The sequence below is a fragment of the Tritonibacter sp. SIMBA_163 genome (genome assembly GCF_046535935.1).
Classification (GTDB): Bacteria; Pseudomonadota; Alphaproteobacteria; order Rhodobacterales; family Rhodobacteraceae; genus Epibacterium; species Epibacterium scottomollicae.
In genome coordinates, this window is record NZ_JAWJBP010000005.1 from 171,621 (window position 1) to 228,123 (window position 56,503).

The window sequence follows — 56,503 nt, forward strand, 5'->3', positions numbered from 1 at the left end:
AGCAAACGCTTGAGCGGGCCTGCATAGTCTTCGCGCTGTGACCGATCCTTGGCCAAGGCACTCCTTCCAGACGTCAATCAAATTCAGTGGCATGCCCCGCGCGGGGCGGGGGGATCAGCTTTCGTAGTCGATCGCGTGGCGCAGCAGTTTTTCGTACTCCAGCGCCTTGCCCGTACCAAGTGCGACGCAGTTCAGGCTTTCATCCGCGATCGAGACCGCAAGGCCTGTTTGCTCGCGCAGTGCCAGATCCAGATCGCCCAGAAGCGCACCGCCCCCGGTCAGCATAACGCCCCGATCGACGATATCAGCTGCCAGATCCGGCGGCGTGGTTTCCAGTGCGGTCATCACTGCCTCGCAGATCTGCTGTACCGGTTCGGCCAGCGCCTCAGCCACCTGGGCCTGAGAAATCTCGATTTCCTTGGGAACGCCATTCAGCAGGTCCCGACCGCGGATCTGCATCGATTGACCCCGGCCATCGTCGGGCATGCGAGCCGTGCCGATCGAGGTCTTGATGCGTTCTGATGTCGCCTCGCCGATCAGCAGGTTCTGTTGGCGACGCAGGTAGGAAATGATCGCCTCATCCATGCGGTCGCCACCCACCCGAACGGAGCGGGCGTAGACGATGTCACCAAGCGACAGGACGGCCACCTCGGTGGTACCACCGCCGATGTCGACGACCATGTTGCCGGTCGGGTCGGTGATGGGCATGCCAGCGCCGATGGCGGCGGCAATCGGTTCAGCAATCAGCCCTGCACGGCGGGCACCTGCCGCCAGAACAGAAGACCGGATGGCGCGTTTTTCCACCGGGGTCGCGCCATGCGGGACGCAGACGATGACCTTGGGCTTTGAAAACGTGGAGCGTTTGTGCACCTTGCGAATGAAATGCTTGATCATCTCTTCGGCGGTGTCGAAGTCCGCGATGACACCTTCGCGCATCGGGCGGATCGCCTCGATAGAGCCGGGGGTCCGGCCCAGCATCAGCTTTGCGTCCTCACCGACGGCGAGCACTTTTTTCACGCCATCCTTGACGTGGTAGGCCACCACTGAAGGTTCCGACAGGATGACGCCACGGCCCTTCACGTAAACCAGCGTATTCGCGGTACCGAGGTCAATGGCCATGTCCGATGTAAACAGACCGCCGAGATTTCCGAAGAGCGCCATGTAAGAGGGATCCTGTGAGTACTGCATTTATCTGACCGCGACTCTCTCGCCGGGTCGCAGCTTTAGATCTTATAAGCAGGCCGAGCCCGCCGTAAAAGGGAGTATTCCGTTCACCTAGCGTCTTTTCGCTTGTGAAATCGACTGTTTTCGCTTTCGAGCACACGGAATCAAGATCAGCGTGCGTTTGCGCACATGCGCCAGAGCCAGCCGCACCCGATCATGGTCTCAGTTCAACAGCGCCTCTTACCCCGAGAAAATCTCATCCATCTGCGCCTTGTAGGCCGCCCAGGTCTTGGTTGCGCGGTTGCCAGCGTAGCCGTGATAATAGGATTTCCCGCTGGAGGTCGGCAAGCCTGCCCAGATTTTGGCGAGGTTGTTCATGAATGTGGTCTGCGTGATCTCGCCGGCCTTGAAATTCGAGAGACCGGCTTCCTCGATCAGCTGATGGGCAAGCTGATCCTGAAGTTCTTTGTTGAAGCGACGGCCGAGAGGGACGCTTTGATGCTTGGCGAGCCGGCGCAGGGTGGCGGGGATGAACTGGTAGCGCCCGATGGCATGGGGCTGGCCGGGAGTCGCGTCGATCCAGGCGTAGATCTCGAGCAGGGTCATGTCTGTGGGGGAGGCGGGCGGTTTGATCCGGGCGCCGTGCTGGATGGCGTCGTAATCCGCCTTGCCTGCCTCGGCGCTGGCGATGACATTCATGATTGCGGCGACGTCGATGCCGACCATCGGCGGGCTTGCAAACAGACTGCCGCTGCTGCGTCCCCGAAAGAGGCTTGCGGCGCCGGGGTCCAGCGAGATGGCCCCGCGGCCTGTTTCATCATCATTCAGCCCCGCAATTGCACCGTTTGCTGGCGCCGAGGTCCGCATGAAGAAGCTGCCGTCCCCGACCAGAGAGAATCCTGCGGAATTGGCACGAACCGGGTCGGTCCAGACCGAAGAGATCAGCATCAGCGCACATAGCGCGCCGGTTTGGGGACTCGTTCTGAGGGGCATTGCAACCTGCTTCTGCGGGTGATGTCTGACCTCAGACTGGCCGATTGTAGTTGAGATTTCGTTTAGAGAGCGCTCTTTCGCCGGGCGCGGTTTGCCGCTATGGGAGGGCATGCTGTCCTACCAACATATCTATCACGCGGGAAACCTCGCCGATGTCCAGAAACACGCGCTGCTCGCGTGGATACTGGAGTACATGACGCGCAAGGACAAACCGCTGAGCTATCTGGAAACCCACGCGGGGCGGGCTCTCTATGACCTGTCGTCTGCCGAGGCCGTCAAGACGGGCGAAGCGGCCAGAGGTATCGATATCGCACGGGACTGGTTCCCAGCCGACCACCCCTATGCGCAGGTTCTGGACAGTGTGCAGGCCGCGCATGGGCCAACCAGCTATCCGGGCTCGCCGCGCATCGCGACGGAGGTTCTGCGCCCCATCGACAATGTGCATCTGGCAGAGCTGCATCCACAGGAAGCACAGGCCCTGCGCGCGTCGATGCGCGGCTCCGGTGCCAAGGTGCATGTGCAGGATGGGTTCGAGATGGCGCAGTCACTGGCCCCGCCAGAGCCTCGACGCGGAGTGCTGCTGATTGATCCCAGCTATGAGATCAAATCCGACTACAGTCGTATTCCCGGCATTATCGGCAAGCTGCATCGCAAGTGGAATGTTGGCGTGATCGTGTTGTGGTATCCGATCCTGACAGATGGCCCGCACAAGCGGATGCTGACTGCGCTGGAAGCTCAGGGCCTGCCGGGAACGCTGCTGCACGAAGTGCGCTTCCCGCCCGCGCGGGAGGGCCACCGGATGATCGGATCGGGTTTGTTTGTGGTGAATGCGCCCTTTGGTTTGCGCGAGGAAACGCAGCGCCTTGATCGCCGCTTTTCTGCGTTGCGCTAAGCCGCGCCCCGGGCGTCCTGCGAGGCCGTGCCTTTTAGCACCTTATCCTCGATCCAAATCGCCTGCGCAGTCGGATTTCTTCCGCACCCAGTCAACGAAAAAGGGCACCCGAAGGTGCCCTCATCCATGCTTGGTTCTAGGTCTGCGCCAATCTCTGGCGGCGTGCTTCAGCCGATGTCCTTGTAGGAGATCTCACGCGAATCCGCGCCTTCGCCCATCTTGTTGCGGCGCACGATCAGGCGGTTGAGCGCGCCGATATAGGCCATGGCAGAGGCAACCACGGTGTCTGTGTTGGCACTGTCGCCGGTGGCGATGATGCCGTCTTCTTCCAGCCGGACGGACACGGTGGCTTGTGCGTCTGTACCTTCGGTGACCGCGTGCACCTGATAAAGCTGCAGATGCGCGTCATTGGGGTGGATCTTGCGGATCGCCTTGAAGGTCGCATCGACCGGGCCGTCGCCTTCTGCGGTTTCAGAGACATCTTTACCGTCAACTTCCATCTCGACGGTGGATTCCGCCGGGCCGCCGGTGCCGCAGACCACTTTCATCGAGACCAGCTTGAGATGGTCATCCTCATCGCCACCCGTACGCATCAGCGCGATGATGTCGTCGTCGAACACTTCTTTCTTGCGGTCGGCAAGTTCCTTGAAGCGAACGAAGATATCCTTGAGCTGGTTGTCACCGACCTCATAACCGAGGTTGCTGAGCTTGTCGCGCAGCGCTGCCCGGCCGGAGTGTTTGCCAAGGGGCAGGGAGGTCCCGGCAAGCCCGACATCCTCGGGCCGCATGATCTCGAAGGTTTCCTTGTTCTTCAGCATGCCATCCTGGTGGATGCCGCTTTCGTGGGCGAAGGCGTTCTTGCCGACGATGGCCTTGTTGAACTGCACGTTGAAGCCGGAAACCGTCGCGACCCGGCGCGAGATATGCATGATCTTGCGGGTGTCGATGCCGGTGGCAAAGGGCATGATGTCGTTGCGCACCTTCATGGCCATGACGACCTCTTCCAGCGCGGTATTGCCGGCCCGTTCACCCAGACCGTTGATGGTGCACTCAATCTGGCGCGCGCCGGCCTCGACTGCGGCCAGTGAGTTCGCGGTCGCCATGCCAAGGTCGTTGTGGCAGTGGGTGGCAAAGACGATCTCGTCAGCGCCCGGCACCGTCTCGATCAGGCGGCGGATCAGGTCGGCGCTTTCGCGCGGTGCGGTATAGCCGACGGTGTCGGGGATGTTGATGGTGGTGGCACCCGCCTTGATTGCGATCTCGATCACCCGGCAGAGGTAATCCCATTCGGTGCGGGTCGCATCCATTGGCGACCATTGCACGTTGTCCACCAAGTTGCGGGCATGGGTCACGGTTTCATGGATGCGTTCGGCCATCTCGTCCATGGTGAGGTCTGGAATGGCGCGGTGCAGCGGCGAGGTGCCGATAAAGGTATGGATGCGCGGCTGGGCCGCCTTGCGCACAGCCTCGGCGCAGCGGTCGATGTCCTTCAGGTTGGCGCGGGCGAGGCCGCAGATCATCGAGTTCTTCGAGCGCGCGGCGATCTCGCTCACCGCATTGAAGTCGCCTTCGGAGGCAATGGGAAACCCAGCCTCGATGACGTCGACGCCCATGTCGTCCAGAAGCTCAGCAACCTCGAGCTTTTCGTCGTGGGTCATGGTTGCGCCGGGGCTCTGCTCTCCATCGCGCAGAGTGGTGTCGAAGATCAGGACGCGATCTTGGTCGGTAATGCTGGTCATGTCAGATGTCTTTCTTGCTCTGGTCCCCGGGGACGTCGTGTCTTGCGTGCGGGGTAAAGGGTCCAATCCGTGGCGCGCGTGCACATCCTCTGAGCGGGCGCGCCGGATGGCACGCTCAGAGGCGGATTAGGAGCAGTAGGCCACGCGAAAGCGCGCTGCGGGAGGCAGCGTCGGCAATCTGGATATCAAAAAACGTGGTCATGGGCTGAGTTATACAGGCCATGCGGCAATTGGAAAGGGGCAAAATTCTCTGCGATGCAGCACAGGCAGCATCAGCCCCTGGCGTTGCTTAGGTATTTATTGAAAAGATGAAGGGGATGCTGTGGACTTTGCGAGTTTCCACCACAGTTCTGCGTCTCATGACACGACTTGTACTTGTGCTGGGCGACCAGCTTTCTGATGATTTGTCGGCGCTTCGGGCGGCTGATCCCGCGCGCGACGTGGTGGTGATGGCCGAGGTGTCGGATGAGGGCACATATGTGTCTCACCATCCCAAGAAGATTGCGCTGGTGCTGGCTGCCATGCGCAAGTTTGCCGCGCATCTGGAGGCCGAGGGCTGGCGCGTTGCCTACACACGGCTCGATGACAAGGACAACGCAGGCTCGATCGTGGGCGAGTTGCTGCGCCGGGCTGAGGAGTTTGGGGCCGGTGAGGTGCTGGCCACCACGCCCGGGGAATGGCGACTAATCCGGACTCTGAAATATGCGCCGCTCAAGGTGCATCTGCACGCGGATGAGCGCTTCTTCGCAACGCGGAAGGATTTTGCCGATTGGGCGGAGGGGCGTAAGCAGTTGCGGATGGAGTATTTCTATCGCCTGATGCGCAAGAAGACAGGTCTCTTGATGGAGGGCACTTCGCCTGTTGGTGGGCAGTGGAATTTCGATCAGGACAACCGCAAGGCCCCGCCAAAGAAGATCGAACACGAAGGGCCGCTCTGGTTTGAACCGGATGATGAGGTCGCGGAGGTGCTCGATCTGGTCGAAGAGCGGTTTGGCACGCATTTTGGTGATTTGCGGCCGTTTGGATTTGCCACCACGCGGGCAGAGGCGCTGACCGCGCTGGAGCACTTCATAGAGCACGCATTGCCGCAGTTCGGGGATTTCCAAGACGCGATGATGACGGATGAGCGGTGGCTCTACCATTCCATCCTGTCGCCCTACCTGAATATCGGTCTGCTATCGCCGAGCGAGGTTTGCGCGGCGGCGGAGGCTGCCTACCATCGCGGAGATGCGCCGATCAACGCGGTGGAGGGGTTCATTCGGCAAATTCTGGGATGGCGGGAATTTGTGCGCGGTATCTATCTCCTTGAAGGGGAGGACTATACCTCCCGAAATGCACTCGGGCATGCGCGTAGCCTGCCACCGCTGTTCTGGGGCGCCTCGACGGATATGCACTGCCTGTCTCAGGTGGTGGCGCAAACAAAGGAGGAGGCCTACGCCCATCACATCCAGCGGCTAATGGTGACGGGCAATTTTGCACTGCTGGCCGGGCTGGATCCGGCGGAGGTGCACGAATGGTATCTCGCGGTCTATGCGGACGCCTTCGAGTGGGTGGAGGCGCCCAATACCATCGGCATGAGCCAGTTTGCAGACGGGGGTGTGGTCGGGTCGAAACCCTATGTCTCCAGCGGCGCCTACATCGACAGAATGTCCAATTACTGCAGCAGTTGCGCCTATAAGGTGAAGCAGAAAACGGGCGAGGGGGCCTGTCCGTTCAACCTGCTGTACTGGCATTTTCTGGATCGGCATCGCGACAGGTTCGAGAGCATCCCGCGCATGGGCAACATGTATCGAACCTGGGATCGAATGGATGACGACAAGCGGGCCACGATCATAAAAGACGCGGATGCGTTCCTCGCCAAGCTTGACGCGGGAGACGGCGTCTAGAGATCTTTGCTCGCCCAGAAGTCCCGCCAGCGCACCTCTGTTGCGGGAGCCAGTTCTGCCTGTATCAGCGCGTCCGGAGCCAGCTTGGGCAGGTCACGCTGCAGTTGTGCGGCGGGTCTTTCAGAGCGCTCCATCATGTCCAGCGCAATATTGGCCCAGACATTGCGTCCCTCCGCTGTCGGAGCTGCAAAGGCGCACAGATAGGCAAGATAGCCAAATTGTGTGCCCCGCCCAAGGCCGTGACGCAGAGCATAGTATTTCGCTTTCAGCTGCAACAGGAAGGGTTTCGGCGGCTCAGCTACAGCGGGAAGTTGCTGTGCCAGTGCGGTGTTCACCGCAGCACCTGCCGGAAACATGACGTCGAACCGGCCATGATACACATGGCGCATATAGCCCGCGTAATGGGTCACGATGTCATCGGAAAAGCTCAGATTTCCTGTGTGGGACAATAATGCCGCCCCAAGCAGGAATTGTTCTTTTTCGTGTGCTTTTGCGGTGTCTGGTAGCGATTTTGACAGAGATATTGTCTTTTTTATGCAATCTGCGTGCGAAGGCAGGAGCCCGATTGTCGCAGTGTCAAACACCTCGGCGCCGGTGTGAACCAAAGTTTCTTCCGGAGTGTCGCGGCACGCATCGATCAGCGGGCCCCACTCAGGCCGTGAGGAGAGCCACCCCGCACGATCATGGAGCAGTGGGGTCTTCGGTGTGATCCGGTTGAACAGCTCTCTGGGCGCCGCTTTGAAGGCTGTGTCGGTCTCGACCAGACAGACCGGACCGTCAGTTTTTTCCAGCACCATCTGCAACGCGTGCAGCCGCGTGTGCGCGGGATAGCGACCCGCCTCAGTCCACCGCTCCATCTGATCCGTTGAGATATCCAGATGTCCGACCGGCAGGTCGGCGCGGCGGTTTTCAGCGTCACAGACCAGCAGAATCTCAACCCCCTCCAAGCCCTGTTTCAGGGCGGAGAGGATGCTATAGGACAGCTCTTGGTGTTGGCGCGGATCGCGCCCGGTCAAGACGTAGCAGAGGGTGGCCATGGGTGGGGTTATTCGCTGCCGTCGTCGTCGGCCGGGCTCTCTTCGCCGCGAGACAATGCGCCATTGTCCCAAGTCCCCGATGCCTCCTGCCCGGACGCGTAGCGCATAGTGCCCGGTCCCTGGCGCTTGGAGTTGACGAAGCTGCCCTCGTAAACGTCGCCATTGGCATAGGTGGCGACCCCTTCACCGTTGATCTTGCCCTCGACCCAGTCGCCTTCATAGCTGAAGCCATCGGGGCGGGTGATCTTGCCGGTGCCATGGCGCTGGCCATCCTTGAACATGCCCTCATAGATTGATCCGTCGGCATAGGTGACCTTTGCCTCGCCATGGCGCAGGCTGTCCTTCCAGCCACCTTCGTAACGATACCCTTCCGGTGAGGTCATGACGCCCTGGCCATCGTTCTTGGCGTTCTTGAAACTGCCTTCGTAGACGGTGCCATTGGGGTAGGTGGCCGTGCCTTCGCCCTCGATCACCCCGGCGACCCATTCGCCTTCGTAGGTGGAGCCATCGGGGTAGGTGATCTTGCCGGTGCCATGGGCGAGGTCATCGCGGAACTCACCAACATAGACGGAGCCGTCGGGGTAGGTCACCTTGCCTTCGCCCTCGATTTGGCCGGCCTGCCACTGGCCTGTGTAGAGATATCCGTCGGTGCCGGTGTAGGTCCCTTGGCCCTGCCGCAGGTCGTCTTCGAACATGCCTTCGTAGACATCGCCATTGGCATAGGTCAGCTTGCCTTCGCCCTGACGGCGGCCACTGACCAGCGCGCCTTCGTAGACGTCGCCGTTCGGCTGGGTCAGGGTGCCCATACCGTTCATCTGGTCGTCGCCCCATTCGCCCTCGTATTTGAGGCCGTCGGGCATCACCAACGTGCCAAGCCCGTCGAGTTTACCGTCCTTGACGCCGCCTTGATAGGTGGCGCCATTGGGATAGGTGATCTTGCCGGTGCCCTCTTTGCGGCCTTCGACCCAATCGCCTTCGTATTCATAACCACCGGGGTTCTGCATCACACCACGGCCGTGGTGCTTGGCGTTGACGAATGTGCCCTCGTAGCGCACGCCGTTGGCATAGATCGCAACGCCCTGGCCGTTGATCACGCCGTTTTTCCATTCCCCTTCATAGGTGCCGCCGTCGGCAAAGGTGATCTTGCCGATGCCCTCGGGTTTGCCCTTGGCAAATTCGCCTTCGTAAACTGACCCATTTGGAAAACGCGCGACACCTGTGCCACGGATCTCTCCATCGACCCATTGGCCGGAATATTCATAGCCGTTGGGCAGCTTGTAGGTGCCCTGACCGTGTTGCAGTCCGCCCTTGAACTCCCCCTCGTAGACGCCGCCGATCTCGTCTTGGGTGGTCAGGACCTGTCCGTCCTGTGCAAATGCGGGAGCCCCGGCGCCCGCCGCGGTCAGCGCCAGCAGGGAAGTCAGGATAAGTGTGGAGCTGATGCGGATCATGGAAACCTCAGTTGCCTCAAGTCGTTCGAGCGCTGCCTGGAATTGGGTTGCTTTTCCGCAAACCTATGTCAGCAGCGGCCCGGTCGCAACGGTTTTGCCCCCATAGGCTTCCCCTTCGGCAGGGATCTGATACACGGCTTGCTAAGACATGAATCCGAGGACCCGTCAGATGGCCGATAGTTTTCGCATCACGCTTGCGCAATTGAACCCGACAGTTGGTGATCTGGCAGGCAATGCCGCCAAGGCGCGCACTGCATGGCAGGCCGGGCGTGACGCCGGCGCTGATCTCGTGGCGCTGCCGGAGATGTTCATCACAGGATACAACACGCAGGATCTGGTGATGAAGCCGGCCTTTCATCAGGCTGCGATTGCCGAGGTCGAGGCGCTGGCCGCTGCGGTGGCGGATGGTCCGGCGCTGGCGATCGGCAGCCCATGGGTCGAGGGTGGCAAGCTCTACAATGCCTATCTGATCCTCAAGGGCGGCAAGATCGCCTCCAAATGCCTGAAGCACCATTTGCCAAACGAGACAGTATTCGACGAGGTGCGGATTTTTGATGCGGGGCCGTTGGGCGGGCCATACTCTGTTGGCAATACCCGTATCGGCAGCCCGATCTGCGAGGATGGCTGGCATGAGGATGTGGCCGAGACGCTGGAAGAAACCGGCGCCGAATTCCTGCTGATCCCCAATGGCTCGCCCTATTATCGTGGCAAGATGGAGACCCGCTACAATCACATGGTGGCCCGCTCGATCGAGACCGGTCTGCCGGTGATCTACCTCAATATGGTGGGCGGTCAGGACGATCAGGTCTTTGACGGCGGCAGCTTTGCCCTGAACCCGCATGGTGCATTGGCGGTTCAGTTGCCGGTCTTTGACGAATGCATCACGCAGCTCGATCTGGAGCGCACCGCCGATGGCTGGCGCATTCAAGAGGGCGAAAAGGCACATCTGCCCGATGCGTGGGAGCAGGATTATCGCACCATGGTGCTGTCCTTGCGCGACTACATGGGCAAAACCGGGTTTAAAAAAGCGCTGCTGGGCCTTTCGGGGGGCGTGGACTCGGCCATCGTGGCCGCCATCGCGGTCGATGCACTGGGGTCGGAGAACGTGCGCTGCGTTATGCTGCCGTCCGAATACACCTCAAAGGAATCGTTGGAGGATGCCGAGGCCGTGGCCAAAGCGCTGGGCGTTCACTACGACTATGTGCCGATTTCTGAAGGGCGTGATGCGATCAGCAATACGCTTGCGCCGCTCTTTGCGGGGCGTGATGCGGACCTCACCGAGGAAAACATCCAGTCGCGACTGCGCGGCCTGCTGCTGATGGCTATGTCCAACAAATTTGGCGAGATGCTGCTGACCACTGGCAACAAATCCGAGGTGGCTGTGGGCTATGCCACCATCTACGGCGATATGAACGGCGGCTATAACCCGATCAAGGACCTCTACAAGACGCGCGTGTTTGAGACCTGCCGCTGGCGCAATGCCAATCACCGCGATTGGATGATGGGACCAGAGGGCGAGGTGATCCGCCCGAATGTGATCGACAAGCCCCCCTCGGCGGAGCTGCGCGAGGATCAGAAAGACAGCGATTCCCTGCCGGATTATCCCGAGCTGGATGCGATTCTCGATATCCTTGTAGATCAGGACGGATCCATCGCCGATTGCGCCGCTGCAGGCTTTGATCGCGATGTAGCAAAACGGGTGGAACACCTGCTTTATATCAGCGAATACAAACGTTTTCAGTCCGCACCCGGTGCCCGCTTGACCAAGCGGGCCTTCTGGCTTGACCGGCGCTATCCGATCGTCAATCGCTGGCGTGATCCCAGCTGATCGAACTATCCAGGTCTGGACAATATGACCGTTCCGGCCTCGGTTGAGGCCGGAAGAACACAGGCTGCGGAAACTGGCCTCAAGACTGTCATGCACGGCTAGACCCCCTCTTTCCTGACGGAATAGAACAGACCCATGCCCGGACCAAAGCTGCCTCATTTCAATTCGGACCGCGTGCTGCCAAACGCGGTTGATGTCGTCGTGATTGGCGGTGGAATCGTGGGCGCATCCACTGCGCTGGAACTTGCTGAACGGGGCCATTCGGTGCTGTTGTGCGAAAAGGGCCAGATCGCGGGCGAACAAAGCTCGCGCAACTGGGGCTGGGTGCGCATGTCCCAGCGCGACCCCCGCGAAATGGAGCTGATGACCCATTCCCAGCGCATTTGGGAGGGCCTGGACGAACGCACCGGCCATGCAACCGGCTATACCAAATGCGGTATCATGTTCACCGCTGGCAGCCGCAAGCGCGAGGCTGAACTCCTGGCGTGGGCCGAGCATTTGAAAGACATCGGCGGTGAGGGACATATGCTGCGTGGTGCGGCGCTGGAGGCGCTGACGCCGGGCTATGGCCAACGTTTGCGCGCAGGTTTTCACACACCGCAGGACGGCTGCGCCGAACCGCAGATGGCGACCCACGCCATAGCCTCGGCCGCGCGCGACAAGGGCGCTGTGGTGGTCACCGGCTGCGCCGTGCGCACGCTGGATGTGGAGGCCGGACGCATTCGCGGCGTTGTTACCGAAAAGGGCCGCGTCACTGCGACGGCGGTGGTGGTCGCAGGGGGGGCGTGGTCTCGTCTGTTCCTGCGCAACGAGGGAATTTTCCTGCCGCAACTCAAGGTGCTCAACTCCGTGATGCGCCTCTCTCCGGTCGAGGGCGTGCCGGTGACCGCGCTTTGGGCGGCGGGCTTTGGCCTGCGCAAACGCGCAGATGGCGGCTATACCGTTGCCTCGGGTGGCGAAAACACCTTTGACATCGTGCCCGACACCTTCCGCATCGGGCACCGCTTCATTCCGGCCTTCCTGCAGGATGTCACCGCCCTGCGGTTCCGCTTGTCCAATCGGTGGAGCACCGAGGCCCGCGAGGCCCGCCCTTGGACCGGCCAGGATCGCACCGCGTTTGAGGAAACCCGCGTGCTTGATCCTCAGCCCTCGCAAAAGGCCCTGCGCCGTGGGCTTGCGGCGGTGCGCGATGCCTTCCCGGCGCTGGAAAAGGCTGATGTCACCCAAAGCTGGGGTGGCCTGATTGATGTGACCCCGGATGAAATTCCGGTGATCTCCGAAGTGCAGGCCCGTCCCGGCCTGTTTGTCTCCACCGGCTACAGCGGCCACGGTTTTGGCCTCGGCCCCGGTGCCGGGCGGCTGACAGCGGATCTGGTGACGGGGGACACGCCCATAGTTGATCCGCGCCCCTTCCGCCTCAGCCGTTACTGACCGCCGCCCGGCGGGACTGAAGCCCTAGCCCATCATCTGATAGCTCACCGGCACAAACCGAAAGCCGTCGCCGCGCGTTTCCACAAAACCGGCAGCCGGGAAGGGCATGTGATAGCCGATCATCGGCGTGCGATCATTTGCCAGCATATCCAGCACCCGGCGTCGGGTGGCAGAGGCAGCGTCCTTGTCGGTGTCGAAGCTGGTCTGCCATTCGGGATGTGCAAAGGGGAACACATAGTGGTTCGCCAGATCCGCTGTCAGCAAAAGCTGCTGGCCGCCGTTCTCGATCATGTAGACCATGTGACCCGGCGTGTGCCCAAAGGCCGCCATGCCGGTCACCCCGGAGGCCACCGTGCCGCCATCCTCGATAAAGCTCATCTTCTCGGCCTGCGGCGCCACCTTGGCCCGCACCCGATCCGCACCGCCATTGCCCTCGGGCAGGCCGGTCCAATGGTCATACTCCCGCGCCGCCGTCACGTAGCGCGCATTGGCAAAGGTGGCCGCACCGCTGTCGTCGGTCATGCCGCCGATGTGGTCGCCGTGCATATGGGTCAGAACCACTACATCGATCTCGTCGGGTGTCACGCCCGCATCCGCCAGCGCCGAGGTGATGCCGCCGGCGTTGAGGCCCGTGTCGAACAGGATTTTTTCCGCGCCGGTATCAACCAGCGTCGGAGTGAAATAGAACTGCGCATTGGTGTCAGAGATAAAATTCTCTTCTGCCACTTGGGCGAACGCCTCATCCGAGGCCCCGCCGCCAAAGATATCCTGCACCCCGTCGCGCCCGGTGCTGCCCGCAAGCAGGCTGTGCACGGTATAATCCCCGACCTTGAAGGCGCGGGCATGCAAGGGTGTCATGGCGGCCTTATCGCCCGCAGCCCTCACGGGCGCAGCAACGGTCGCGGCAATCGGGGCGGCGGCAACACCGGCCAGCGCGGCACGGCGGGATAGCTTTAATGTCATCCTCTTGGTCTCCCTGTTGAATGGTATGATCCAAGCCTAGCGCACCGATCCGCAAAGTCCCCTGAAGCCCGATCACGAATGCGTGGGAGCGCACACCGCCTTCATCTTTTCCCAAATACCTCCGCCGGAGGCCGCGCCCCGACAGGGGCGCATCTTTGCAGCCAAAGACGCGGAAACTGGACAATTCCGCGCGCCTGTGACAGATCAACGACCAACAGGAGAATTGCGATGACCACCACCCGTTTTGCGCCGTCGCCCACCGGCTATATCCACGTGGGCAACCTGCGCACCGCGCTGATGAACTACCTGATCGCCCGCAAGGCCGGCGGGACATTCATCCTGCGCATCGACGACACCGATCCCGAGCGCTCGAAAGAAGAATACGTCGACGCGATCAAGCAGGATCTGGAATGGCTTGGCCTCACATGGGACAAGGTGGAACGCCAGTCCGAGCGGCTCGACCGCTATGCCGAGGCCGCCGATAAGCTGCGCGAGATCGGCCGCTTCTACGAGGCCTTCGAGACCCCGACGGAACTGGACCTCAAGCGCAAGAAGCAGCTCAACATGGGCAAGCCGCCGGTCTATGACCGCGCTGCGCTGACGCTGTCTGATGCTGAGAAGGACGCCCTGCGCGCCGAGCGTGGCAATGGCGTCTGGCGTTTCAAGCTCGACCATGAGCGGATTGACTGGAACGATGGCATCCTTGGCGACATCTCCATTGATGCGGCCTCCGTGTCCGACCCGGTGCTGATCCGCGGTGACGGGCAGGTGCTCTACACCATCGCCTCGGTGGTGGATGACACGGATATGGGCGTGACCCATGTGGTGCGCGGCTCTGACCACGTGACCAATACCGCGACACAGATCCAGATCATGTCGGCGCTGGGTCATGGCCACCCGGAATTTGCGCATCACTCGCTGCTCACCGGCCCGCAGGGCGAGGCGCTGTCCAAACGGCTCGGCACATTGGCGCTGCGCGACCTGCGCGAGGCGGGCGTGAAGCCGATGGCGCTCTTGTCGTTGATGGCGCGTCTGGGCTCGTCCGATCCGGTGGAGTTGCGCCACGAGATGGCAGAGCTGGTCGAGGGTTTCGACATCAACCGGTTCGGCTCCGCGCCGACCAAGTTTGATGCCGATGATCTCTATCCGCTGACCGCGCGCTACCTGCAGGGGCTTCCGCTGTCGGCGGTGCAGTCGCATGTGGCAGCGGCGGGCGTGCCCGAGGACAAGCAGGAGGCCTTCTGGGCGGTTGCGAAGGAGAATATCACCACGCTCAAGGATCTTGAGGGCTGGTGGGTGCTCTGCCGTGATGGCGCCGAGCCGCTGATCGCCGACGAGGACAAGGAATTCATCGCCGAGGCGATGGCGCTGCTGCCCGAAGGCCCCTATGACAGCGAGAGCTGGGGCAAATGGACGGCCGCGGTTAAGGAAAAGACCGGCCGCAAGGGCAAGGGGCTGTTCATGCCCCTGCGCAAGGCCGTCACCGGCATGGAGCGCGGCCCCGACATGTCCGCCCTGCTAGCGCTGATGGAGACGGTGCGCGCGCGCGGCTGAGACTGAGGTTGCGACCTGAATATCGGACAATCAAGAACGGGCAGGGCGCAGGCTCTGCCCGTTTTGGTTACAAGCGCCTAGTCGAAGAAACTGTTGTGCATCTTGCGTGCCGCTTTGGTCATGGCGGTGTTGGGGTGGTGCTCCAGCTCGCTGAGCGCTTTATCCATCCATTGCATCACCTCCGGCGCATCCTCGGCGCAGCGTGCAATGGGGGGGAAACATGCCTTCAGCAGCTCCTGCGCCGTCACCGGCGGCAGGTGGATGTGCGGGAAACGGACCTCGCCTCCCTCGGTCTCGGTGCCATCGGGCAGGGTCTCCCACAACAGCCGTTCGATGCGGCCCATCACCTCGATCGCGGTGCCGGGATCGTTTACACCGGGTGACAGGGCCCGCTGCGCTGTTTCGGCCAGCAGGGTCAGCCCGAAGGCCGGGTCCTGCTCGAAACTGCGCACGTCGCCGATGTCGATCAGACCCGTGGCTTCGGTGCAGAAATCCCTATCCGCACCCTGCGCCATGGCAAGCGGCCGCCCGCGCAGCACGAACTCGCCCGGCAGGCGGGTCAGATGAATGGTGACGCCCGCCTCCTCTGCACGGGCGTTGAGCGCGGGCATGTCGACGAACCGGACAAACCCGCTTTCAGCAGCGGCAATCGGACGGGCGTCCGCTGGCGGCTCCGACGTGTCGCAACACCCGCCGAGGCTGGGTGTGTCCTTGCGCGCCTGCAGGCTATTGCGGGTGCGGGTCTCGATCAGGCGCAGGGTGTGGTCCATGCTGCCCAGATCCGACAGGTGGTCGATCCAGCGCAGGATGGCGATCACGATCAGCGCCACCACCAGCACGGTCATCACAAACACCACAAAGGCGGCGCCGGGCGGGTAAAGCCTGGCTCGGAACAGGATGATCGCGCTCAGCGAATAGACGAAGCCGCCGGTGAAGGTCGCCAGCACGCTCTGTGTCACAGTGTCCTCCAGCAGCAGCCGATAGACGCGCGGCGTCGCCATGGTGGAGGCGGTGCGATATGCGCTGACCATGACGTTGAGCGAGAAGGTGGTCACCGCCAGCATGCCGGTGGCGAGGATGTTGAGTACAGGCAGCACTGCATCGCGCCCGAACCTGTTTTCCCACTCTTGTGGCAGAATAGGCGCCAGCAGTGGCGCTACAGCCAAAGCCAGCAATGAGAACAGTGAGATCGCAACCACCCGGAACCACAGCTGTCGCGTGACGCGACGCAACAGCAGGAGGCTGCGCGAGATCATGCGCCGTCCGCCAGAACCCGTGCGCCTGCCTCAGCAATCAGCGTATCGTGAAGCGTGCGTTCCTCGGCTGTGATCTCCTGATGGCGTGGATAGCGGGGGGTGGCGCGGTCATCCAGGATCGGCGTCTCCCAGCCATCCGTCGTGGCCATGAAGGCCCGCGCACCGCCCTCGCCGAAGACCTGCGTATAGCCGCGCAGCACCACGTCGAGATAGCTCATCAGGATCTTGTGGCCACTTGCGCCCGGGTCCTGGGTCTCGTCCGGCACCTGATAGAGCGAGATCTGCGGGGCAGGGGCCATGTCATGGGCCACCTGGGCCGTCACGTCGACGCGCACATATCCGGTTTCGCGTTCGTCCAGCGCGGCCCAATCGCCGTTCGGAACCGCAGCCAGCAGCCCCTCGATCACATGTCCATGTGCCGGGCGGACGCTTAGAAACGCCAGATTGCGCTCCGGCGTGTGCACCCAGGCGCGCCTCCAGCCCGCCAATCGCGCGGGGCGGGTGTTGCCGTAGATATGGCTGGCGGTGTTTACGAGGCTGCCGAAGCCGAAGAAATGCGGTGTCATGAGGCCTTGTCGTTTTCTGAGGGGGCTTTGATGTATGTCAAACCGCTTTTTGTCTCAATTTGCAACACTGGGCTGTCACCGTCTCCGGGAGAGGGCCCTACAATGCGTATCACAAAAAGAACCAATATCGCGGTCCGTCTGCTGATGTATTGTGCCCTGCACGAGGGTCGCCTTGTCACCAAATCCGAGATTGCGCAGCGTTGCAACATCTCGGAAAACCATCTGGCGCAAGTGGTCAATCAACTGAGCCAGCTTGGGTTTCTGAAGACCCAGCGTGGCCGCAACGGGGGGCTGACCCTGGGTCGGACGGCCAGCGATATCTGCATTGGCGATGTCTTCCGGCAGGTTGAGGGCGGATTGCCGATGGTTGAATGCTTTGCCGATGCCGACAATACCTGCCCGCTGGTGGCGGCCTGTCGCCTGCGTGATGCCCTGACCCGTGCGGGAGAGGCGTTCTACACTGCGCTGGACGGGGTTAGGCTGGATAGCCTGACCTGCGACAATTTCGAGTTGCAGCGTATTCTGGCGCCGATGTCCTGTCCCGGTCCCGAAGCGGCGGCGCACGCCTAGGGCCACCCTTAGTCGCGCGCACGCAGCACCCGTGCCGGTCGTGCCGCCAGCGGGCGCAATGCGTAGGCCAATCCGGCAAAGAGCGTCACCAGAACGCCGCCGCCGATCACTCCGATCGCATTGGGCCAGATCACCACATAGTCGGTTTCCAGCACAAAATGGCTGACGGACCAAGCGCCCAGTATCCCCGCCAGCAGGGCCACGCTGCCCGCCGCCGCACCCAGAAGGGCAGAGCGCAGGGCAAAACTGCGCAGGATCTGGCCACGGGGCGCGCCCAGTGTCTTCAAAAGTGCCGCCTCGTATCGCCGTGCCGGTTCCGCCGCCGCTGCCGTGCCAAGTAGCACCAGAAAGCCGGTGAACAGAGTTGCCGCCGCGCCATAGGCGGTGGCGGTGGCCAATTGGCCGAGGATCTCTGACACCCGGTCGATTGCATCGCGCACCCGGATCGCGGTGATGTTGGGCATGGCGCGGGCCACGTCGCGCAGGATGGCGGCTTCGGCTTCCTCTTCTGCATAGACGCTGGCGATGTAGCTGTGCGGTGCGCCGATCAGCGCAGCCTCATTCATGGTTAGAACAAACCCCATGCCCGCGTTGGAAAAATCCACCTCGCGGAAACTGGTGATACTGCCAGTGATGTCGCGACCAAGCACGTTGATGGTCATGGTGTCGCCGAGCTTCAGGCCCATTTCCTCGGCCTCTTCGGCGGCAAATGAAATCTGTGGTGCGCCGGTGTAATCTTCCGGCCACCATTCGCCCGCGGTTACATTGGTACTGGCGGGTTTGGCGGCGGCGTATGTCACACCGCGATCTCCGCGAATAACCCAATGATCGCCTGCGACCTCCTTGGCGGGGCGATCATTGATGCGGTTAATGATGCCGCGCAACATGGGCGCATTGTCCACCTTGCTCACCTGCGGGTCGCCCTCGACACGCTGCAGAAAGGCGGGCATCTGGTCGCGCTGGATGTCGACAAAGAAATAGGACGGCGCAACATCCGGCAGGTTGCCCGCAATGGCGCGGCGCATATTGCCGTCGATCTGGCCGATGGCGGCCAGCACGGTCAGGCCAAGCCCCAGCGCCAGCACCGCAGGCATTGCGCCGTCACGAGTGGAGGCAATGGAGGCCAGCGCCCAGCGGAGCGCGGGTTTGCCGCGCGCCAGCCGGTTGCTGATCCGGGCCAGCCAGCCGATGGCGGCCCCGGCGATCAGCAATACGATCAGCGCGCCGATCAGCCCGCCCGCCGTCCAAAGCGCCAGTGCGGGCGCACCGCTGAACAGCGCAGCCGCCGCGATCAGAAGGCCCAGTGTCGCCAGGGTGGCAAGGATATAGCGCTTCGCGGGCCACTGCATGGGCCCACCCACCGCATCACGGTAGAGCGCGGCGGCCCGGATGCGCTCTGCCCGGGCCAGAGGCCAGAGGGTGAAGAGAAGCGCCGTCAAAACACCGTAGAGTGCGGACTCGGCCAGTGCCCCGGGGTAGACGGAAAACACCGCCGGAAACGGCAGCTGTGCTGCGATCAGCGGCCCCAGCAGCAGCGGCCCGATCCCGCCCAGCACCAGTCCCAGCGCAATACCGCAGAGCGACAACACGCCGATCTGCAGGAAATAGGTCAAAAAGATCACCCGCCGTTCGGCGCCAAGCGTGCGCAGGGTGGCGATGGTCTCGGTCTTGGTGGCGAGATAGGCGCGCACCGCGGTGGAGACGCCTACGCCGCCCACGGCCAGCCCCGAGAGACCCACCAGCACCAGAAACGCGCCCAAACGCTCGACAAAGCGCGCAATCCCCGGCGCGCCGTTGCGCGCGTCGCGCCAGCGCATGCCGCTGTCTTCGAACTGCGCACGGGCGTCTTGTTCCAGCGCTTGCAGATCGGCGTCAGGCGGCAGGGTCAGGCGGTATTTGGTCGAATAGAGCGTGCCCGGCGCCAGCAATCCAGACTGCGCCAGCGCGTCCGTGCGCACCAAAGTGCGCGGCCCGATGGAAAAGCCCGATCCGGCTGCGTCCGGTTCCCACTCGATCAGGCCGCTCAAGCGGAATTCCTGCGTGCCGAGGTTGAAAAAATCGCCCTCGCTTAGCCCCAGCCTGTCCGCCAGGACCCGCTCCATCACCGCGCCGGGGCGGCCATCCACCTCGGCGAGGGCCTCGTGCAGAGGCGCGCCAGACGTCAGGCGGAGCTCTCCGCGCAAGGGATAGGCGGCGTCGACGGATTTCACCTGTGTCAACGCGCGTTCGTCATCCACCACCGCCATGGAGCGAAACTCCACCACCTCGGAACGGTCGCGGGCGACCTGCGCCATCCACGCGGCCTCATCCTGCGTGGCAAAGCGGTAGGTGAAGGTCAGCTCTGCATCGCCACCGAGGAGGCTTGCGCCTTCGCGGGTCAGCCCCGCCTCGATGGAGGCGCGGATCGAGCCGATGGCGGCAATGACGCCAACCCCAAGCGCGAGACAGGCCAGAAAGAGGCGAAACCCGCGCAAACCGCCGCGCAGCTCGCGCAGGGCAAAGCGCCAGGCGAGGCGAAATTGGCCCGGGGCGGGCAGGCCGGTCGTGCTCATTCCGCCGCCTCACGCTGGCTGTCGGGCAAGATGCGCCCATCGCGCAGGTGAACCGTGCGGTCGCAGCGCTCTGCCAGGTCGGGTGCGTGGGTCACCATCACCAGTGTCGAGCCATGGCGGTCGCGCAGGTCGAACAGCAGGTCCATCACCTGTGCGCCATTGGCCTGATCGAGGTTGCCCGTGGGCTCATCCGCCAAAAGGATCTCTGGCCGTGTCACCACCGCGCGCGCCAGCGCCACCCGTTGCTGCTCGCCGCCCGATAGCTGCGCGGGCATGTGGTCGCAGCGATGCCCAAGCCCCACGGCATCCAATTCTTCGCGGGCCCGGTCAAAGGCATCGCGCGCGCCGGCCAACTCCAGCGGCGTGGCGACGTTTTCCAGCGCGGTCATCGTCGGGATCAGGTGAAAGCTCTGGAACACCACCCCCATATGGGCGCGGCGAAACCGGGCCAGCGCGTCCTCGTCCAGCCGGGTCAGATCCTCGCCCATGGCGTGCACGGCGCCACCGGTGGCCTGTTCCAGCCCGCCCATCACCATCAGAAGCGAGGACTTGCCGGACCCCGATGGTCCCACCAGCGCCAGCGTTTCGCCCCGCCGCACGTCAAGGCTGATCTCCTCGAGGATCGACACCGGGCCGGTATTGCCATTCAGCGACAAATGCACATCTTGAAGTGAGAGAACGGGGCGGGCGTCAGTGCTCATGAGGGGCTGCCTGTGTTTTTTTTGATCCTAAACTGATATGGAGTGCCCACCACCATGCGCAAGTTTCTAAAGCAGATTGCGGCGACTTTCACGGCGTTGATGATGTCGACGCCGTTTGTGCATGCAGATGCGATTAAGATAACGGCCTTCGGGGACAGTCTCGTGCAGGGCTATGGTATGGCGCAGGGTGAGGGGTTCGTGCCGCAGTTGCAGTCCTGGTTCGAGGCGCAAGGCCTGGACGTTGTTGTGGCCAATGCCGGGGTGTCCGGCGATACCACGGCGGGCGGCGCCGCGCGGATTGATTGGACGCTGGCGGATCAACCGGATGGTGTGATTGTGCTGCTCGGCGGCAATGATCTGCTGCGGGGACTGCCGCCTGAAAATGCGCGAGAAAATCTGTCTCATATCGTTGAGGCGTCGCAGAAGGCCGGAGCAGCCGTGATGCTGATCGGCATGCAGGCGCCGGGCAATTTTGGCGCGGCCTATAAGGCTGAATTTGACAGCATCTATGCAGATCTCGCTCAGGACAATGGCGTCGTGCTTCATGCTTTTGCATTTGAGGGAATGGTGGAGCGCGCTGGTGATGATCCGGCACAGCTGGGTGCCTTCATGCAGGACGATGGCATTCACCCCAATGCGGATGGAGTGGCCGCCAACATCGCCGCGATGGTGCCAAAGCTACATGAACTGATCGAGATTATAAGGTCCGCCGACGCAGGCTGATCCCGCATCAGGTGCACGGTTTCTTAATCATGTGCCAGTGGGGGGCAGATCAGCCAGCGGCTGTTTCGTGACTGCCCGAGGTCGTCCAGTCAGAGGATTGGTTGCGCAACACATAGCTGAGAGCTGCGATGCCAAACACACTCGCCGCGCCCACGAACGAGTAGATTCCGAGACAAACCAAGACGGAGAGGTCAAACGCAAAGAAACCAACAGACGCAGCTGTCGATCCTGCGATCATACCGAGAAACAAACCTGCAAGTGCCATTATGTTGCAATCCTCTCTTGATGATCATGCGGTCGCTAGGGCCGCTATGGGCGAGGTGTGTCGACGCGAAATTCGACTCAGTTACGCACGCTAAGGTAGCACGGAGAATCTTTAAGAAAGGTTAACGACAGCTTCGCAATCGGCAGAAAATGGATCTGATCGCTACAGGTGAGCTGTGCTTGTCAGACGTGTGCCAACTCGATTTCGCCGGATTCTGCGTCCGCATCATGGCGGGGCTGCAGCAGGACGGCCAGACAGGCGACGCTGAGCGTGGTAAGGCTTCCGACCAGCACATAGATGCCCAGGCAGCTCCAGAATGTCGCATTGAACATCACTGCGGCACCCAAGGTGGCCAGTCCACCTGTAATGATCGCAAGGAATAGTGCTGCCAAGATCATGCCGTGCCTCCTGTCACAGATTGCTGTCCTTGCCTCAGGGGATCAAGGGCTGCCGTCCGCACGATCATTGTCGAGAAATGTGGTCAGATTATGGAAGGTAACGGAACGGCACGCGATAAACGCGCTTCGCTTGGGGAGGGCGAGGACATGCAAGCACTGCAGCGATTGCTCCTGCCCGGCGCACGCGTTATCACAGCGGCCAACCTCTTTCCCCTAATGACGGAGCAATCCCATGGCCTCCTACCAGTACGTCTATCACATGCAGGGTGTCTCCAAGACTTACCCGGGTGGTAAGAAATGCTTTGAAAACATTCACCTGTCCTTTCTTCCGGGCGTGAAAATCGGTGTTGTCGGCGTCAACGGCGCCGGTAAATCGACCCTGATGCGCATCATGGCCGGTCTCGACAAGGACTTCACCGGCGAGGCCTGGTCCGCGGAAGGTGCCAAGGTCGGCTATCTGCCGCAGGAGCCGAAGCTGGATGAAAGCCTGACGGTGCGTGAAAACGTCATGCTCGGCGTGGCGGAGAAAAAGGCCAAGGTGGACCGGTTCAACCAGATCGCCGTCGAGATGGCCGAAAACTACACCGACGAGCTGATGGAAGAGATGACGACCCTGCAGGACGCCATCGATTCCGAGAACCTCTGGGATCTCGACAGCCAGGTGGACGTCTCCATGGAGGCGCTGCGCTGCCCGCCGGATGACGCGGACATCAAGGACCTTTCAGGTGGTGAGCAACGCCGCGTGGCGCTGTGCAAGCTGCTGTTGGAGGCGCCTGACATGCTGCTCCTCGACGAACCGACCAACCACCTCGATGCCGAGACCATCGCCTGGCTGCAGCAGCACCTGATCGACTACAAGGGCACCATCCTCTGCGTCACCCACGACCGTTACTTCCTGGATGATATTACTGGCTGGATCCTCGAACTCGACCGTGGCCGCGGCATTCCCTACGAAGGCAACTATTCTGCCTGGTTGGAGCAGAAAGCCAAGCGCCTGCAGCAGGAAGCCCGCGAGGACAAGGCCCGCCAGAAGACGCTGGAGCGCGAACTCGAATGGATGCGTCAGGGACAGAAGGCCCGTCAGGCCAAGTCCAAGGCGCGGATCTCGGCCTACAACGAGATGGCCAATACCTCCGAGCGGGAAAAGGTCGGGCGCGCCCAGATCGTGATCCCGAATGGCCCGCGTCTGGGCTCCAAGGTGATCGAGGTGGAAAACCTGGCCAAGCACTATGGCGACAAGCAGCTGGTCGAAGGGTTGAACTTCTCGCTGCCGCCGGGCGGTATCGTCGGTGTGATCGGCCCCAACGGCGCGGGTAAGTCGACCCTGTTCCGGATGTTGACCGGACAGGAGCAACCTGATGCTGGCTCGGTCGAATATGGCGATACGGTAAAGCTCTCCTACGTCGACCAGTCCCGTGATGACCTCAACGACAAGGACACGGTCTGGGAGGCGATCTCGGGCGGTGCGGAAGTCATCGAACTAGGGGATGCCCAGGTCAACTCCCGTGCCTACTGCTCTTCGTTCAACTTCAAGGGCGGCGATCAGCAAAAGACGCTGAACCTCCTGTCGGGTGGTGAGCGCAACCGGGTCCATATGGCGCGCCTGCTCAAAGAAGGCGGCAACGTGCTGCTGCTCGATGAGCCGACCAACGATCTGGACGTGGAAACCCTGCGGGCACTGGAAGACGCGCTGGTCGATTTCGCTGGCTGCGCCGTGGTGATCTCGCACGACCGTTTCTTCCTCGACCGGATCTGTACCCACATCCTCGCCTTTGAGGGCGACGCACATGTGGAGTGGTTCGAGGGCAACTTCGAGGACTACGAAGAAGACAAGAAGCGCCGTCTGGGACCGGACGCGCTGGAGCCCAAGCGGTTGAAGCACAAGAAGTTTGTGCGGTGATAGCCAACGGAAAGGCCTCGTATTTCGCGGGGCCTTTTCTTTGCTTCGGACTAGGATCTCTGATCGCAATTTTATAAGCTCGAATATCTCCTAGATTTCGGCAGGTAGTTCTTTCCTACCATCCGCGTTTCTTTCTCAAGGTCAGGCGCAGGCATTGCGTGCATTGCATCCCCCGTTGCCATCCCCTTCCAAATCTGCGCATCAATCCCGCGATGAAAACTGCGTACCCCTTCCTGCGCCCGGGCATGACCGTGGGCCTGCTGGGCGGATCCTTTGATCCGCCGCATCAGGGGCATGTGCAGATCTCTCTGGCGGCATTGAAACGCTTCAACCTTGACCAGCTTTGGTGGCTGGTCACCCCGGGCAATCCGCTGAAGGAAAACCCGCCGGCCTCCATGGCGCGGCGGATGGCGGCGGCGCGGGCGATGATGGATCATCCGCGGGTGCGGATTTCGGATATCGAGGCCCGTCTGGGCACGCGCTACACTGCCCAGACCCTGCGGCACCTGCGCACCACCTATCCGCATGTGCGCTTTGTCTGGCTGATGGGGGCCGACAACCTTGCCCATTTCCACCGCTGGAAGGACTGGCGCGACATTCTGAACACTGTGCCCGTCGGCGTGTTGGCGCGCCCGGGAGAGCGGATCTCGGCGCGGCTGTCGCCCGCCGCCCGCATTTATGGCGCCCATCGCATCCCGGCCTGGCAGAGCCAGCGACTGGCGCGTGCCGAGGCCCCGGCCTGGTGTTTTCTCAACGTGCCCATGGTCGATGCGTCCTCAACTGAAATCCGCAAGCGCGGTGAATGGTCCGACTAACCGGGCTGCATGGCAGGTTTTGTGGCCGTCACAGAAACTTCTTTGGCAAATTGCGAATAAGGCAATTGCCGAATGCAAGGGAATTTGATTCAACTTGCGCATCATGATTTCACGCCGTCGCCTTATCACCTCCGCTCTTGCTGCCCTCGGTTCCGGCCCGGCGCTTGCCAATGCACCCAGTTCCGCGCCGCGTCCGAAGATGCGTGGGCTCAATCCGCTCAGCCCCGGTCGCGAGGGGCTGGAGTCGATCCTGAAGAATGCCGGCCTGTCGGGGGAGGTGGTCTGTGCGGTTGCGGATGCAGATAGCGGCCAGCTGCTGGAGAGTGTGAACGCGGATGCGCCTTTGCCACCGGCCAGCGTGGCAAAGGTGGTCACAGCGCTCTATGCCATGGATACGCTCGGTGCAGGCTATCGGTTTCGCACCCGGCTTATCGCGACGGGTCCGGTCCAGAACGGTGTTCTGAAGGGCGATCTGGTGCTCGTGGGCGGTGGTGATCCGACGCTGAGCACCGATGGGCTTGGTGAACTGGCAGCGGCCCTGAAGGCCAAGGGGATTCAGCGCGTCACTGGCCGGTTCCTGGTCTGGGACAGCATGTTGCCAATTGTGAAATCGATCGATCCGGGCCAGCCCGACCATCTGGGGTATAGCCCTGCGGTGAGCGGTATCGCCCTGAATTTCAACCGGGTGCATTTTGAATGGAAGCGCGCGGGCAGCAGCTGGGCCATCACCATGGACGCCAGAACCGAGAAATTTCGCCCGGATGTGTATAGCTCCAAAATGGCCGTCGTGCGACGGGATCTGCCGGTCTATACCTATCAGGACAAGGCGGGGGTCGATCACTGGACCGTTGCCAGCGGCGCGCTCGGCAATGGCGGTGCGCGCTGGTTGCCGGTGCGCAATCCTGCGCTCTATGCGGGGGACGTATTCCAGACGCTGGCCCGTGCGCATGGTCTTGCCCTGCCGACCCCGAAACAGACCGATCGCCTGCCGTCCGGCGAAATGGTCGCCCAGTATCAGAGCGATCCGCTGCCGGCCTTGCTGAAGGCGATGCTCAAGTATTCCAACAACCTCATGGCGGAAATGATCGGCATGACGGCCAGTGTGCAGCGGGGCGAGCGCCCCGGGTCGCTCTCCGATTCCGGTGCGGTGATGAGCCGTTGGGCCGCGGCGACCTTGGGCATGCAGTCCAGCCGCATGGTGGATCATTCCGGGCTTGGCGATAAATCGCGACTGACCGCAACCGACCTCCTGCGCGCGCTGGTGGTCGCAAACCGGACCGGAACATTGCGCCCCCTCCTGAAACAAATCTATCTGCAGGATGCAAAAGGGCGGCCGATCAAATCCCATCCGATCAAGGTCGTGGCGAAGACCGGGACGCTGAATTTCGTCTCGGGGCTGGGGGGCTTTGTCACCGCTGAGGATGGACGCGAGATGGCGTTTGCGATCTTTTCCGCTGATCTGCGGGCGCGGGCTGCGATCAGCCGGGCCCAGCGGGAGCGTCCCCCAGGCGGGCGCAGCTGGAACCGCCGCGCCAAACGCTTGCAGCAGGCCTTGCTGGAACGCTGGGGGCAGATCTACGCAAGTTGATCTGCTGCTGCGGCCTACCGCAGCGCGCAGCTGCGGCATTGGCTCGGATAAGGCCAGTTTGCCCTCTCAGAGGCAAAAAACGCGCCCAGATAAGCCCAGAATCCAGTTTTCGTGGGGCCAGTGTTATCGTCACGGTTGTCAGGTGGGGTGTGGATCGCAACGATTTGCGCAGGTCCGCATAAAAATTCTCAAAGAAAGCGACCTCCAGAAAAACGCGATTGATCGCGATATGGTTCAACACGGAGGAACCCCTAATGTCTTTCAAGACCAAACTTTGCGCCACATCCGCTGCCCTGGCCCTGCTTGCCGGCACGACGGCGATGGCAGACGAGATCACGGTGGCCTATTTCCTGGAATGGCCGATGCCGTTCCAATACGGCAAGGCCATGGGCCTCTACGAAGAGGAGCTGGGCGTCGATATCAACTGGGTGTCCTTTGATACCGGCACGGCAATGTCGGCGGCAATGGCCTCGGGAGATGTGCAGATTGCGGTCAGCCAGGGCTTGCCGCCATTTGTGGTGGCGGTCTCTGCGGGGCAGGCGCTGCAGGTGGTCGACGTGGCCGTAAGCTACTCTGAGAACGACAATTGCGTCGTGGCCACGAACCTGGAAATCGACAAGACCACCACCGCTGATCTGGTGGGCAAGAAGGTTGCGGTTCCGATTGGCACCGCGGCGCATTACGGCTTTCTGTCGCAGATGAACCATTTCGGGGTGGATATTTCCCAGATGGAGATCGTCGATATGGCACCGCCAGAGGGCGCGGTTGCCCTGTCGCAGGGGAATGTCGACATGGCCTGCGGATATGGTGGCGGCCTGCGACGGATGATGGAGCACGGCAACGTGCTGCTGACCGGCGCCGAGAAAGAAGACCTTGGCATTCTCGTCTTTGATGTCACATCGACACCCGTTGATTTCGCGGCTGAAGAGGGCGCGTTGCTGTCGCAGTTCCTCAAGGTGACGGCAGACATGAATGCGATGTGGAACTCTGGCGAGCACACGGCCGAAATGCTGCCGGTGATCGCCAAGGATGCGGGCATGAAGCCGGCTGCGGCAGAGGCGTCGCTGGCTACGTTCACCTTCCCGTCGGTGTCAGAACAGCTCGGTGACAAATGGCTTGGTGGTGGCGTGCAGAGCTTCATGAGCGGGGTGGCACAGGTCTTTGCCGATGCCGGGTCAATCCCGCAGGTTCTAGACAGCTATGAGGCATCGGTTGATGCCAGTCACCTTGCAGCCGTTGCAGAGTAAGCGCTGACAATTCGTGGCGCAGGAGAGGCGTCGGATGGCGTCTCTCCATTCACTCAAATACTCACATTCAAGAGCAGGAGCAGCCCATGGATGGCCTCCATATCGATCACCTGTCGATGCGATTCGACCTGCCCAACGGCACGCATATTCAGGCGCTGAAAGACGTTTCCATCGAGATTGAAAAGGGTGAGATCATGTCGGTGCTGGGCCCGTCTGGCTGCGGCAAGACCACGCTTCTGAACATTTGTGCCGGGTTTCTCGCCCCCACCGAAGGCGCGGTGCGGATGAACGACCACGTCGTGAGGGGGCCAGCACCCGAGCGCGGTATGGTGTTTCAGAAGGGCGCACTGTTCGAGTGGATGAGCGTGCGTGAAAATGTCGAATTCGGCCCTCGCATGAAGGGGATGCCTGTCGCTGAACGGCGCGACATCTGCGATCAATTGCTGGACACTGTCGGCCTGCAGGATTTCGGGGAGAAGGCAGTTTACGAGCTGTCCGGTGGCATGCAGCAGCGGGTCGCACTGGCGCGTTGCCTGGCCAATGACCCGGATGTGATCCTGATGGACGAACCTCTGGGGGCGCTGGATGCGCTGACCCGCGAGAAGATGCAGGCGCTGGTTCTGAAACTCTGGAAAAAGAGCGGCAAGACGGTGATCCTGATCACCCATTCCGTCGAAGAAGCCTTGCTGCTGGGGGAACGCCTTCTGGTGATGGCACCCCGACCAGGACGCATCCACAAGGAGTACCGGCTTCCCTTTGCCGATCATGGCGTCAACATGGATCTGCGCGATGTGAAGAAACTCGACGGATTTGCCGAGACACGCGATGAAATCCTGTCGATGATCTGGGAAATGGAAGAGGAAATCATGGGTCGCTCGGAGGGTGCCGCATGACCGGTCTTCTGATCCTGCTGGCCTATGTGGCCCTGTTCACCATTGCCTATTTCATCGTCGACCGCATTCAGGACCGCAGTCGCAGTGGTGTGAATTTCAACAGTCTGAAAACCGTGACCTTCGGTGACGAAAGCGCCATCACGCCCAACCGGGCCGCCTCTGTGATCTCTGTCCTGGTGATCTTTCTGATCTGGGGTGCGTTTACCGCCTCCAGGCTGGTTCCGATCCATGTGCCGGGACCCTTTCGGGGTGATACCAGCTTCAGCTACACTGCCACCGCGCCCGATGGCACCACCGCCGACGCGCGTGTGCATGTTCGGGTGCATGACTTTGGCGAGGACGTCCCGGCACCTGACGTGAGCCCGAATAGCGGCTTTGCTCAGGACGACGCCGAGGTGGTCACGGTCTGGCGCTCTGTTCTGATCAAGGCCTCCCGCAACGATGGCGAGGATGTCACGGTCACCGCGGTCGAGGGGCAGCCCATTGTGCCGGGCGAAACGGTCAAAGTGCCTGACGGCAGTGTCACCATGTCGCGGCGCGGGTCGCTCAATTTCGCGCCCGACAAGGGCTTTCAGATGGAACCGATCTGGATGCCCAGCCCCGAGGCGGTGGTGGCCCGTTTCATCGAAATCGCATCCGAAGGCTATCAGAATTTCACCCTCTGGGATCACCTGGGCTGGTCGCTTCTGCGGGTGCTGGCGGGCTTTGCCCTTGGCGCGCTGGTGGGGATCCCGCTTGGCTATGCCATGGGCCTCAGCTCCTGGGTGCGAGGCTGGTTCGATCCGATCGTGGAGTTCATGCGACCGGTGCCGCCATTGGCGCTGATCCCGCTGGTGATCATCTGGTTCGGCATTTGGGAGACGGGCAAGATCGTCCTGTTGTTCCTTGCCGCGCTCTGGATCATGACCATTGCCGCGCGGGCGGGGGTGTCAGGTGTCAATATCACCAAGGTGCACGCCGCCTATTCGCTCGGTGCGTCAAAGCCGCAGATCCTGCGCCATGTCATTGTGCCGAACTCGCTGCCGGAAATCTTCACCGGTGCGCGGGTTGCGATGGGGGTCTGCTGGGGCACCGTGGTGGCCGCCGAACTGGTGGCGGCTCAGAAGGGGGCTGGCATGATGATTATCGCCGCGTCGAAATTCCAACTGACGGATATTGTCATCATGGGGATCATCCTGATCGGTGTCATTGGTTACGGCATCGATATCCTGATGCGTAAGGCCGAGGACATCCTGGTGCCGTGGAAGGGTCGCAGCTGACATGCGGTCTGCGGGGACATCACGTTTCCCATAGCGAAGAGGGCGGCCCGTTGGGTCGCCCTCTTGCGTCAAATCTCAATTTTCCGGCGTGCGGCCGTCCTTCGTAACCAGACAGGTTCGAGGTGACCGGATGCGCTTATACCATGTGGCGCGCGCGCGAGCCGCGTTCGATGGCCGCTGCATGCAGGCGGTCAATGTTCAGCTCGTAGCGGATCTCTTCCAGCAGGCGTAGCTCGTTTTCATTGAGCTTGCCATCCGCCGCTGCCACATCGCAGGCCAGCGCATAGCAGGTCTCGAACAGGCGCTCCGGCAAAATGTCCCGGACAAGACCAAACAACGCATCCAGCCCGTCCTCCTGTTCGAACAGGTCGAAGACGGTGCGCGACACTGACGGAATGCGGTCCGCATCATAATCTGCAAATACCGGCAGCATATTGACTGCGTTCTGGATCTTGACCAGTTCTGCCGTGCGAATGTCCTCGTCCGAAGCCGATACTGCCACCATGACCGCCACAAGGCAGTCCTGCGGTGTAAGCAGCTGGATGGTTTCTTCTGTCATTTCTACGGCGTCCTTTATGCCTTGGGTTCATTCAGAAGAATATGACCGGCGGCCCAGCTGTTCAACGGCGAAGCCTGGTGAAAAGTGGTTTTCCGCCACCCCGGTGGGCGTGGGCCTTGTTGACTCATGCTGCACAGGCACAATAGAGGGGAGCGTCGGTGCGCGTGGTGCCGCCGATCATCCCTGAAAAAGACGCTGACTGGAGTACATCATGTCTGTTCTGCGCGAAGAAGCTCTGAAGAGCAAAGCCTGGCCGTTTGAAGAAGCACGCCGTGTTCTCAAACGTTACGCCAAGGGCGCGCCGGAGAAGGGATATGTGCTGTTCGAGACCGGCTACGGCCCCTCCGGTCTGCCCCACATCGGCACCTTTGGCGAGGTGGCTCGCACTACCATGATCAAGACCGCCTTCGAGGTGATCTCGGATATTCCGACCAAGCTGATCTGCTTTTCGGATGATCTGGACGGTATGCGCAAGATCCCCGGCAATGTGCCCAATTCCGAGAGCCTGCAGGACCATCTGCAGAAGCCGCTGACATCGGTGCCGGACCCCTTTGGCACGCATGACAGCTTTGGCCATCATAACAACGCCATGCTGCGCCGCTTCCTCGATACGTTTGGTTTCGAGTATGAGTTCTATTCCGCCACCGAATTTTACGGCTCCGGCCGGTTCGACGAGGTGCTGAAGCGCGCGGTCGACAAGTACGACGACATCATGGAGATCATGCTGAAGTCCCTGCGCGAAGAGCGCCGCCAGACCTATTCCATCTTCCTGCCGATCCATCCGGAAACCGGGCGGGTACTTTACGTGCCGATGAAAAAGGTCTGTGCCGAGACATACACCGTGACCTTTGACGACGAAGATGGGCGCGAATGGACGCTCCCCGTCACCGGCGGCAATGTGAAACTGCAGTGGAAACCGGATTTCGGCGCCCGCTGGGCAGCGCTGGGCGTCGATTTCGAGATGTATGGCAAGGACCATTCCACCAACACGCCGATCTATGACGGGATCTGCCGCGCGCTGGGCCAGCGCGCACCGGAGCATTTCACCTACGAGCTGTTCCTCGATGAGAGCGGCCAGAAGATCTCCAAGACCTCCGGCAACGGCGTGTCCATCGACGACTGGCTGACCTACGCGTCCTCTGAGAGCCTGTCCTATTTCATGTACCAGAAACCCAAGACCGCCAAGCGGATGCATTTCGATGTGATCCCCAAGGCGGTGGACGAGTATCACCAGCAGCTGCGCGCCTACCATGGTCAGGATCTCAAGGCGCAGCTCAACAACCCGGTCTGGCACATCCACGGTGGCGACGTGCCGGAATCGGACATGGTGGTCTCCTTCTCGATGTTGTTGAACCTCGCCAGCGCCTCCAGCGCCGAGGACAAGGACACCATGTGGGGCTTCATCAACAAATACGCCCCCGACGCCACTGCCGCGACACATCCGGGCATGGATCAGGCGGCGGGCTTTGCCGTGCGCTATTTCCAGGACTTCGTGAAGCCTGCCAAAACCTACCGCCTGCCGGGCGATCAGGAGCGCGCCGCGCTTACGGATCTGGCCGATGCGCTGCGCTCGCCCGAGGCCGCACTCGCTGCCATTGCCAAGAAGAACGAGCTTGTCGGCAATGACGACCCGCTGCCCGAGGCAAATTTCGCCGATGAGGAATTCCTGCAATCGGTGGTCTTTGCCATCGGCAAGATCCACGGGTTCGAGCCGCTGCGGGCCTGGTTCTCCGCCATTTACGAGGTGCTATTGGGCGCCACGCAGGGGCCGCGCTTTGGTGGCTTCATCGCGCTTTACGGCGTCGAGGAGACCATCACGCTGATCGAAAGCGCATTGGCGGGCGAGCTGGTCTGAGACCAACGCCCACGCTTGACCTCATGACGGGCGTCCCAAGCGGGCGCCCGTTTTACGTTGAATGATCCCTTCTGTTGCGGGCCTCCTTGCGGGCAGGTCCACGTCGATAGGCCTGACGAACGTGCGACCGAGCGCGATCACAGCTGCGCCTGCGTCTGTAAAGTCTCCGTTTTTTGACCGCATACGCAGGCACGCTATCTCCTTAGCAATCAGGTGCTGGTACAGAGGAGTTTTGTGATGCGGATGATGGTGACACTTGGCCTTGTGGCCGCAATGGCGGTTGCGACGCTTGGCACGCGGGCCACGGCGCAGAAGGAGCCGATCACCGGCGTCATTGGCGCACAGATCGAGGCCTTCCAATCCGATGACATGGGGGCCGCCTTCGGGTTTGCCTCGCCCAATATTCGCGCATTGTTTGGTACGCCGGAACGGTTCGCCACCATGGTCGAACAGGGCTATCCGATGGTCTGGCGTCCAGCAGATGTGCGCTACCTCGAACTGCGCGAGGTGGCTGGAAACCTCTGGCAACGGGTCATGGTGACCGATGCAAGTGGCGGTATTCACATGCTCGACTACCAAATGATTGAGACTGAAACGGGTTGGAAAATCAACGCTGTACAGCTTCTCAAGGCCCCGGGCGCCAACGTCTGAGGTTGCTGCTGACGCTCCGGGTGTTGCGCGGGCCGCGCGCGCCCTCCTGAGCGGGATTTAAGTCCCAAATGATAGAACCTTTTCCGATCCCGGCGTGCTGGAACAGGAAAGGTCTCTCTCATGAACAAGGCAATCACCGACGGTTTGCAACTGATGCCGCCCGTATTTTCAGGCGGGCTTGACGTCTGGTCCAGCGGCAACGGCACCCCCGGCTCCGACACCTATGACGGGGCCGCGAATGCCGCATTGGTGGCGGGGGACGCGGATTTCGGCGGCTGTCTGGAGCTGCAAAAGACCGACAGCACCCAAAAGCTGCGCTACATGGGCGAAACCCCGATCCTTCCGGGCTGCTACCTGCGGGTGACCGCGCGGGTGAAGGCGATGAGCGGCGCCCTGCCCACGGTACGCATCGCGGGCTGGGCAGGGGCGGCCAACAACGGCCATGTCTCCGGCGTGATCGAGAGCGGGCCGGGCGTGACCCTCAGTGCCTATGGCGAGGTGGTGGAGGTGCAGGCCATCGTCGGCACCGGCAGCCGCTCTGGTGTCGACATGCCCTGGGGGCTGAGTGCCGTCTATGGCCACCTCGGCCTTAATCTGACCGGCGCCAATGGCGGGGTGATCCGGGTCGACGACATCGTGATCGAGGACATCACCAGCGTTTTTCTGCGCGATATGCTGAGCCTGGTGGATGTGACCGATTTCGGCGCCGTGGGCGATGGCAGCACTAACTGCCACGCGGCTTTCGAGGCCGCCGATGACGCCGCCGATGGTCGCCGCATCCTGGTGCCAGAGGGCGAATTCCGCATCAACAGCACCCTTTCTCTGCATCACGAGGTGATCTTTGAGGGCACGTTGTCGATGCCCGATAGCGCGATGCTCTTGCTGACCAAGAGCTACGATTACCCGACCTATGCGGCGGCATTTGAAGATGAGCAGCTGGCCTTTGAAAAGGCGTTTCAGGCGCTGCTGAACAGTGTGGACCACGAAAGCCTCGACCTTGGCGGACGCAGCATCACGGTGAGCGCGCCGATTGATATGCAGGCGGCAGTCCCCAATCGCACCAGCTATGCCACGCGCCGCTATATCCGAAACGGCCAGTTCACGGCACAGGCGGGCGCCAATTGGGATCATGACGTGGTCACCGCGCAAGCGACCTACGACAGCGCTGACAAGAGAAAGCTGACCAATGTGGCCAATATTTCTGCCATCCCAGTCGGCGCATTGGTCGAGGGCGCAGGCGTCGGGCGCGAGGTCTATGTGAAATCCAAGAACACCGGCGCGGGCGAGCTGACCCTGAGCCAACCGCTCTATGATGCGGAAGGCACTCAGAACTTCACCTTCACCGCCTTCAAGTACATGCTGGATTTCTCCGGGTTCTCTTCATTGAAGAAATTCGGCATCTCAGGCGTGGAGTTCCAGTGCAATGGAGAGGCCAGCGCCCTGCGCCTGGCCCCCGCAGGCACGGTATTTGCGGCGCACAACTGTTTTTTCACCAAGCCAAAGGCGCGGGGCATCACCTCGATCGGCAGCGGATGTCAGGGGATGCTGGTGGACAATTGCCAATTCCTGTCCGACGAGGATGCGGCGGATGTGGCGGATCGCGAAACCATCGCGCTCAACGTCAACTCCAACGACGTGAAACTGCGCCACAACCGCGCCACGCGCTTTCGGCATTGGGCCGTGATGGCCGGGTCGAACCACACGGTGACCGGCAACCACTTCTTTCAGGGCGACAGCGTGGCAGGCGGCATCCGCACCGCGGGAATTGTTGTGACCGACACCTATGCCTCTCACACGATTTCGGAAAACTACATCGACAACTGCTTTATCGAGTGGACCAACGAATATGACGCGGATCCGGATTTCACTGGCGGGTTCTCCTTTGCTGCGATGTCGATTACTGACAATGTCTTCCTCAGCGGTGATGTGGCGAGCTGGTTCAGCTACATTGTGGTCAAACCCTTCGGCAGCGGTCATTTCCTCAACGGGGTGTCCGTCACCGGAAACAAGTTCCGCTCTATCAATGGCAATATTGACCGTGCCGAACGCGTGGACACCAGCTTTGCCAATCTGAACTTTACCCGCTCCAAGGACGTGTTCTTTGACGGCAACAGCTTTCACAACGTCTCGACGCAATCGCGCAATCCGCTGCGGGTGGAGTTTGATCAGAACACCGTGGCCAGCACCTGGACGGTACCCACCGGCGGCACGTTGCCATTTCAGGCCTACAGCCGCGCCGTGGACGCGGTGATCGTCGAAGGCGCATTGCGCAACAGCGGCGGGTCCGTGGCTTATCCGGGCCATTATGTGCGCACGCAGGAAGGCAGCAATAACAACGAGATCGACATCATCTGGGAGCAAGCGGTGCGCGGCACAGTGCGGGTGCTGATCCGGATTGATCGCTAGGCAGAGAGCCCGAGGTCCGCTGGCCTCAGGGTGTAGGCCTTGCCAAATCCGCCGTTCAGAAACGCCTCTGAGATCTGGAACCGGACAAAGTGGAAATCGCCAAAGCCGATGTAGAGCTTTGCCTTGGGGTGGCTGCGCAGATATTGCGTGGCCATCTCGTCATGCGCAGTACAGGCGTTGGGCAGTATTTCAGCAGTCCCGTTGAGACTGAGACGCGGATGTGTCAGCGGATCGCCCTTGGCGCCCGGCTCCCCCATCAAGAGCGAGACCTGCGGGCGCACGGCCATGGCTTGGGTGTGCGCGGCGAGGGTAGAGACCAGCGAAATCGGCGCACCGCCGGCGTCCAGGCCAAAGGCGACGCGGCTTTGCATCGGATGCCCCGCATCAGTCAACGTTGCGAGGGCGGCGAACCGGGCGTCCTGCATCAGCTGACGTGCCAAGGCGCGGGCCTCGTCATCTGTGGGGCGAATGGGCGAGGGGCTTTTCGTGGGAGTGTTGGTGTCAGATGGCATGGGTAGGCTCCGGAATGTTCGGGACAGGCCGGGCGGGCACGGAGTTGCGGCTGGCAGGGCTCAGAACCTGTGCCACAATTCCACCTTGAGGCCAAGCTGCGCCTCCCCGAATGAGCGCCATTCCAACCCGGTCAGCAGCTCTCGGTCGGGGGACAGGCGCCATCGGAGACCGGGCAGGATTTTCCACGCGAGATCGCCGTAGTCTGGCTGGTATAGCTCGACCTGCACAATGGGGGCGGGGCCTTGTGAGCGGTGGAGGCCGAGCGTTCCGTCAAGTTTCCAGGCGTCACCGGCATCATGCCATTCTCGGCCCAGATCGACTGCAAGCCAACCGTCGCGCCCCCGCCAGGACAGCGCGCGCCCGGCCGAAAGCGTCAGCCGCTGCATAGGCGTCCAGTCTGCGTCGCGCTGCCCAAGGCCGGCCCCGAGTTCGACCGCCAATTGCCAACCCGCCTTGCGCTGTCGCAGGGGCAGGCGGGCAAAGGCCAGTGCATGGGCGCTCTGAAATCCGGAGTCGTCGCTTTGATTGATGTCGAGGCCAAACGTCAGATTTTGGCTCAGCCCGTAGCTGGCGTAAGCTCCGAGTTCGGTGCCGGTCTCTCGGGCGCGGATCGATGTGGACAGGAACCCGGATCCCGTTTGTTCCAGCCACGCACCAGCCTGTGCCCAGCTGGTGGTCATGACGACATGTAAAAACAGGAAAATCGTGATGGGTCGGCGCACAGGCGGGAGCCCTTGAATTTACCTCGCTCCACCTATGGTAGAGCGAAATCCTGTCGACTTTCAAGCCAGTTGGCATAGTCTGAAAGGCAGGATGAGAAGGAGGACCTCATGCCGACAATTGCAAAAACCAACCATGTGCAAACGGTGATCACCACGTTTGAGGTGACGCCCGGCACCTGTCAGGATCTGGTCGATGCGCTGGAGGAAGCCTATTCGGAGTTCATCTCGCATCAGCCCGGTTTTATCGCGGCAGCGCTGCATGTGAATGATGCTCAAACTCGGGTGGCCAACTATTCCCAGTGGCGCCAACGAGAGGATTTCATGGAGATGTTGCGCAGCGAAGAGATGCGCAAGCGAAACCGGGTGCTGAACACGCTGTGTCGCAGTTTCGAGCCGGTGATGTATGACGTGATGGCGAGCTACGACTAAAGCCTGGAACAGCCACGACCACCCCGCCTGCCACGCCCGCCGGGCACTGAAACCTGGCGTGCCGAAAGCTTTGCGTCAGGGGCGGGTTCACTGACTGATACGTTGGGCGGCGGCGCAATCGTTTTGGATGTCACGCGGGGCGTCGTAAATGGATGTGTTTGAAGCGGTCGAGGTCAGCGTGCGCTTTTATTCCGGGTATTGTATCCGACATTGTGCTGCGGCGTCTCTGGCGCGTTTGCTGGCTGCGGGCAGGGCGTCCTTGAGCCCGCGCAGCTTTTTACGTTCTTCGCCGATGTTGATCGAAACCGGGGTTTCCACGGTCCGATAGTATGTCTCGGGGCAGGGGTAGTAGCCCACGACCTTGCCGTCGCTCACCCGCCTGCAAGTGTGAAAAATGGTTTCCGGAATGGTCTGTCGGTGAATGGCGTAGCCACGAGAGATATTTGCTTCGGTTTCGCTGATCTCATTCACTATCCGAGTTTGCTCCGACGCGCCTTGTCGGATGCAGCGTTCCTGGGGCGTGGCGCAGGCGGCCAGCAGGGCGAGAGCAGAAAGGGCAAGAGGGGCGCGGAGCATGGGGCATCCTATGATTGCGAAGATTTGAAATCCATAAGTCAATAACACTCGATTTCGTCATGTTATTCGATATCGGTCAAGACGTGGAGGTCAAGCGGTGCGGCTGCCGTCGAGATACGCGCCTTTGAGGGCCGAGGCCGTATGAGGCATTCAGCTGGTGTGTGATGCTGCTGTCTTTGCACTGATCGTCAGTGTCAGTCCGCATCGGTCATCAAAGTCTCTCGATTGTTCAACAAGCGCCCAAAGACACACAGCGAAAGCGCCCCGAACGAAGGGGCTTTGATCTTCAGGCACAAAGACCGGGAGCAATCGTGAAGGTGGAGGTGAATCTTGGCCAATGTGTGAGCTCACCATTCGCCGAAGTGAGCGTGAAGCACCATAACCCATTGATTCAATGGCGGGGAGACAGGGATTCGAACCCTGGGAACGCTCTCACGTTCAACGGTTTTCAAGACCGCCGCATTCGACCACTCTGCCACCTCCCCGGTCACGCAGATCGAACTGTTCTGCGGTTTAGGACGCGAGCGGCGCAGTGGCAAGGAGAAATCCGCGCAAGATTGCTGCGGATCACGAACACGCAATCTGTCGCCCATTGTCGCCGATGGGCCAAACGTCAGGGTTTCCATACCAAATCACAGTGTTTATGCTTCGCTCAAAGACGCATGAGACCGGAAAACCGGCAATCGACCGCTCCGCGCGCTTTGACACGGGGCTGCGGCGGATGTGTCGAGGCGAAGACAGGCAGCGAAGACAGACAGTGACGGACCATGAGCAGCATGAGCAGGCAGGATACGCGCATGAGCGATAAGATTTCGGACCGGGCAGGTCGCCGCAGGGCCAGGGCGACAGGTGTGGCCCTGGCTCTGACAAGTGCGCTGGCGCTGGCGGCGTGTGAAGAGGGAGCAAACCTGTCCTTCCTACAGCCCAAGGGCGCGGGTGAGCAGGGTCTGCCGAGTAACTCCACCAAGCTGGTAGAGCGCGACGTCGAGGCGCCGGATGTCTTTCAGGTGACAGAAGCCGGTCTTTGGGATGGCCGCCCCTCCATCGGGGGGGTCTGGGTCGCACATCCGGATGTGACGGAGCCGGAACGTGTCATCATCCGCAACAATGCCAACGGCAAGTTTGTGATCGGGGCCTTGTTCCGCCGCGAGCGGGCGATCCCCGGCCCGCGTCTGCAGGTGTCTTCGGATGCGGCGGCGGCGTTGTCGATGCTGGCCGGCGCTCCGGTTGAGTTGAATGTAACTGCCCTGCGGCGTGAGGCCGTGGACGACACGCCGCCGGGTGCGGAGGTGCCGCAGATCGAAGGGCTGGAAGAGGGGGGCGCGCCGGTCGCCGCCAGCGCAGAGGTTGAAACGCAGGCACTTGATCCGATCACCAGCGGTGCATCGGCTGCGATCGAGGCCACCGCGCCAGCTGCGACACCTGCGCCCACGCCAGCGCCGACAGAGCCGGTCGCGTCGCAACGTTCTGCTTTGACGAAACCCTACATCCAGATTGGCATATTCAGCGTCGAGGCCAACGCCAAACGCACGGCGGACCAGATGCGCAACGCCGGCATCATTCCCACCGTCTACGAGCAGGCCGCGAACGGCAAATCGTTCTGGCGCGTCGTCGTCGGTCCGGCCCAGTCCAAAGGCGAACGCTCGCAGCTGCTGAAGGCCGTGAAAGGTGCCGGCTTTGCAGACGCTTACGCGGTGACCAACTGATCCGGCCCGCGCCGGATCTGCGACAATTGACAAGCGCCCTCAAGGGAGGATCTCCCCCGTGACCATCCGCTTTACACCCGCCACCTGCATTGGCGCCCTGGCCGGGCTATGGGTTGCCGCCTCCGCGTCGACTGCGCTGGCGTTCGACACCAAGGCACGCGCCGCCTATGTGGTGGATCAGGGCACCAACACGGTGCTGCTGGAAAAGAACGCAAACGTGCCGATGCCGCCTGCATCGATGTCCAAGCTCATGACGCTCTACGTCGCCTTCGAGGCGGTGCGGGACGGGCGTTTGACCATGGATGAACGCCTGCCGGTCAGCGAACACGCCATGAGCTACAAGGGCTCGACCATGTTCCTGGATACCACCGACCGGGTGCGGGTCGAGGACCTGCTGCGGGGCATCATCGTGCTGTCAGGCAATGACGCCTGCGCGGTGATCGCAGAGGCCCTCAGCCCCGATGGCACCGAAGCCGGTTTTGCCCGCTACATGACCCGTCGGGCGCGAGAGTTGGGCATGACCGAAAGCACGTTTATGAACTCCAACGGCTGGCCTGATCCCGGGCACCGGATGTCGGTGCGCGACCTGGCCGTTCTGGCGGAACATCTGATCGAGGATTTCCCGGAGTTCTACCCGATGTTCGCCGAACAGGAGTTTGCATTCGATGGCCGGGCGCCGTCGAACGTGCGTAACCGAAACCCGCTGTTGCAGCTCGATATCGGTGCGGATGGGCTGAAGACCGGCCACACTCAAGAGGCTGGCTATGGTCTGGTGGGATCAGCCAAGCAGGGGGATCGCCGGGTGATCTTCGTGATCTCCGGTATGAACACGACACCCGAACGCGCCGAAGAGAGCGAGGCGATCGTCAATTGGTCGTTCCGTCAGTTCACCAAGAGAACCATCGCCCGCGAAGGCCTGGCCGTCGAACAAGCCGAGGTCTGGATGGGCGAGAGCCCTACGGTCGGGCTGGTGCCTGCACAGGATTTGGAAATCCTTTTGCCGGCGCTTTCCGGTGATGCGATCAATGCCGAAGTTGTCTATACCGGCCCCGTCACCGCGCCGATCCAGGCCGGTCAGCAGCTTGCGGAGCTGGTTGTGCAGCCCGAAGACCTGCCCGAGATGCGCCTGCCACTGGTAGCGCAGAGCGATGTGGGCACCGGGGGCTTTCCGGTCAAGGTGATGACCGCCGCGCGCGTGCTGGTGACACGGTTTCTGAACGGCCCCGAGGACGCATTGTGAATCAAGACCAAGGCCGCGGCCTGTTTCTGACCTTCGAGGGCATCGACGGGTCGGGCAAATCCACTCAATGCCGCCTTCTGGCGGAACACCTGCGCAGCATGGGGCGCGAGGTGGTGCTGACGCGAGAGCCCGGCGGATCGCCTGGGGCAGAGGAGATCCGCCGTCTGGTGCTGGAAGGCGACCCCGACCGCTGGTCGGCAGAGACTGAGATCCTGCTGTTCACCGCCGCCCGTCGCGACCATCTGGAGCGCACCATTCGCCCGGCCTTGGCGGCTGGGAAGGTGGTGATCTGCGACCGTTTTGCCGATTCCACCCGCATGTATCAGGGCCTGTCGCGCGGCGATCTGCGCGCCACCGTCGACAGCCTGCATGCACTGATGATCGGCCGTGAGCCGGATGTGACCCTTCTGATCGATATGGACCCGGCCACCGGCCTTGCCCGCGCCAAGGGGCGGCAGGGGCGTGAGGAGCGGTTCGAGGATTTCGGCCTCGACCTGCAGGAGAAGATGCGCGCGGGGTTCCTGTCGCTGGCGGAGGAATTTGCCGACCGGTTCCGCGTCATCGACGGCGCCCGGCAGATGGAGACCGTGGCTGCAGAAGTCGCGCGCACCGTCGCGGCGGCCCTGGACGCGCGGGCATGAGTGATCCCGAAGAGCTTCCCCGCGCCGATCAGGCCGAGGGCGCGCCGCATCCGCGCGAAACCGCGCAGCTGTTTGGTCATGCGCAGGCGGAAGCGGATTTTCTGCACGCGTTTTCCACCGAACGGCTGCATCACGCCTGGCTCATCATGGGGCCACGTGGCGTCGGCAAGGCGACGCTGGCCTGGCGCATCGCGCGTTTCTTGTTGGCAACCCCTCCGATGGAGGACGATGGGCTGTTCGGCGCTCCGCCGCCTCCCACCAGCCTTGAGATCGACCCGGACCACCCTGTCAGTCACCGCATTCAGGCGCTGGCCGAGCCGGGGCTTGCCACAATCACCCGCAGCTACAACGACAAGGGCCGTCTGCGCGACCAGATCGTGGTGGATGACATCCGGGTGCTGAATCGGTTCTTTGGCCTGTCCTCTGCCGAGGGCGGACGCCGGGTGGTGATTGTGGACTGTGCCGACGAGATGAACGTCAACGCCGCCAACGCCCTGTTGAAGATGCTCGAAGAGCCGCCCGCGCGTACAACACTGCTGCTGATTTCGCATCAGCCGTCGCGCCTGTTGCCGACAATCCGTTCGCGTTGTCGGACCCTGCGTCTTGGCCCCTTACAGCCCGACGATATGCAGGCCGCGCTCGCACAGGCCGGGGCTGAACTGCCCGATGACCCGACCCATCTTGCAGCCCTTGCCGCAGGCTCTGTCGGGGCGGCCATGCGGCTGCTGTCGCTCGAGGGCATGAAGCTCTATGCCGAATTGCTGGCGATTGCCGACAGCCTGCCGCGACTGGATCGCCAGCGTGCCATGGCACTGGCCGAAAAGGCCGCCACCCGCGGCGGCGCGGAGCGGTTCGAGCTGATGTTGACCCTGATCGACCTGTTGCTCGTGCGCCTCGCGCGCACAGGGGCCACCGGCCAGCCGCCGATGCCCGAAGCCGCCCCGAACGAGGGCGGGGTGCTGTCGCGCCTGTCGCCGGATCCGCACCGGGCGCGGGCCTGGGCCGATCTTGCTGCCACCGTGACCGAGCGCAGCCGTCACGGGCAGGCGGTGAACCTTGACCCTGCGGCGCTGGTCCTAGATACGGTGTTCAAGATGCAGGACACCGCGTCGCGTTGAACGGGCCTTCGGTCCCGGTGCGACAGGCGGAATGACCGCGACTTTCGACCGCGACAGAGGCCACACCATGACGACCCCGCAGATCACAGACAGCCATTGCCACCTTGATTTCCCCGATTTCGACGGGGAGCTGCCCGAGGTCCTGGCCCGCGCGGCAGAGGCCGGTGTGACCCGCATGGTCACCATCTGCACCAAGCTGAAGAACGAACCCGCCGTGCGCGCCCTCGCCGAGGCACATGCGCCGGTGTTCTACGCCGCCGGCACCCACCCGATGAGCGCCGCTGAAGAGCCGCTGGCCACGGTGGAGGAGCTGGTCGCCCTGGCGCAGCACCCGAAGTTTGTCGGCATTGGCGAAACCGGGCTGGACTATCACTACACCGGCGACAGCGCCGAGGTGCAGAAAGACAGCCTGAGAATCCACATCGAGGCCGCGCAGGACACCGGCCTGCCGCTGATCATCCATGCCCGTGCCGCCGATGACGACATGGCCCGCATCCTGCGCAAGACGCACGCGCAGAAGGCCTATTCCTGCGTGATGCACTGCTTCTCCTCCTCGGCCGAGCTAGGCCGTGCCGCGCTGGATCTGGGGTTCTATCTGTCGATGTCCGGCATCGCCGCCTTCCCCAAAAGCCAGGAGCTGCGCGACATCTTTGCCGCCGCTCCCCTTGATCGCATTCTGGTGGAAACCGACAGTCCCTATCTCGCGCCGCCGCCCTATCGCGGCAAGCGCAATGAACCCGCCTATACCGCCCATACCGCCAAGGTCGGTGCCGAGGTCTTTGGTCTGGACTATGCCGAGTTCGCCGCCCGCACGCAGGAGAATTTCGACCGGCTGTTCTGGAAAGCCGCCGCATATGAGGCCGCCGCCTGATGCCTCAATTGCGCTGCACGATCCTGGGCTGCGGCTCTTCCGGTGGTGTGCCGCGCCTCGGCGGACACTGGGGCGACTGCGACCCGCACAACCCCAAGAACACCCGCCGCCGCTGCTCCATGCTGGTGGAACAGGACGGGCCGGAGGGCACCACTACGGTGCTGATCGACACCAGCCCCGACATGCGCGGCCAGCTGCTGGATGCGGGCGTCGGGCGGCTGGATGCGGTGGTCTATACCCATGCCCATGCGGACCATGTGCACGGGCTGGACGACCTGCGGATGATCGTCTTCAACATGCGCGAACGCATCCCGGTCTATGCCGATGTCCCCACCCGGGCCGATCTGCTGGATCGTTTCGGCTATGCCTTCATCCAGCCCGACGGGTCGAGCTATCCGCCGATCCTGGAGATGCGCGACATCGACGGCGCGTTTGAAATCTCCGGCGCGGGTGGCACCATCCCGTTTGTGCCTTTCCGGGTGAACCACGGTGGCATGGATGCGCTGGGGTTCCGGATGGGCGATCTGGCCTATCTGCCGGATGTGGCAAAGATCCCCGAACCGGTGGTGCCGGTGCTTGAGGGGCTGGAGTGCTGGGTGCTGGACGCCTTGCGCCACGCGCCGCATCCGACGCATTTCTCCTACGGCGAGGCGCTGGCCTGGATCGAGCGCATGCAGCCTGCGCGCGCGGTGCTGACCAACATGCATATCGACATGGATCACGCCACCGTCGACGCCGAGACGCCGGATCATATCACCCCCGCCTTTGACGGCATGGTGATCCACAGCGATTACTGAACCACAGATTTTCAAAAGACCGGACTGACACGCATATGATTTTCAACCTTATCAATGTCGTCCTGCCGGTCTTTGTGGTCGTCGGGATCGGGTATGGCCTGACGCTGCGCGGTATGTTTCAGCAGGGTCAGATCGACGGGCTGATGAAATTCGCCCAGGGCGTCGCCATCCCGTTCCTGCTGTTTCGCGCTATGGCCGGCATCGATCTGCAATCCGGCTTTGATCCGCGTCTTCTGATCAGTTTTTACACTGGGGCAGGGGCCTGCTTCTTTGCCGGTTTCCTGGGCGCGCGGTTCTTGTTCAAACGAGAGTGGGAGGATTGCGTCGCGATCGGCTTCTGCTGCCTGTTCTCAAACTCCGTGCTGCTCGGTCTGCCGATCACGGAACGCGCCTTCGGGCCGGATGCGCTGGTGGGCAACTTTGCCATCATCGCCTTCCACTCGCCCTTTTGTTACGCGGTGGGCATCACCGCGATGGAGATCATCCGCAATCGGGGGCAGGGCGGGCTGCGTACCGTCACATCAGTGCTGAATTCGATCTTCCGCAACAATCTGATCCTTGCGATCCTGGCAGGGTTCGCGGTGAACTTGACCGGTCTGACGATCCCGGAACCGGTGGATGAGGCGCTGGCGCTTGTGGCAAAGGCCGGCCTGCCCACGGCGCTCTTTGCACTCGGGGGGATCATGGTTCAGTACCGCCCTGAAGGCGATCTGCGGACCATCGCCATGGTGTGCGGGATTTCACTGCTGCTACATCCGGCGATTGTCTTTGGCCTCGGCTCGGCGCTGGATGTGCGGCAGGATCTGTTCCGGTCCGGCGTCCTAAACGCGGCGATGGCGCCGGGCATTAACGCCTATATCTTTGCCAACATGTATGGCCGTGCCAAGCGAGTCGCCGCGTCTTCGGTGCTGATTGCGACCGCGTCCTGCGTGGTGACGGTTCTGCTGTGGCTGACATTGCTGAGTTAGCACTCCGACCTACAGCCTGAAAAACGGACATATGCGAAGGCAATGCGCCCTGGCTCTGCGGCTGATTGAAACAGCCGTGTGAACTTGTGCCCGGCCCCCTTGCACCTCGGTGCAGATCCGGTAAGACACGAGCCGCACATTCAAATCAGTTTCAAGGATCTCCCATGTTTGCTGGACAAAAACTCCCCCAGGTGACCTTCCGCACCCGTGTTCGCGATGAGAGCATCGAAGGGTCGAACCCCTTCCGCTGGCAGGACATGACCACCGCCGACTATTTTGCGGGCAAGCGCGTGATCCTGTTCTCGCTGCCGGGCGCTTTCACTCCGACCTGCTCCACCTATCAGCTGCCGGGCTTTGAGGACGGGTTCGCGGACTTCCAGGCCGAGGGCATCGACGAAATCTACTGCATGTCCGTCAACGACAGCTTCGTGATGAACAAATGGGCCGAAGCTCAGGGCATCAAGAACGTCAAGGTGATCCCCGATGGGTCCGGCGAATTCACTCGCAAGGTCGGCATGCTGGTGGCCAAGGACAACCTCGGCTTTGGCATGCGCTCCTGGCGCTATGCGGCGATCGTCAACGACGGCGTGGTCGAAGCCTATTTCGAAGAGCCGGGCCGTGACGACAACCACGCAGAAGACCCTTACGGCGAGTCCTCCCCCGAGAACCTGCTGAAGGCGCTGAAGAACAAGGTCACCGAAGCGGCATAACGCCCGCAGTCGCGTTGACACACTGAACGCAAAGGCCCCGCAAGATCGCTTGCGGGGCCTTTTTAGTATGCACGCGTGAGAGGGGCAGTGTCTGGACAAGGCGCGTTTACCTCGACGATGACATAGCCAGCACGAGCGATGGATGCGCTGCGCCACGCACGAATGCCGGTCGCTGACTGCAAACCGCCGTGTGAAACCATCGCCAAATGGCCCCTTCTGAAGGGGTATCCAGAGCGGCTAAGGCTCTTTCAAAGGCGCGGTTTAGCTTAGTTTGAAGGTTTCTGCGACTGCACGAATGTCAGCTGTCAGCTTTGTACGGCCAAGTGTTTGACCAAAACCAAGCACTGTATCGCAGCAATGAATAGAAACACTGCACCGACAATCCATGCAATCGGTGTCGAGTAAGTTTCGGCGACGATGCCGGCCAAGAGCAGGCCCAAGCCGCCGCCCAGCTGCTGTATGAGTGATTTCACTGACAACATGGTCGACCGCTGACGATCTTCGACACAGCGGTGAAGAATGCTGCTGGCAGGTGTTTCGCTGACGCCAAGGAACACGGAATAGAGGACAAAAACGCCCAGGAACCCGAAGATATTGCCCTGAAGCGCCATTGCGATCTGAGCGCTTGCGAGGCAAGCAAATGTCGCCGCAAGTGTCTTGGCGTGCTGCCGTTTGAAGATCCGGCTGATGTACGAAGACAGAGATGCGCCAAGAGCGATCGAGAAGAAATAAGCCGCGGTGACGACACCAATGACGGTGTTCGCATACCCCTCGTCCAACATTGGCTTGGCAAAGGTTGGCCAGATCACCTCGACCGGATTGGTTGCCATCAGGAAGAACGCCAGTGCTGTCAGCAGAACCGATAGTGCGGGATTCTTGAGAGCAAGAATGCCCGCGTCTCTGATCACCAAAGGCACATTTTCGAAGCCCTGCCTGAGCGCACCGGGGGCCATGGATCGCGGGGCTTCTACAATGGCGAGTCGCGTGAAAACAAACACGCCCACCATCACCCCAAAGCTTGCAGCATAGGACACATCATAGATACTGAAACCGAGGCTTTCCGCGACCGAGCCTAACATATCGGGCAGAAGGCCTCCGAGAACCGCGCCAACGGCCAAACCGACTGCATTCGCCCATTGCGCTTTGGCCAGTGCAGGCTGGACATCGACATTGGGCGCGGCGGCCTTAAAGGTTTCGACAAACCAGGCATCAAGCGTCCCTGAGCGCAGCGCACGTCCAAAACCGATGAACGCAAATGAAACAGCGAGCACATAGAAATCGCGGGTTGAGAGAAAAAGCGCCAGCGAAATCAAGCTGGCGAAAACCGCCATCAGAAAGACCGGCTTGCGTCCAATGCTGTCTGCCAATCCACCGAAAGGCAGCTCCATCGCCATCGTCGTGAGCGAGTATACCCCGAAGAGTAGTGATATCTGGAAGAGGTCCATGCCCCGGTCGGTCAACGCCAAAGCAACAACTGCAACCGTAAGTCCCATCGCAAAACGATCCAGAAACTGGTGTAGCTGAAACATCAGGATGTGCCGGCGTGCCGAAGGGGACAGTTCTATGAAGGAAAACTCTGTTTCTGATGCCATGTCTGCAGCATCGACTTTGCTGTCAGCAGGAACAAGGTGAAAGGTGGATCATGACCGCTATCACGAGAACTAAAGCGGATGGGGGCTCCTGCTTCCCCGGCGCCACTATGCATTTCTACCATTGCAAGGAAGGGCGCTATCCAATGCAGTTTTCAACAGTCGGCCTAGATCTGGCCAAGAACACCATGAAGCTACATGGGATTATGTCAGACGGGCTGTTGCCATCAAATTCGAGGCGCAGCAGAGAGGCGTATTCCGGCACCGCGCAATATGTGGTGGGCCGTGTGCGGCATAGCGATGCGCGCGGGGGATCGGCAGCGCGGTCAAGTTCGCCAACGAGGTTTTGCATAGCGACCGGCCAAGTGCTCCTCGAGGCGCAGTCGACGTCTTCGTCAAACAAAGCAACGAAATTGTCGCTTCACATCTGCTCATTCTTTGGCATGAGAGACGCACGCGGTTTGATGCGCACATAGATCCATGCGCCAACTTATTCAGAAAACACCAAGGAGCGGCATGATCGTGTTTCGGCCATCATAGCAACTGCGGGTGACGCGACCAGTTCCGTATCATTCGTGAGTTTGCTGAATGGCTGGGGCTGATGTATTGGTGCGGTTCACATAGGCCTGCAGCTAGGACATTGATGTATGCAGCATGGATCTCCGCACTCACCATTAAGGCAAGCGCCACGAGATGCTGAGGTGGTGCATAGGGCGTCGTCAGAACGGCAGAGGCCGCCAGTCATATGCCGAAGGCTACGGCCCTAACTGATCTGGCCCGTCAGGTGCGATCAGCCGCTGACCCGCGCCAGAAATCGTTGAAGCCGGGGGTCTTGGGGGGCGTCGAAGATTTCCGCAGGTGTGCCTTGCTCGACGATCTTGCCGCTGTGCATGAACAGAATACGGTCGGCGATCTCGCGGGCGAACTGCATCTCGTGGGTGACGATCAGCATGGTCTGTTTTTGCTCCGCGACCCGCCGCATCAGGTCAAGCACCTCGCCCACCCACTCCGGGTCCAGTGCGGAGGTCGGCTCATCGAAGAGCATCAGCTCGGCATTCAGTGCCATGGCGCGACCGATGCCAACCCGTTGTTGCTGCCCGCCGGACAGCGCGGCCGGATAGCTGTTCGCCTTGTCTGCCAGCCCGGTCTCCGCCAGCACGGCCTGCGCGCGCGCCGCGGCCTCGGCCTTGGGCAGACGCTGCACGGTCACCAGCGCCTCCATGATGTTTTCCTGTGCTGTCTTGTTGGCAAACAGGGCGTAGTTCTGGAACACGAAGCCGGTCCGCCGCCGCAGGCCGAGGATCTCTGCCTTGCGCGCACGCGCCGCATCAACAGTCAGATCACCGATGGTGATCTTGCCCGCATCTGGGCGATCAAGGAAGTTGAGGCAGCGCAAGAGGGTCGACTTGCCGGTGCCGGAGGGGCCTATGATCACCACCCGCTCGCCTTCGGCAATGTCGAGGTCGATCTGGTCGAGCACCGGCGTTGCGCCAAATGTCTTGGTCAGTCCTGTGATCGAAATCATCGCACAAACGCCTTGTTGAGATAGGTTTCCAGCCATTTCTGGCCCTGGCTCAGCGCCTCGACCATGACCCAGTAGATCACCGCCACCACCAGGAAGGCCTCAAAGTAGCGGAAACTGCCGGCGGCCTCTTTTTGCGCTGCACCCATCATCTCGGTCACGCCGAGGGTGAAGGCAAGCGAGGTGCCCTTCAGCATGTCGATGAAGTAGTTCACCAGAGTTGGCGCGGCGACGCGGGCGGCCTGCGGCAGGATGATCCGCAGCATCAGCTGCCACTGCGTCATGCCGATGGACTGCGCCGCCTCCCACTGGCTGCGATCCACGCCGATGATGGCGGCGCGGATCGATTCTGCCATATAGGCGGCAAAATGCAGCGTCAGCCCGAGGATCGCTGCCGTCACCCCATCGATGCGGGTAAGGAATGACACCACCTGCGGCAGCCCGTAGTAGAACAGGAACAACTGCACCAGAAGCGGCGTGCCCCGGAAAAAGCTGATGAACAGAACCACCAGCCAATCCAGTACCGGCACCCGGATCACGCGCTCGACCGCCAGCAATGCGGCCAGAACCAGCGCACAGACCATGCCCGCCGCCGCCATCCCAAGCGTCAGCGGCACATAGCCGAGGATCACCGGCACCAGCCCCAGCATGTACTCAAAGTCGAGCGCTTGCATCGGTTACTCCGCCGCGTTGGAGGTGATGTCGGTGCCGAACCACTTGACCGAAATCTCGGTCAGTGTGCCATTGTCGCGCAGTGTGGTCAGTGCAGCATCCACCTTGTCGCGCAGCGCACGGCCATCGGCATCGTCGCGGAAGGGCAGTGCATTGCGGATTTCCGAGAACGGCTGACCGGCCAGTTGCAGCGGCAGCGGGCTTTCCTGGATGAGCTGCGCGGAGGACACGCGGTCCATGACAAAGGCATCGACGCGACCCAGTGCGGTGTCCTGCTCGATGTTGCTTTCATAGGTCTTAATTTCGACCTCATCGGCAAAGGGCAGCTCGTTCAGCAATTGCTCGAAGTTGGAACCGAGGTTCACCGCAACGATCTTGCCGCGCAGATCCTCGACGCTGGCGATGCTGTCATTGCCCTCGCGTGTCACAACCTGAGCGCCATCAAACACATAAGGCTGGGTGAAGGCGAATGTTGCCTCGCGCTCCGGCGTGATGGTGATCTGGTTGGCCACGGTATCGATGCGCCCCGCAGACAGCGCGCCGATCAGGCCGGAAAAGGACATAGTCTCGAACGCGATCTCCAGGCCGGCCTCTTCGCCGACGGCGTTCATCACATCGACCTCGAACCCCTGCAAGACATCCTGACGAACGAAGGTGAAGGGGAAATAGCCGCCGGACATGCCAACGGTGAGGGTGGTGTCTTCCGCTTGGGCGGTGGTGACGGCGGTTGCGGCCAGAAGGCTCGCCAATGTGGCGGCGCGCAGGGTGGATTTGAACATGAGAGAGACTCCTTGGTGTCTGCTGTTGCGGCACAGGTGTCGGTTTTTTGAGCAAATTACAATAACGCGCCGAATTCAGGAACCTGCGTTCGCGCGCGACGCAGGTTGCCGGGCAAATTGCACGAATTTTCGCGCGCGGCGAGACAACAATCCAAAGCGGCGCGCCTTGCCGGGAGATTGTTCTTCAGAGACTGCTCGAAACTTGCGCTTTTGCGATCAGTGACACGCGGCTATGCATCACGCGCAATGGGCCAATGCTCTGCTGGGATGTGACCTTGTCACGCGTATGTGTCGCGCACTCATCTCCCGACGCAATTGCGCAGTATTGTTTCGGACGCGGTGTCAGAACCATAGGAAAACAAGGCCATGTTGCCCTTGCTGTGCAACTCGTAGGGACGTGCGGCGTCGAGGGAACGATAGCGCACGCCAGACCCGGAGACGACCTGCGACATCACAATTTGCTGCCCGTCGATCTGTGCGACCGCCACAGAGAGGCCGTCGTCACCGTTGATGAAGGAAACCGGCACGACCCTATCGCGGTCGCAGGTGAACCGTGTCTGTATGACCGAGATACCGTCAGGCTGCGTCGGCACCGTATCGGCGGCTGCAGTCAGAGCGGCCAGAAAGAGCGGCGCCGCGAGTACTAAGCGAAACATGGAGGACCCTTTCTGGTGTCGCGCGGTGGTCGGTGCCCCGGACGCCGATCAGGTCTACGACATCCTCAACGCGCTGGCGAAACACGTTTTCTTGTTCGCGACCGTTCGCGAACTCTGGCGCGCGTGACCCTGCGCCTTGCCCGGCCTCAGCCCTCAGCGGGGGTCATCTCCCCCGCCTTTTGACATTCCCACCGCGTTGACCGGCCTTGCCTGCGGTTGAGCGTCCGCGACTTTTTGTGGCCTGTTCTGCGGCGGCTTCCACGGCTGACTGACGCGCAAGCGGATCATCGGAAATCGCCAGATCCACCGCTTCCAGCCGTTTGACTTCGTCGCGCAGGCGGGCGGCCTCTTCGAACTCCAGATTTTCTGCCGCCTTGCGCATGTCTTCACGCAGCCCGACCAGATGCGCTTCGAGGTTTGCGCCATGCATCGGCTTGTCGATGGTGGCGGTGACGCGCGACATGTCAGTGTCGCCCTCGTAAAGACCGGCCAGAACATCATCGACGTTCTTCTTCACCGTCTCGGGCGTGATGCCGTGCTTTTCATTATAAGCAATCTGTTTCTCGCGGCGGCGGTCGGTCTCTCCGATCGCCCGCTCCATGGAGCCGGTGATGCGATCCGCATACATGATCACCTTGCCATCGGCGTTGCGCGCCGCGCGACCGATGGTCTGGATCAGCGAGGTTTCGGAGCGCAGGAACCCCTCCTTGTCGGCATCGAGAATGGCCACCAGCCCGCACTCCGGAATGTCGAGCCCCTCGCGCAGCAGGTTGATCCCCACCAAGACGTCAAAGGCCCCCAGCCGCAGGTCGCGCAGGATCTCGATCCGCTCCAGCGTGTCGATGTCAGAGTGCATGTAGCGCACTTTGATGCCCTGTTCGTGCAGGTATTCGGTCAGATCCTCCGCCATGCGCTTGGTCAGCACCGTCGCAAGGGTGCGGTAGCCGCGTTCGGACACCCGGCGGATCTCGTCCAGCAGGTCATCCACCTGCATGTCGACGGGGCGAATCTCCACCTGCGGATCCAGCAGGCCCGTGGGGCGGATCACCTGTTCCGAGAACACGCCGCCGGCCTGTTCCAGCTCCCAGGCGGACGGGGTGGCGGAGACAAACACCGACTGCGACCGCATGGCGTCCCATTCCTCGAACTTCAGCGGTCGGTTGTCCATACAGGAGGGCAAGCGGAACCCGTGTTCGGCCAGGGTGAACTTGCGCCGGTAGTCGCCCTTGTACATGCCGCCGATTTGCGGCACCGAAACATGACTTTCATCGGCAAAGACGATGGCGTCGTCGGGGATGAATTCAAACAGCGTCGGGGGCGGCTCACCCGGCGCGCGGCCGGTCAGATAGCGCGAGTAGTTCTCGATCCCGTTGCAATGGCCGGTGGCTTCCAGCATCTCGATGTCGAAATTGGTGCGCTGCTCCAGCCGTTGTGCTTCCAGCAGTTTGCCTTCGTTTACGAGACTGTCGAGCCGCTGGCGCAGCTCTTCCTTGATAGAGATCACCGCCTGATTGAGTGTCGGCTTTGGCGTCACGTAGTGCGAGTTTGCGTAGACGCGGATTTTTTCGAAGGTGCCGGTGCGCTCGCCCGTGAGCGGGTCGAATTCGGTGATCGCCTCCAGCTCCTCGCCAAAGAACGACAGCTTCCAGGCGCGGTCCTCAAGGTGGGCCGGAAAGACTTCCAGCGTGTCGCCGCGCACCCGAAAAGAGCCGCGCTGAAACGCATGATCGTTGCGCTTGTATTGCTGGGCCACCAGATCGGCCATGATCTGACGTTGGTCATAATCCTTGCCGACCACCAGATCCTGCGTCATCGCCGAATAGGTCTCGACCGAGCCGATGCCGTAGATGCAGGAGACCGAGGCAATGATGATCACGTCATCGCGTTCCAGCAGCGACCTGGTGGCCGAGTGGCGCATCCGGTCGATCTGCTCGTTGATCTGGCTTTCCTTCTCGATATAGGTGTCCGAGCGGGCCACATAGGCCTCGGGCTGGTAATAGTCGTAAAAGGACACGAAATATTCGACCGAGTTCTCCGGAAAGAAGCCCTTGAACTCGCCATAGAGCTGCGCCGCCAGCGTCTTGTTGGGGGCAAGGATGATCGCCGGGCGTTGGGTCTCCTCGATGATCTTGGCCATGGTAAAGGTCTTGCCAGTACCGGTCGCGCCCAAGAGCACCTGGTCCCGCTCCCCGTCCAGCACCCCCTGGCTCAGCTCCGCGATGGCGGTAGGTTGGTCCCCCGCGGGCGAGAATGCGGTGTGCATGACAAAACTTCTGCCGCCCTCCAGCTTCTCGCGCCGCTCTGGCACGCGGTCAGCCATCATCGGCAGGGTCTTGTCGGAATGGGCGTATGGCATCTGCGACTCCTTCGTCGGGCACGCACAGAAAGGTTGGTCCGTTTTTGTTCTACTTCAAGGGGCAAGTCAAACGAGATGGCCTTTGCATGTGGCGGGGCGGGGTGGCATCAGGGCAACCCGTCTTAAAGACGATCTATTTGAAATCTTGCCGCGCCCGCGCATCCATCGCATATAGGTGCAAAGGAATCTTCTTGAGGAGACAGCCATGCGCGCGCGGATTTACCGGCCAGCACGAAACGCCATGACCTCTGGCATGGCCAAGACGCGAAAGTGGGTGTTGGACTATGTCCCAACCACTGCGCGCGAAGTCGATCCGTTGATGGGCTGGACGTCTTCCTCCGATACGCAAAGCCAGGTGCGCCTGCGCTTTGACAGCAAGGAAGAGGCGCTGGAATACGCCAAGGATCACGGAATAGAGGTCGAGGTGCAGGAACCCAAGACCCGCAAGCCCAACCTGCGTGCTGGTGGCTACGGAGAGAACTTTGCCACCAACCGCCGTGGACCCTGGACCCATTGAGGGTGTAAATCGGGGCAAAGTTGTCTCGAAATTGGGGCAAGGATCCCGCGAAGACATGCTTCGATCAATATATAGGGCGCCCACTGGGCGCCCATACTATTTCTGGGAACGCCGCTTTGGTGGAGTGCTTCTGCGGCTGCAAAGCCGCTTCGGCCTCAACTCGCTTGCCGGACCGCCGCGAAATTCTCCATCGCTGCGCCTAGGTTTTCGAGGATTTCCTCGAGCAGGATGTCAGGTTCCGGCAGGCTGTCGAGATCGGTCATGGAACTGTCCTTGAGCCAGAACACATCCAGACTGGCCTTGTCGCGTGACAGCAGTTCTTCACGCGTATAGGCCCGCCAACGCCCATCAGGGGTGTCCTCGCTCCAGGTCGCGGTGCGTTCATGCCTGTTCGCCGGGTTGTAGCAGGCGATGAAATCCTCAAGGTGGGCATAGGTCATCGGCTTCTGCTTGAGCGTGTGATGCACGTTCGTCCGATAGTCATAGAACCAGACCTGCGAGGTCTGCGGCTCCTTGCTGGCGCTGCGATTGTCGAAGAAGATGACGTTCGCCTTGACCCCTTGTGCATAAAAGATCCCTGTCGGCAGCCGCAGGATCGTATGCAGATCGGTGTTCTGCAGCAGCTTGCGGCGGATCGTTTCGCCCGCGCCGCCCTCAAACAGCACATTGTCCGGCACCACGATTGCGGCCCGCCCGGTGGTCTTCAGCATGGTGCGGATGTGCTGAACGAAGTTCAGCTGTTTGTTTGACGTCGTGGCCCAGAAATCCTGCCGGTTGTAGGTCAGATCCTCGGTTTCCTGCTCCCCTTCGGCGTTTGTGAAGGTCATCGAGCTTTTCTTGCCGAAAGGCGGGTTCGCCAACACCAAATCAACTGTGTCGGACGGCGATGAGATTAGGGCGTCTGCGGGCGAAACGCTCGGTTCGCCCGCCATCTCCCCGATGCCATGCAAGAACATGTTCATCAGGCATAGGCGACGCGTGCCTGCGACGATCTCATTCCCATGAAATGTCCCGTTCTTCAGGAATTCCTTCTGTTCACGGTCGAGCGCGTGATTATTTGGATCCGTCAGGAAATCATGAGCCGCCAGGAAGAATCCGCCAGTCCCACAGGCCGGGTCGGCGATGGTTTTGCCGGGTTCAGGGCGGACGCATTCCACCATCGCCTGGATGAGCGAACGCGGCGTGAAATACTGTCCCGCACCGGATTTGGTGTCCTCGGCGTTCCGCTCCAGAAGTCCCTCGTAGATGTCGCCCTTCACGTCGGCGCCCAGCATGATCCACTTGGTGCCATCGACCATGGCAATGAGCCGGAACAGCTTGGCGGGATCGGTGATCTTGTTTTGCGCCTTTGTGAAGATCTGTCCCAGCATGCCCTTTTGCTGGCCCAATTCGCGAAGCACCTTGACGTAGTGGGACTCAAGATCCGCGCCCACCAAAGCGGTCAAGCTTTCCCAGTTGTACTCGACAGGCACGCCGATATCGCGTTTATAGGGCGGCTTCGAATATTCGTCCGCCATCTTCAGGAAGATCAGGTATGTGAGCTGCTCAAGGTAGTCGCCATAGCCGACCCCGTCATCGCGCAGCGTCGTGCAGAAGGACCAGACCTTGGAAATGATCGGTGCGGTGTTCATTCAGTGTCCTTTCACACGAGTTCGTCTTGGTCGGCTTCCTGAGAAGGCAACTGATCGGAATTGGATTGATCAAGCTGTGGGGCTTTACCCATGGCGATCTCGATGAGCTGCAGCAGGTTCGTCTTCCTGACCTTATAAAATTCCGCGAACTCATTCGAACGCAGCTGAGCAACCGGAATCCGATGCGAAGCGAGGATGGCGTCCATCTCGGTGTCTTCCAGGCCGACCTGCTTATGTGCCTGCAGCGATGCAAGGTATTCGGAGGGAGCCTTACGACCGATCATTCGGTTTGCCTTGTAGGAAATCGGGGTCTTGTTGACGATGGAGTTGAATGTGTTTGCAGAGATCCCTTCGTCCTCGCACCACGCCCTCGGGAAGATGTGATGAATGTCGAGGGCGATGTCTTCCCCATCAAGTTCCTGAATACTCGCTTTCCAGAAGAAGTCCTTCGCCCCTTCTCGAAGAATCAACACGTTCAAGCCCTTGTAAGCTGCACTGTTTCTGGATCTGAGCGTGTCGAGGCGGCTCTCCTGGAACGCGGCATCTCCGATGGTACGCGGTGTATCACTGGGTTCGCCACCATCGATCACCCATCGCATCAACTCCTCGTAGTCGTTCGCGATCCTCGTTTCGACCGCACCGCCATACAGCTCGCCCAGGACTCCACACCAGAACCACTTCGAAAGTCGGTCATAGATCTTCGGCTCCAGCCAACGGTTCTTGATCTGGGAGAGAACCGCTGCCAGAGGAACCAGTTGCGTCCGGTACGGCAGTTCCCGCCCTGTGAAGAAGCACTGCTTGCGCATGAACTTGGCCGCAAGGATGAAGCCGGCCTCCACTGCGGGAGCCCAGGTCTGGTAGTCGTCGAGAGACAGGGATAGAACAGTCGACCTTTTCGCGGAGACGGCCGAGATCTGCTTTCCGGTCTTGCCCGCAGCGATGTCGGCCTTCCGGCGTTCCGAGCTCTGGAGGATGGAAATCGCCTGCAGGAAGTCGGCAGGTTCAATCCCCTTCAGAATCGGCTCCTTCGACAACCGTTCGACCCTGCCCTCGACCTTCCGAAGCCGGCTGCCGTACCAGTCGTCCCGGAGATTGAAGTTATCGGCGGCGAAGGTCGCCGTCACCAGTTCGAAAACGGACAGAGGGACGCCGCCGGTGTTTACCTTCTCGAACACAAGGCACACCGCTTCCTTCGAGGTCGCTTTGCCGAGCGTGATCGCAGGCAGTTGGTAGCTCCTGAACGCCGCCAGCACCTGCTTGCGAAACTTCATGAACTCACCGAAGCGGTCCGGCGCGTGCTCGTGCAGCGCCTCCTCCCAATCGTCCGAGCTCAGGATCTGCGAGCATG

Annotated in this window: 52 protein-coding genes and 1 tRNA gene (2 of these 53 only partly in view); 27 read left to right on the top strand and 26 right to left on the bottom strand. The window is 61.4% G+C overall.

Translation table 11 applies throughout. From position 1 onward, the window contains the following. From mreC to R0J92_RS11070, 3 genes are all read right to left on the bottom strand, one after another. A protein-coding gene (gene mreC, locus R0J92_RS11060; protein WP_106163782.1) for a rod shape-determining protein MreC crosses the window boundary here: on the bottom strand, positions 1–56 show its 5' portion. 892 nt of this gene lie to the left of the window's left edge; 56 of the gene's 948 nt are visible here — the first part of the coding sequence; the start codon lies at positions 54–56; the stop codon falls past the left edge of the window. Positions 57–114: 58 nt separating this feature from the next. Further along, entirely contained in the window at positions 115–1,161 is a 1,047-nt protein-coding gene (locus R0J92_RS11065) for a rod shape-determining protein (RefSeq protein WP_106163781.1), read from the bottom strand. Between the two features lie 243 nt (positions 1,162–1,404). Next, a complete protein-coding gene (locus R0J92_RS11070) occupies positions 1,405–2,157 on the bottom strand; it encodes a hypothetical protein (RefSeq protein ID WP_411051712.1) in 753 nt (250 codons plus the stop codon). A gap of 109 nt (positions 2,158–2,266) precedes the next feature. Between R0J92_RS11070 and R0J92_RS11075 the strand changes: the two genes are divergently transcribed. Then, entirely contained in the window at positions 2,267–3,049 is a 783-nt protein-coding gene (locus R0J92_RS11075) for a 23S rRNA (adenine(2030)-N(6))-methyltransferase RlmJ (RefSeq protein WP_411051713.1), read from the top strand. 167 nt (positions 3,050–3,216) lie between these two features. Here the strand turns inward: R0J92_RS11075 and R0J92_RS11080 are convergent, their stop codons facing one another. Further along, a complete protein-coding gene (locus R0J92_RS11080; protein WP_411051714.1) occupies positions 3,217–4,788 on the bottom strand; it encodes a 2-isopropylmalate synthase in 1,572 nt (523 codons plus the stop codon). A gap of 359 nt (positions 4,789–5,147) precedes the next feature. Here R0J92_RS11080 and R0J92_RS11085 point away from each other — a divergent pair, with 359 nt between their 5' ends. After that, positions 5,148–6,674, top strand: coding sequence for a cryptochrome/photolyase family protein (locus R0J92_RS11085; RefSeq protein ID WP_411051715.1), 1,527 nt, complete (start codon positions 5,148–5,150; stop codon positions 6,672–6,674). Here R0J92_RS11085 and R0J92_RS11090 read toward each other — a convergent pair. Together R0J92_RS11090 and R0J92_RS11095 are read right to left on the bottom strand one after the other, a co-directional pair. Beyond that, complete coding sequence (locus R0J92_RS11090) at positions 6,671–7,711, bottom strand: hypothetical protein (RefSeq protein ID WP_411051716.1); 1,041 nt, start codon at positions 7,709–7,711, stop codon at positions 6,671–6,673. The genes R0J92_RS11085 and R0J92_RS11090 overlap by 4 nt on opposite strands. Before the next feature lie 8 nt (positions 7,712–7,719). Then, complete coding sequence (locus R0J92_RS11095) at positions 7,720–9,162, bottom strand: MORN repeat-containing protein (protein WP_411051717.1); 1,443 nt, start codon at positions 9,160–9,162, stop codon at positions 7,720–7,722. A gap of 169 nt (positions 9,163–9,331) precedes the next feature. On the opposite strand from R0J92_RS11095, the gene R0J92_RS11100 reads away from it, so the two are divergent. Together R0J92_RS11100 and R0J92_RS11105 are read left to right on the top strand one after the other, a co-directional pair. After that, entirely contained in the window at positions 9,332–10,990 is a 1,659-nt protein-coding gene (locus R0J92_RS11100; RefSeq protein WP_411051718.1) for an NAD+ synthase, read from the top strand. Between the two features lie 135 nt (positions 10,991–11,125). Then, positions 11,126–12,421 (top strand): NAD(P)/FAD-dependent oxidoreductase, encoded by a 1,296-nt coding sequence (locus tag R0J92_RS11105; protein WP_411051719.1) that lies wholly within the window; start codon positions 11,126–11,128, stop codon positions 12,419–12,421. A 24-nt stretch (positions 12,422–12,445) separates the two neighbouring features. On the opposite strand, the gene R0J92_RS11110 is transcribed toward R0J92_RS11105, so the two are convergent. Continuing rightward, positions 12,446–13,384: an MBL fold metallo-hydrolase gene (locus R0J92_RS11110; RefSeq protein ID WP_411051720.1), complete on the bottom strand. Its 939-nt coding sequence runs from the start codon at positions 13,382–13,384 to the stop codon at positions 12,446–12,448. Between the two features lie 228 nt (positions 13,385–13,612). On the opposite strand from R0J92_RS11110, the gene gltX reads away from it, so the two are divergent. Further along, positions 13,613–14,938, top strand: coding sequence for a glutamate--tRNA ligase (gene gltX, locus R0J92_RS11115; protein ID WP_411051721.1), 1,326 nt, complete (start codon positions 13,613–13,615; stop codon positions 14,936–14,938). A gap of 77 nt (positions 14,939–15,015) precedes the next feature. Here gltX and R0J92_RS11120 read toward each other — a convergent pair whose 3' ends face one another. Beyond that, a complete protein-coding gene (locus R0J92_RS11120) occupies positions 15,016–16,194 on the bottom strand; it encodes a DUF2254 domain-containing protein (RefSeq protein WP_411051722.1) in 1,179 nt (392 codons plus the stop codon). Continuing rightward, entirely contained in the window at positions 16,191–16,760 is a 570-nt protein-coding gene (locus R0J92_RS11125) for a gamma-glutamylcyclotransferase family protein (protein WP_411051723.1), read from the bottom strand. Before R0J92_RS11125 ends, R0J92_RS11120 begins: the two co-directional genes overlap by 4 nt. A 102-nt stretch (positions 16,761–16,862) precedes the next feature. Between R0J92_RS11125 and R0J92_RS11130 the strand changes: the two genes are divergently transcribed. Next, on the top strand, positions 16,863–17,330 hold the full coding sequence (locus tag R0J92_RS11130) for an RrF2 family transcriptional regulator (RefSeq protein WP_106163769.1): 468 nt from the start codon (positions 16,863–16,865) through the stop codon (positions 17,328–17,330). An 8-nt stretch (positions 17,331–17,338) separates the two neighbouring features. Here R0J92_RS11130 and R0J92_RS11135 read toward each other — a convergent pair whose 3' ends face one another. Further along, the gene (locus R0J92_RS11135) at positions 17,339–19,882 is read right to left on the bottom strand and encodes an ABC transporter permease (protein WP_411051724.1); all 2,544 of its coding nucleotides are present in this window, start codon (positions 19,880–19,882) and stop codon (positions 17,339–17,341) included. Further along, positions 19,879–20,583 carry an ABC transporter ATP-binding protein gene (locus R0J92_RS11140; protein ID WP_106163767.1) on the bottom strand — a complete coding sequence of 235 codons (705 nt, stop codon included), beginning with the start codon at positions 20,581–20,583 and terminating at the stop codon, positions 19,879–19,881. The genes R0J92_RS11135 and R0J92_RS11140 overlap by 4 nt, the downstream gene beginning before the upstream one ends. Positions 20,584–20,637: 54 nt before the next feature. Here R0J92_RS11140 and R0J92_RS11145 point away from each other — a divergent pair, with 54 nt between their 5' ends. Then, entirely contained in the window at positions 20,638–21,306 is a 669-nt protein-coding gene (locus tag R0J92_RS11145; RefSeq protein WP_411051725.1) for an arylesterase, read from the top strand. A gap of 49 nt (positions 21,307–21,355) precedes the next feature. Here R0J92_RS11145 and R0J92_RS11150 read toward each other — a convergent pair whose 3' ends face one another. Continuing rightward, positions 21,356–21,571, bottom strand: a complete 216-nt coding sequence (locus tag R0J92_RS11150) for a hypothetical protein (RefSeq protein ID WP_411051726.1) — start codon at positions 21,569–21,571, stop codon at positions 21,356–21,358. A gap of 182 nt (positions 21,572–21,753) precedes the next feature. Beyond that, positions 21,754–21,969: a hypothetical protein gene (locus R0J92_RS11155; RefSeq protein ID WP_411051727.1), complete on the bottom strand. Its 216-nt coding sequence runs from the start codon at positions 21,967–21,969 to the stop codon at positions 21,754–21,756. A gap of 232 nt (positions 21,970–22,201) precedes the next feature. On the opposite strand from R0J92_RS11155, the gene ettA reads away from it, so the two are divergent. The 6 genes from ettA (at position 22,202) to R0J92_RS11185 (ending at position 29,671) form a co-directional block, all read left to right on the top strand. After that, on the top strand, positions 22,202–23,869 hold the full coding sequence (ettA, locus tag R0J92_RS11160; RefSeq protein WP_106163763.1) for an energy-dependent translational throttle protein EttA: 1,668 nt from the start codon (positions 22,202–22,204) through the stop codon (positions 23,867–23,869). A gap of 212 nt (positions 23,870–24,081) precedes the next feature. Beyond that, positions 24,082–24,684: a nicotinate-nucleotide adenylyltransferase gene (locus R0J92_RS11165; protein WP_317385470.1), complete on the top strand. Its 603-nt coding sequence runs from the start codon at positions 24,082–24,084 to the stop codon at positions 24,682–24,684. Positions 24,685–24,787: 103 nt separating this feature from the next. Next, a complete protein-coding gene (gene dacB / locus R0J92_RS11170; protein WP_411051728.1) occupies positions 24,788–26,272 on the top strand; it encodes a D-alanyl-D-alanine carboxypeptidase/D-alanyl-D-alanine-endopeptidase in 1,485 nt (494 codons plus the stop codon). 254 nt (positions 26,273–26,526) lie between these two features. Further along, positions 26,527–27,519 carry an ABC transporter substrate-binding protein gene (locus tag R0J92_RS11175; RefSeq protein ID WP_411051729.1) on the top strand — a complete coding sequence of 331 codons (993 nt, stop codon included), beginning with the start codon at positions 26,527–26,529 and terminating at the stop codon, positions 27,517–27,519. Positions 27,520–27,605: 86 nt separating this feature from the next. Further along, entirely contained in the window at positions 27,606–28,412 is an 807-nt protein-coding gene (locus R0J92_RS11180) for an ABC transporter ATP-binding protein (RefSeq protein ID WP_106163760.1), read from the top strand. Next, positions 28,409–29,671: an ABC transporter permease gene (locus tag R0J92_RS11185; protein ID WP_411051730.1), complete on the top strand. Its 1,263-nt coding sequence runs from the start codon at positions 28,409–28,411 to the stop codon at positions 29,669–29,671. Before R0J92_RS11180 ends, R0J92_RS11185 begins: the two co-directional genes overlap by 4 nt. 136 nt (positions 29,672–29,807) lie before the next feature. Here the strand turns inward: R0J92_RS11185 and R0J92_RS11190 are convergent, their stop codons facing one another. After that, complete coding sequence (locus tag R0J92_RS11190; RefSeq protein WP_106163758.1) at positions 29,808–30,230, bottom strand: tellurite resistance TerB family protein; 423 nt, start codon at positions 30,228–30,230, stop codon at positions 29,808–29,810. Between the two features lie 211 nt (positions 30,231–30,441). Between R0J92_RS11190 and R0J92_RS11195 the strand changes: the two genes are divergently transcribed. The 3 genes from R0J92_RS11195 (at position 30,442) to R0J92_RS11205 (ending at position 35,142) form a co-directional block, all read left to right on the top strand. Further along, a complete protein-coding gene (locus R0J92_RS11195) occupies positions 30,442–32,085 on the top strand; it encodes a lysine--tRNA ligase (RefSeq protein ID WP_411051731.1) in 1,644 nt (547 codons plus the stop codon). A gap of 237 nt (positions 32,086–32,322) precedes the next feature. Continuing rightward, on the top strand, positions 32,323–32,736 hold the full coding sequence (locus R0J92_RS11200) for a DUF4864 domain-containing protein (protein ID WP_411051732.1): 414 nt from the start codon (positions 32,323–32,325) through the stop codon (positions 32,734–32,736). Between the two features lie 120 nt (positions 32,737–32,856). Next, positions 32,857–35,142 (top strand): right-handed parallel beta-helix repeat-containing protein, encoded by a 2,286-nt coding sequence (locus R0J92_RS11205; RefSeq protein WP_411051733.1) that lies wholly within the window; start codon positions 32,857–32,859, stop codon positions 35,140–35,142. On the opposite strand, the gene R0J92_RS11210 is transcribed toward R0J92_RS11205, so the two are convergent. Together R0J92_RS11210 and R0J92_RS11215 are read right to left on the bottom strand one after the other, a co-directional pair. Continuing rightward, positions 35,139–35,654, bottom strand: a complete 516-nt coding sequence (locus tag R0J92_RS11210) for a HugZ family protein (RefSeq protein WP_411051734.1) — start codon at positions 35,652–35,654, stop codon at positions 35,139–35,141. The genes R0J92_RS11205 and R0J92_RS11210 overlap by 4 nt on opposite strands. Before the next feature lie 60 nt (positions 35,655–35,714). After that, entirely contained in the window at positions 35,715–36,335 is a 621-nt protein-coding gene (locus tag R0J92_RS11215) for a hypothetical protein (RefSeq protein ID WP_411051735.1), read from the bottom strand. Positions 36,336–36,485: 150 nt separating this feature from the next. On the opposite strand from R0J92_RS11215, the gene R0J92_RS11220 reads away from it, so the two are divergent. Continuing rightward, positions 36,486–36,806, top strand: coding sequence for an antibiotic biosynthesis monooxygenase family protein (locus R0J92_RS11220; protein WP_106163753.1), 321 nt, complete (start codon positions 36,486–36,488; stop codon positions 36,804–36,806). Between the two features lie 186 nt (positions 36,807–36,992). Here R0J92_RS11220 and R0J92_RS11225 read toward each other — a convergent pair whose 3' ends face one another. Both R0J92_RS11225 and R0J92_RS11230 read right to left on the bottom strand, forming a co-directional pair. Beyond that, positions 36,993–37,382, bottom strand: coding sequence for a hypothetical protein (locus tag R0J92_RS11225; RefSeq protein WP_106163752.1), 390 nt, complete (start codon positions 37,380–37,382; stop codon positions 36,993–36,995). A 395-nt stretch (positions 37,383–37,777) separates the two neighbouring features. After that, a tRNA-Ser gene (locus R0J92_RS11230) sits at positions 37,778–37,867 on the bottom strand. Positions 37,868–38,179: 312 nt separating this feature from the next. Between R0J92_RS11230 and R0J92_RS11235 the strand changes: the two genes are divergently transcribed. The 8 genes from R0J92_RS11235 (at position 38,180) to R0J92_RS11270 (ending at position 45,433) form a co-directional block, all read left to right on the top strand. Further along, complete coding sequence (locus R0J92_RS11235) at positions 38,180–39,088, top strand: SPOR domain-containing protein (protein ID WP_411051736.1); 909 nt, start codon at positions 38,180–38,182, stop codon at positions 39,086–39,088. Positions 39,089–39,146: 58 nt separating this feature from the next. After that, complete coding sequence (locus tag R0J92_RS11240; RefSeq protein WP_106163750.1) at positions 39,147–40,328, top strand: D-alanyl-D-alanine carboxypeptidase family protein; 1,182 nt, start codon at positions 39,147–39,149, stop codon at positions 40,326–40,328. Next, positions 40,325–40,969, top strand: a complete 645-nt coding sequence (gene tmk / locus R0J92_RS11245) for a dTMP kinase (RefSeq protein ID WP_411051737.1) — start codon at positions 40,325–40,327, stop codon at positions 40,967–40,969. The genes R0J92_RS11240 and tmk overlap by 4 nt, the downstream gene beginning before the upstream one ends. Further along, a complete protein-coding gene (locus tag R0J92_RS11250; protein WP_411051738.1) occupies positions 40,966–42,087 on the top strand; it encodes a DNA polymerase III subunit delta' in 1,122 nt (373 codons plus the stop codon). Before tmk ends, R0J92_RS11250 begins: the two co-directional genes overlap by 4 nt. Positions 42,088–42,154: 67 nt before the next feature. Next, the gene (locus tag R0J92_RS11255; RefSeq protein WP_411051739.1) at positions 42,155–42,958 is read left to right on the top strand and encodes a TatD family hydrolase; all 804 of its coding nucleotides are present in this window, start codon (positions 42,155–42,157) and stop codon (positions 42,956–42,958) included. Then, entirely contained in the window at positions 42,958–43,755 is a 798-nt protein-coding gene (locus R0J92_RS11260; RefSeq protein WP_411051740.1) for an MBL fold metallo-hydrolase, read from the top strand. The genes R0J92_RS11255 and R0J92_RS11260 overlap by 1 nt, the downstream gene beginning before the upstream one ends. A gap of 35 nt (positions 43,756–43,790) precedes the next feature. Further along, positions 43,791–44,723, top strand: coding sequence for an AEC family transporter (locus tag R0J92_RS11265; RefSeq protein WP_106163746.1), 933 nt, complete (start codon positions 43,791–43,793; stop codon positions 44,721–44,723). A gap of 164 nt (positions 44,724–44,887) precedes the next feature. After that, positions 44,888–45,433: a peroxiredoxin gene (locus R0J92_RS11270; protein WP_106163745.1), complete on the top strand. Its 546-nt coding sequence runs from the start codon at positions 44,888–44,890 to the stop codon at positions 45,431–45,433. 305 nt (positions 45,434–45,738) lie between these two features. Here R0J92_RS11270 and R0J92_RS11275 read toward each other — a convergent pair whose 3' ends face one another. The 5 genes from R0J92_RS11275 to R0J92_RS11295 all read right to left on the bottom strand — a co-directional run bounded on the left by R0J92_RS11275 (position 45,739) and on the right by R0J92_RS11295 (position 50,651). Continuing rightward, on the bottom strand, positions 45,739–47,025 hold the full coding sequence (locus tag R0J92_RS11275; protein WP_411051741.1) for an MFS transporter: 1,287 nt from the start codon (positions 47,023–47,025) through the stop codon (positions 45,739–45,741). A 787-nt stretch (positions 47,026–47,812) separates the two neighbouring features. Further along, positions 47,813–48,547 (bottom strand): amino acid ABC transporter ATP-binding protein, encoded by a 735-nt coding sequence (locus tag R0J92_RS11280; protein WP_411051742.1) that lies wholly within the window; start codon positions 48,545–48,547, stop codon positions 47,813–47,815. Then, positions 48,544–49,218: an amino acid ABC transporter permease gene (locus R0J92_RS11285; protein ID WP_106165649.1), complete on the bottom strand. Its 675-nt coding sequence runs from the start codon at positions 49,216–49,218 to the stop codon at positions 48,544–48,546. The genes R0J92_RS11280 and R0J92_RS11285 overlap by 4 nt, the downstream gene beginning before the upstream one ends. A 3-nt stretch (positions 49,219–49,221) precedes the next feature. Further along, positions 49,222–49,995, bottom strand: coding sequence for an amino acid ABC transporter substrate-binding protein (locus tag R0J92_RS11290; RefSeq protein ID WP_411051743.1), 774 nt, complete (start codon positions 49,993–49,995; stop codon positions 49,222–49,224). A 299-nt stretch (positions 49,996–50,294) separates the two neighbouring features. Further along, positions 50,295–50,651 (bottom strand): MliC family protein, encoded by a 357-nt coding sequence (locus R0J92_RS11295; RefSeq protein ID WP_411051744.1) that lies wholly within the window; start codon positions 50,649–50,651, stop codon positions 50,295–50,297. Between R0J92_RS11295 and R0J92_RS11300 the strand changes: the two genes are divergently transcribed. Next, positions 50,650–50,778, top strand: a complete 129-nt coding sequence (locus tag R0J92_RS11300) for a hypothetical protein (RefSeq protein WP_411051745.1) — start codon at positions 50,650–50,652, stop codon at positions 50,776–50,778. The genes R0J92_RS11295 and R0J92_RS11300 overlap by 2 nt on opposite strands. 36 nt (positions 50,779–50,814) lie before the next feature. Here R0J92_RS11300 and uvrB read toward each other — a convergent pair whose 3' ends face one another. Continuing rightward, positions 50,815–53,007, bottom strand: coding sequence for an excinuclease ABC subunit UvrB (uvrB, locus tag R0J92_RS11305; protein WP_411051746.1), 2,193 nt, complete (start codon positions 53,005–53,007; stop codon positions 50,815–50,817). Between the two features lie 205 nt (positions 53,008–53,212). On the opposite strand from uvrB, the gene R0J92_RS11310 reads away from it, so the two are divergent. Beyond that, positions 53,213–53,524: an ETC complex I subunit gene (locus tag R0J92_RS11310; RefSeq protein ID WP_106165645.1), complete on the top strand. Its 312-nt coding sequence runs from the start codon at positions 53,213–53,215 to the stop codon at positions 53,522–53,524. A 155-nt stretch (positions 53,525–53,679) separates the two neighbouring features. On the opposite strand, the gene R0J92_RS11315 is transcribed toward R0J92_RS11310, so the two are convergent. Both R0J92_RS11315 and R0J92_RS11320 read right to left on the bottom strand, forming a co-directional pair. Continuing rightward, entirely contained in the window at positions 53,680–55,155 is a 1,476-nt protein-coding gene (locus tag R0J92_RS11315) for an N-6 DNA methylase (protein ID WP_411051747.1), read from the bottom strand. An 11-nt stretch (positions 55,156–55,166) separates the two neighbouring features. After that, positions 55,167–56,503, bottom strand: partial view of a DUF262 domain-containing protein gene (locus R0J92_RS11320; RefSeq protein WP_411051748.1) — the 3' portion only. 514 nt of this gene lie beyond the right edge of the window; the window shows 1,337 of its 1,851 coding nt (coding positions 515–1,851); its start codon lies beyond the right edge, outside the window; it ends in the stop codon at positions 55,167–55,169.

Bases quoted from the DNA above. Each gene is read 5' to 3' on its own strand.
- R0J92_RS11065 (WP_106163781.1), bottom strand. From the start codon at position 1,161: ATGGCGCTCTTCGGAAATCTCGGCGGTCTGTTTACATCGGACATGGCC.
- R0J92_RS11070 (WP_411051712.1), bottom strand. From the start codon at position 2,157: ATGCCCCTCAGAACGAGTCCCCAAACCGGCGCGCTATGTGCGCTGATG.
- R0J92_RS11075 (WP_411051713.1), top strand. From the start codon at position 2,267: ATGCTGTCCTACCAACATATCTATCACGCGGGAAACCTCGCCGATGTC.
- R0J92_RS11080 (WP_411051714.1), bottom strand. From the start codon at position 4,788: ATGACCAGCATTACCGACCAAGATCGCGTCCTGATCTTCGACACCACT.
- R0J92_RS11085 (WP_411051715.1), top strand. From the start codon at position 5,148: ATGACACGACTTGTACTTGTGCTGGGCGACCAGCTTTCTGATGATTTG.
- R0J92_RS11090 (WP_411051716.1), bottom strand. From the start codon at position 7,711: ATGGCCACCCTCTGCTACGTCTTGACCGGGCGCGATCCGCGCCAACAC.
- R0J92_RS11095 (WP_411051717.1), bottom strand. From the start codon at position 9,162: ATGATCCGCATCAGCTCCACACTTATCCTGACTTCCCTGCTGGCGCTG.
- R0J92_RS11100 (WP_411051718.1), top strand. From the start codon at position 9,332: ATGGCCGATAGTTTTCGCATCACGCTTGCGCAATTGAACCCGACAGTT.
- R0J92_RS11105 (WP_411051719.1), top strand. From the start codon at position 11,126: ATGCCCGGACCAAAGCTGCCTCATTTCAATTCGGACCGCGTGCTGCCA.
- R0J92_RS11110 (WP_411051720.1), bottom strand. From the start codon at position 13,384: ATGACATTAAAGCTATCCCGCCGTGCCGCGCTGGCCGGTGTTGCCGCC.
- gltX (WP_411051721.1), top strand. From the start codon at position 13,613: ATGACCACCACCCGTTTTGCGCCGTCGCCCACCGGCTATATCCACGTG.
- R0J92_RS11120 (WP_411051722.1), bottom strand. From the start codon at position 16,194: ATGATCTCGCGCAGCCTCCTGCTGTTGCGTCGCGTCACGCGACAGCTG.
- R0J92_RS11125 (WP_411051723.1), bottom strand. From the start codon at position 16,760: ATGACACCGCATTTCTTCGGCTTCGGCAGCCTCGTAAACACCGCCAGC.
- R0J92_RS11130 (WP_106163769.1), top strand. From the start codon at position 16,863: ATGCGTATCACAAAAAGAACCAATATCGCGGTCCGTCTGCTGATGTAT.
- R0J92_RS11135 (WP_411051724.1), bottom strand. From the start codon at position 19,882: ATGAGCACGACCGGCCTGCCCGCCCCGGGCCAATTTCGCCTCGCCTGG.
- R0J92_RS11140 (WP_106163767.1), bottom strand. From the start codon at position 20,583: ATGAGCACTGACGCCCGCCCCGTTCTCTCACTTCAAGATGTGCATTTG.
- R0J92_RS11145 (WP_411051725.1), top strand. From the start codon at position 20,638: ATGCGCAAGTTTCTAAAGCAGATTGCGGCGACTTTCACGGCGTTGATG.
- R0J92_RS11150 (WP_411051726.1), bottom strand. From the start codon at position 21,571: ATGGCACTTGCAGGTTTGTTTCTCGGTATGATCGCAGGATCGACAGCT.
- R0J92_RS11155 (WP_411051727.1), bottom strand. From the start codon at position 21,969: ATGATCTTGGCAGCACTATTCCTTGCGATCATTACAGGTGGACTGGCC.
- ettA (WP_106163763.1), top strand. From the start codon at position 22,202: ATGGCCTCCTACCAGTACGTCTATCACATGCAGGGTGTCTCCAAGACT.
- R0J92_RS11165 (WP_317385470.1), top strand. From the start codon at position 24,082: ATGAAAACTGCGTACCCCTTCCTGCGCCCGGGCATGACCGTGGGCCTG.
- dacB (WP_411051728.1), top strand. From the start codon at position 24,788: ATGATTTCACGCCGTCGCCTTATCACCTCCGCTCTTGCTGCCCTCGGT.
- R0J92_RS11175 (WP_411051729.1), top strand. From the start codon at position 26,527: ATGTCTTTCAAGACCAAACTTTGCGCCACATCCGCTGCCCTGGCCCTG.
- R0J92_RS11180 (WP_106163760.1), top strand. From the start codon at position 27,606: ATGGATGGCCTCCATATCGATCACCTGTCGATGCGATTCGACCTGCCC.
- R0J92_RS11185 (WP_411051730.1), top strand. From the start codon at position 28,409: ATGACCGGTCTTCTGATCCTGCTGGCCTATGTGGCCCTGTTCACCATT.
- R0J92_RS11190 (WP_106163758.1), bottom strand. From the start codon at position 30,230: ATGACAGAAGAAACCATCCAGCTGCTTACACCGCAGGACTGCCTTGTG.
- R0J92_RS11195 (WP_411051731.1), top strand. From the start codon at position 30,442: ATGTCTGTTCTGCGCGAAGAAGCTCTGAAGAGCAAAGCCTGGCCGTTT.
- R0J92_RS11200 (WP_411051732.1), top strand. From the start codon at position 32,323: ATGCGGATGATGGTGACACTTGGCCTTGTGGCCGCAATGGCGGTTGCG.
- R0J92_RS11205 (WP_411051733.1), top strand. From the start codon at position 32,857: ATGAACAAGGCAATCACCGACGGTTTGCAACTGATGCCGCCCGTATTT.
- R0J92_RS11210 (WP_411051734.1), bottom strand. From the start codon at position 35,654: ATGCCATCTGACACCAACACTCCCACGAAAAGCCCCTCGCCCATTCGC.
- R0J92_RS11215 (WP_411051735.1), bottom strand. From the start codon at position 36,335: ATGACCACCAGCTGGGCACAGGCTGGTGCGTGGCTGGAACAAACGGGA.
- R0J92_RS11220 (WP_106163753.1), top strand. From the start codon at position 36,486: ATGCCGACAATTGCAAAAACCAACCATGTGCAAACGGTGATCACCACG.
- R0J92_RS11225 (WP_106163752.1), bottom strand. From the start codon at position 37,382: ATGCTCCGCGCCCCTCTTGCCCTTTCTGCTCTCGCCCTGCTGGCCGCC.
- R0J92_RS11235 (WP_411051736.1), top strand. From the start codon at position 38,180: ATGAGCGATAAGATTTCGGACCGGGCAGGTCGCCGCAGGGCCAGGGCG.
- R0J92_RS11250 (WP_411051738.1), top strand. From the start codon at position 40,966: ATGAGTGATCCCGAAGAGCTTCCCCGCGCCGATCAGGCCGAGGGCGCG.
- R0J92_RS11255 (WP_411051739.1), top strand. From the start codon at position 42,155: ATGACGACCCCGCAGATCACAGACAGCCATTGCCACCTTGATTTCCCC.
- R0J92_RS11260 (WP_411051740.1), top strand. From the start codon at position 42,958: ATGCCTCAATTGCGCTGCACGATCCTGGGCTGCGGCTCTTCCGGTGGT.
- R0J92_RS11265 (WP_106163746.1), top strand. From the start codon at position 43,791: ATGATTTTCAACCTTATCAATGTCGTCCTGCCGGTCTTTGTGGTCGTC.
- R0J92_RS11270 (WP_106163745.1), top strand. From the start codon at position 44,888: ATGTTTGCTGGACAAAAACTCCCCCAGGTGACCTTCCGCACCCGTGTT.
- R0J92_RS11275 (WP_411051741.1), bottom strand. From the start codon at position 47,025: ATGGCATCAGAAACAGAGTTTTCCTTCATAGAACTGTCCCCTTCGGCA.
- R0J92_RS11280 (WP_411051742.1), bottom strand. From the start codon at position 48,547: ATGATTTCGATCACAGGACTGACCAAGACATTTGGCGCAACGCCGGTG.
- R0J92_RS11285 (WP_106165649.1), bottom strand. From the start codon at position 49,218: ATGCAAGCGCTCGACTTTGAGTACATGCTGGGGCTGGTGCCGGTGATC.
- R0J92_RS11290 (WP_411051743.1), bottom strand. From the start codon at position 49,995: ATGTTCAAATCCACCCTGCGCGCCGCCACATTGGCGAGCCTTCTGGCC.
- R0J92_RS11300 (WP_411051745.1), top strand. From the start codon at position 50,650: ATGGAGGACCCTTTCTGGTGTCGCGCGGTGGTCGGTGCCCCGGACGCC.
- R0J92_RS11295 (WP_411051744.1), bottom strand. From the start codon at position 50,651: ATGTTTCGCTTAGTACTCGCGGCGCCGCTCTTTCTGGCCGCTCTGACT.
- uvrB (WP_411051746.1), bottom strand. From the start codon at position 53,007: ATGCCATACGCCCATTCCGACAAGACCCTGCCGATGATGGCTGACCGC.
- R0J92_RS11310 (WP_106165645.1), top strand. From the start codon at position 53,213: ATGCGCGCGCGGATTTACCGGCCAGCACGAAACGCCATGACCTCTGGC.
- R0J92_RS11315 (WP_411051747.1), bottom strand. From the start codon at position 55,155: ATGAACACCGCACCGATCATTTCCAAGGTCTGGTCCTTCTGCACGACG.